The following is a 57,671-nucleotide window of genomic DNA, read 5'->3' on the forward strand; positions in this document are numbered from 1 at the left end:
TTATCGAGATGCTTTAGTGATTGTTGCAATGGCACGCTAGAAACAGCTTTCAACCATGAGAAGTTGGGATTTTTTTTTAGTTGAGTGAGGTTTTTACTCCAATCGTTATAATTGGTTTTATTACCCAATTCGTATTGCGCTTTAGAGAAGCCAAGCGCTGAATTGTAAGCGAAACGAACACAACCAAATGTATGAGCAAGTATTGTTACCTGCTCATTGTTTGGGTAGAATCTGTATTTATACGCAATAAGTTTCAATTTTCAGCACCTTACATGACTGTATTTATATACAGCACTAAGTTCTAAACTTAGACTCTATGTGTAAATATGTCAATATTAGTAATAAAAAAAGTGCTTATTGCTACGCAATAATGACTTACATCACCGCCCTAAAGGACAGTGTTTTTCGTCAAAGGTGATAAATTTAACCAATACTCAAGAAGTGACTAAATTAAAAAACTTAGGTAAAGGGATAACATTCGCAGGTAATGGTTTACTTGTATTAGATGCCGGATTCAGAGTCAACAAAGTACTTGATGCAAAAGAAAATGGCGCTGATTGGCAAAAAAATATGGTACAAGAAACAGCAGGATTTGGATTTGGTGGTGCCTTAGGGATTTTTGTAGGAGAAGGCGCTGTTGGTATTGCAAGTGTTTTTCTCGCAAGTACCCCCCTTGGATGGGCAATAATGATTGGGATTGGGTTAGGTGCCGGTTATTACGCATCAAAAGCTGGGGACTCTTTAGGTCAGGCTATTTCAGGTGCTGTATATGATACCAGTTCGAAAATAAGATGGTTTAATTAAGGAATTTAAATGTATAACTTGTTGTTAATTAGTGGTGGGGTAACATTTTTATTTTTTATCATTTCATGGATTGTTTTTTATCAAATGTCTGTTCGCTTTATCGAATCTGAAATAGTAAAAGAAGGTGGGATTCTCCCCCCCCGACGACCAATCGGTTCGATTGCAGTACACTATGCCATGGTGCTTCTTCTTCCTGTAAATATAATTCACAGGCAAGCTTTTGTCGATGGTGTATCAGCTCGGCGCTTGTCTAGAAAAAAAGATCGAATACTAGCAATCATTCTATTTATATCATCAATACTATATATAGTTGCTAGTACATTTTTCTATTTTTTATATGATACGGAATAGAATATTTATATTAGAGCAGAGCTCACCGCGCAATCAAATTGCGCGGTGAACTCTGTGTTTAGACCTGATAATTAAAACAACGCATCATTCAGCCATAAATGGCAAAGAATCGAAGCGATGTAACCCAGGGCAATGACTGGCGCCCAGCGTAAGTGACCCGCAAAAGTATACAGTCCACGTGCTTGACCCATCAGCGCCACACCAGCAGCTGAACCAATAGACAGTAAACTACCGCCCACGCCCGCTGTTAAGGTCACTAATAACCATTGGCCCAAAGACATATCAGGTTCCATGCTTAGTACCGCAAACATCACCGGAATATTATCAACAACCGCAGACAAGAGACCGACTACAACATTGGCTACAGTGGTATCCCACGTGCCGTACATAATGCCAGAAGCCAGGCTGAGGTAACCCATAAAGCCTAAACCACCCACACACATGATCACGCCGTAGAAGAATAACAAAGTATCCCATTCGGCTTTCGCAACTTTATTAAATACATCAAATGGCACGACGCCACCAAGCTGTTCTAAGGCTTTTGCGTCGTTAGCAAGTTCTGCTTTTGCACGTTTACGCTCTAACGAGATAGGCAGCGTTTTACGCAGGAAGTAACCGAAAAATTGCAGATAACCCAGACCTGTCATCATGCCTAATACTGGTGGCATGTGTAACACGCTGTGTGCAGCTACCGCAGATGCAACTGTCAGTAGGAATAACAAGACGATACGCTTCGCACCACGTTTGGTATGCACGATTTCTTGTACACCAGATAACTTGGCGTTTTTAGGAATGAAGAACGTCATGATCGTAGCTGGTACAATGAAGTTAACCACAGATGGTAAGAATAACGCAGCGAATTCATTAAATTCGACCATGCCCTTTTGCCATACCATTAAGGTTGTAATATCACCAAATGGACTGAACGCACCACCCGCATTCGCGGCAACAACGATATTAATACAAGCAAGGTTAATAAACTTTTTGTCTTCCCCTGCAACTTTCATTACCACCGCACACATAAGCAGTGCCGTGGTTAAGTTATCGGCAATCGGCGAAATAAAGAATGCGAGAATACCCGTTAACCAAAATAAGCCCCTAAGATCGAGACCTTTACCTAACATCCAACTGCGTAATGCATCAAATAACTGACGTTCTTCCATCGCATTGATGTAAGTCATCGCAACCAGTAAGAACAGCAATAGTTCGGCATACTCTAACAGATTATGTCTAAATGCGGCCTCGGCGACATCTGACATGCCTAAGCTAGCATAGTGCCAACCAATGAGAGCCCAAATAATACCCGCAGCCACGAGGACAGGTTTTGATTTTCGTAAATGTAAGTGCTCTTCCGCCATAACCAGCAAGTATGCGCAGGTAAAGATAATTACAGCAAAATAGCCTATTCTGGACGCAGTAAGATCAACAATTTCTCCACCGCCACCTGATGCAAACGCAAACGTTGCTGGTGCTAGTCCAAATAAGATAACTAAAATAAGCTTCATTGCCATGTTATGTGCCTTCCCTCTCGAAATGATAAAAACTTGTGTAATGTATGTTATAAAACTGTTTTTAGCTATTGGCAATATCACTTTTAGCGAACTAATGGTAATTTTTATGTTCTTCATCAATGAAGAAATGCAGGATAGAAGAGGAATTTGATAATAGTTATTGCTAATCATTAAGCATAATGAATATCATACCGTTTTATTACCGTAGTAGGATAATGACATTGGATAAAGAACTAAGGTTAATGATTTCACAATGGCTCTCAGAGAGCGACACGTTAAATAACACAGGGGCAAATACTTACAACCTAATACTACTCGTATTATGTTTGAGTCTAGCGGCGATATCTTATGTAATTGTGAAACGTGTCGTAATTAAAGCAATGAAAGTCATTTCAGCTCGCTCCAAAGCGACTTGGGATGATAAATTTGTTGCCCATGGTGTCTTAGAGAAGTTCGCATTATTAGTACCGCTACTGGTTATTGAGCTACTGCTACCGCTGTTCTCTGTATGGTCTCCGTTTGTTTCCGATATTCTTGGTCGCCTTCTTACTGCTTTGTTAGTGATTTTATTTATACGCGCGATTTATGCTGTATTGAATGCTATTGCACAGATAGCCGATGAGCACAAAGCAACACAACGCTTACCCATCACTAGCTTTATTCAATTAATTAAACTGTTTTTATTTTTTATAACAGCCATTATTACTGTCTCGATTTTATCCAACCAAACACCAATTTATTTCTTAAGTGGCTTGGGTGTAGCGACTGGTTTCATCATGCTGATATTCAAAGATACCATTTTAGGTTTTGTCGCCGGTATTCAGTTAGCCACGAACCAAATGGTCACTAAGGGCGATTGGATCCAAATGGATAAATACGGTGCAGACGGGACCGTTGAAGAAGTCTCACTGACCACAGTTAAAGTACGTAACTTTGATAAAACCATTACCATGCTACCTGCCTATGCCTTGGTGTCTGACGCGTTTAAAAACTGGCGGGGTATGACTGAATCAGGCGGCCGTCGAATCAAGCGTAGTCTCTTTATTGATATTCAAAGTATCGGGTTTTTAACTAAAGATGAGTTACAACGCCTTAGCAAGATTCATTTATTAAAAAACTACCTTGCGGATAAAAGCTTTGATATCAATACTTTTAATCTCGATTTCAATGAAGACGAGCAAGCGGTGAATAGCCGTGGCCTGACCAATATAGGTACATTCCGCGCATACTTGTTAGCTTACTTACAACAGCATCCCAAAATACGTAAAGACATGACATTATTGGTGAGACAATTAGCACCAACAACACAAGGTATGCCAATCGAGATCTATATCTTCACCGATGAAACACGTTGGGCTTTTTATGAAAACATACAAGCAGATATCTTTGATCATATCTTCTCGGTATTACCTGCATTTGGCCTACACGCCTTTCAGCAACCCAGTGGCAATGATATACAGTCAATCTTGAAGCAATAGAAGCGACAAAGGTGGATCATCACATCAGTAGTTAAGCAGTGTCAGTTGCAGGCATAAAAAAACGCGTTACCCCAATGCCGATTACAGGCAGGGATAACGCGTTAGCAGTAAAATCTATTCTCTTATAACCAGAGCGTTGTACTTAAAACATGTAATTAGATACGAGTACGTTTTTTCGCTTTAGGGCCTCGCTGCTGTTTAGCAGGGCCTTTCTTACCTTTGTGGATCGGTATACCAGAACCCGTAGGCTTAGTACGACTTTTACCACGAGGTTCATTGGTTTCTTCAATTTCTTTACCCAATCGACCGCTTTTAGTCGGCTTTTGACGTGCGTCATTATTTTTCAATGAACGACGGATACGGCCTTGACGAATACGTGTCTCTTTACGCTCTAAACTACGTGCAGTTGTTTCTGGATCTAATGAAACAAGGGTACGTAAATAGTTGATTTCTTCAAGTGCTAACTCAGACCAACCGCCACGAGGTAAACGACGATCAAGTACTAATGAACCATAACGGATACGGATAAGACGACTTACCTGAATACCTTGAGATTCCCATAAACGACGTACTTCACGGTTACGACCTTCACTCAATAATACGTTGTACCATTGGTTAAGACCTTCACCACCCGTACCGGCAACAACACCTTTAATTTTTTGGAACTTAGCAGGACCATCTTCTAACTCAACACCCATACGCAGGTTTTGAATGATTTTTGGTGTTACTTCACCAAAGATACGACAAGAGTATTCACGTTCTACTTCGTGACTCGGGTGCATTAAACGGTTTGCTAGCTCACCATCTGTCGTAAATAATAATAGACCCGATGTATTGATATCTAGACGACCAATCGCGATCCAACGACCACTCTTAAGTGGCGGCAGACGATCAAATACAGTCTTACGACCTTCTGGATCTTTACGCGTACATAACTCACCTTCAGGTTTATGGTATGCAAGAATACGACATACAGCGTCTTCTTCCTTGACCACGCTTACCGGGTTACCGTCTAAACGTATTTTATCCACTTCTTCAACACGGCTACCTAATGTAACCATTTCACCATTAACGCTGACACGGCCTTCTGCGATCACAGCTTCCATCTCACGACGGGAACCTAAACCAGCACGTGCTAGTACTTTCTGTAGTTTTTCACTCATCAGTTTTCCTAAATATTAAGTTACGATCTTATTTCGCAATTATAAAATGTTGTATGTTTTAGATATCTAACAGTTTTCTTTGTTGAACCCGTTAAATATCTAACAGTGTTTCTTCGTCCATGGCGGCTAATTTAGCCAATAACGCTTCGTCCAATGGGGGTAACTCTTGAATACTTTTAATGCCAAAGTAATCCAAGAATTGGGTCGTTGTCGCATACAAAGCCGGCCTACCCGGTACTTCTTTGCGGCCAATCACTTTGATCCATTCGCGCTCTTCAAGCGTATGGATCGTTTGGCTGCTCACAGCGACCCCACGAACTGCTTCAATGTCACCCCGACTCACGGGTTGACGATAAGCAATCAGTGCTAATGTTTCTAATGTCGCACGCGAATATTTTGTCGGTTTATCTTGCAACATACGTTGCAACCAAGGTGTTAAATATGAACGCGCTTGAAAGCGATAACCACTGGCGACTTCCACCAGCTCTATACCTTTATCATGATAATCGGCACTTATCTCGGCAATATAGGCGGTCACTTGCTGACGGCTTAAATCATCATCGCCAAGTACATCACGGCATAAAGCCGCTAATGATAACGGTTTCTTCGCAACAAAAATAGCCGCTTCAATAATCTGTTTATAAGGTGTTGTATTCACACTCAGGTCTCACACTTATTCGGCTAAACTTAAGTATATCTCACCCAAAGGATTATTCTGGATAAGGCTAATTAAAGACTCTTTAAGTAACTCGAGGATCGCCAGAAAACTCACCACAATACCGCGTCGACCTTCTTTAAGATCGAGTACTTGATGGAAAGTTCGCACTTTACCATCTTGCAGTAATGCCAATATATGGGTCATCTTTTCACGTGTGGTTAATACTTCACGTTGGATCTGATGACGCTCGAAGTGTTCTGCTTTCTTCAGTAATTTTTGCAGATTATACGCCAAGTCACGCAGAGATACTTCAGCTAATAACGGGGTTGTCGTAATATTTTCTGGCAGTTCGGCGTTAGCAACAAAAATATCGCGCTGGATCCTTGGGTGATTATCCAAATTTTCTGCCGCGTTCTTAAAGATTTCATATTCTTGTAGCTGTCGGATCAGCACGAGACGTGGATCGTCCAACTCTTCTTCTGCCACCACTAATTTAGGGAGCAGTAACCGTGATTTAATTTCAGCTAACAGGGCTGCCATGACCAAATACTCACCGGCAAGTTCAATTTTCAACGTAGTCATCAGATCCACGTATTCCATGTATTGCGCGGTGATTTGTTGCATCGGTAGCTGCAAAATATCGAGTTTTTGCTTTTTGATTAAATACAGCAATAAATCTAACGGTCCTTCAAATGCGTCTAAGAATACACTCAGCGCATCTGGCGGAATAAACAAATCCTTGGGGACTTTACGTAATAACTCGCCATTAACCTTGGCAATCGCAGTGCTAGACTCTACCACTGGTTACACGAAAGAAGATGCATCACCGGCACCTTGACGAAGAATAACGGCATCACCTTCCGAATAATCAATAACCGTTGTCGCTTGCTCGCCTAAGTAGCCACCATTGATGATGAGTTCCACTTGGTTTTCAAGTTGGTCTCGGATCGCTTCTGGATCAAACTCTGCACCTTCGTTACCCGGTAAGATTAACGACGTCGACATCATAGGTTCACCGAGCGCATCTAATAATGCTAACGCAATTGTGTTGTCTGGCACACGAATACCGATTGTTTTACGCTTAGGGTTCACTAAACGACGCGGCACTTCTTTGGTCCCTTTAAAAATAAACGTGAACGGACCTGGAGTATTATTTTTAAGCGCGCGATAAGCTTGATTATCAACGCGTGCGTACAGTGATAATTCCGATAAATCACGACACAACAAGGTAAAGTCATGGTCTTTATCTAACTTACGGATCTTACAAATACGCTCTAACGCCGTTTTATCACCAATATGACAGCCTAGCGCATAGCCAGAATCTGTTGGATAGATGATCACACCGCCGTTACGTAAAATAGCAACCGCCTGACTGATTAAACGCGTTTGCGGATTATCAGGGTGCACATAGAAAAATTGACTCATAAATTATTACTCCTTCACTGTTTAATGACCATCGCTGACACATCTTAATTACCACTTGGTAAACTTAAGCGCCTTGCTCCACTGCAGAGGCAGGCTTCGCATCACCTTCAGGCCAAGACGACCACACAGGGGTACAATCTTTAGGGATATATAAATTTCGACCTAATTCAGTCCAGCTGCTTGGTCGATGAAAATCAGAGCCAACAGACCCTGCTAAATTATAATCGCGACTATAACTGGCCAACAGGGTGCGCTCGGTAATACCTTGTTGTGGTTGTCCCACTTCTAGGGCATCACCACCCGCTTCTTCGAAGGCAGCTAATAATCTTTTAAACCATTTAGTTGACAGTTTATACTGCAGCGGATGAGCCAGTACAGCTTGCCCACCGGATTGATGTATTATTTCTATCGTTTGTTCAATTGTTGCCCAGTTGGGTGGCACATAACCAGTTTTACCCTTAGCTAAGAAGCGTTTAAATACATTTTGAAAGGTATTCTCAACGCCTTGCTCAACCAAATATTTGGCAAAGTGACTACGGGTAATACTGGCATCACCCGCAAGCGCTTTAGCGCCTTCATACGCACCAACAATACGTGCTTTAGCTAAACGATTACCCATTTCAACCGCGCGTTCTTCACGCTTACTTCGCTGCTCAGCTAAAAATGCCTGCAGTTCCGGATTTTCTAGGTCAACATTTAGGCCAACGACATGAATCTCATGGTTTTGCCAATTAGTTGAAACTTCAACGCCATTGATCAAAGTAATAGGCAATGCATGCGCAGCAATCGTATCATGCGCTTCTTGCAAGCCATTAGTGGTATCGTGATCGGTAATAGCGAACACATCAACACGATGTTCAACCGCGCGTTGAACTAATTCAGCTGGAGTTAAAGATCCATCAGAGGCAGTGGTATGAGAATGTAGATCGTAAATCATAAAATAGAGTATATCCAGCGATAAAAAGTCAGAAAAGGCATAATAAGGCCCCATTATAAGTTTTATTTAACAATTTCACACAAAAATTAATAAATGTATTGACAGTAATAGCCCTAACCGCCTAAGTTTAACCTACTTAGATAACTTTATGGCTCAAACGCAATGCAAAATATTACAAACCAAACAATCAGTTGGTGGTGGCACATCCCTCTCTAAACGGGCATGTGATTTTGTGATATCTGCAGTAAATGTAAATCTACAAAAAATAACAAACATTAAAGCCCGTTTCATTGAAACGGGCTTTTTTATTGGAAATTTGGACACACTAAAGCAAGGAAAGTGCGATGACGCAACTATTAGCGCCAGGAAAATTACATTCGATTCAGCAAGGTTGCCCTCATATTGACGATCCCCTTGCCTTCTATCGCCACATGTATCGCCCAAGCGGTAACAGCCTATTATTAGAATCGGCTGATATAGTCACCAAAACCGCACTGCAAAGTTTAATTTTGCTCGATGCCGCCGTTAAGATCGCCTGTTTTGGACGTACAGTTGAATTCACCGCGTTAACCTTGAATGGCGAGAACCTTTTGCCCTTCTTAGCCGATGAATTTAAAGCCAAACTTGGCAACGATGCCATTACCGCTCAGAGCCATAACAAACTCGCACTAACATTCGCCGCGACTGACGATAGTCTTGATGAAGATTCACGCTTACAGTCATCATCACCTTTCGATGCTTTACGTACCATTATCAACCGCGTCATTCCAGAAACACCTTTTCATGAAGCATTATTTCTCGGTGGCTGTTTTGCCTATGACATGATTGCCAGTGTTGAAGAATTACCAAGTGTGCCGGATGGCGTCAATATCTGTCCTGATTTTGTATTCTATATTGCCGAAACCTTAATTGTGATTGATCGCCAAACCCAACAATCAAAATTAATCGGTAGTGTCTTTGGTGGTGAACACTTTGCCACTGCACTTAACGAAACAGAAGCAAAATTAGCCCGTATCCAAACGGAATGTGCGACAGTCTTAGCCGCAATACCAGAGTCTAAAGCAGCAGCACTAACAATCAAGGTTGATATTAGTGACAGTGAGTTCTGCGCGACAGTTGAAGATTTAAAAGACTACATCCGTAAAGGTGATATTTTCCAAGTTGTACCGTCACGTTGCTTTAGCTTACCTTGTCCAGATTCGTTAGCCGCTTATGCCAAACTAAAACAAACGAACGCAAGTCCGTACATGTTCTACCTAAACGATTCTGACTTTGTGTTATTTGGTGCATCGCCAGAAAGTGCATTGAAATATGATGCGCAAACTAATGATGTAGAAATTTATCCGATTGCCGGTACTCGTCGTCGTGGTTTCCGTGCCGATGGCTCTATTTGCCCCGACTTAGATGGCCGTATCGAATTAGAATTGCGCCAAGACAAGAAAGAAACTGCCGAACACATCATGCTGGTTGATTTAGCGCGTAATGACGTAGCCCGTATTAGTCAGCCGGGTACACGTTATGTGGCTAACTTATTAAACGTTGATCGTTACAGCTACGTCATGCACTTAGTGTCTCGCGTAAAAGGAAAACTACGTAATGACCTTGATGCCCTGCATGCATACCAAGCGTGTATGAACATGGGGACGTTAGTTGGCGCACCTAAGATCCGCGCCGCGGAACTGGTTCGTCAAGTAGAACAACAACGCCGTGGTAGTTATGGTGGTGCCGTTGGTTACCTGACTGGTGATGGTACGATGGATACCTGTATTGTAATTCGCTCTGCATTTGTTAAAGATGGGACTGCGTATGTACAAGCTGGTGCGGGTGTGGTTTACGACTCAAACCCACAAGCTGAAGCCGAAGAAACCCGCAGTAAAGCAGCCGCTGTATTAAACGCCGTTGCCCTCGCACAAGGTTCATCATTAGCTGCCATCATGAAGGCAGAAGCTAACTCAACAACTAACAACGCCAAGTAACGGAGGCAACATGAACAATACTTTATTTTTATTAGACAACTTTGACTCTTTTACTTACAACCTCGTGGATCAATTCCGTAGCCTAGGACATGAGGTTAAAATTTACCGTAACAGTATTAGTGCCGAAGCGATTAAACAGCAAATAGACCAATGTGAAAACAACCCTGTTGTGGTGCTTTCGCCGGGCCCAGGTAATCCATCAGAAGCCGGTTGTTTGTTGGAACTAATCCGCTTATGCCGCGGGCAATATCCTATGATTGGCATTTGTTTAGGACACCAAGCACTGGTACAACAGTATGGTGGCGTAGTTGGCCGTGCAGAAGAGATCATGCATGGTAAAGCCTCATCGATTAACCATGATGGTAAGTTAATGTTTGCCGGTTTAAGTCAGCCGTTACCTGTTGCACGCTATCATTCATTAGTCGCAACAGAAGTACCGAGCAGCTTAACCGTTAATGCTGAATTTAACGGTATGCCAATGGCAATTATTCAACCAGAAGATAAAGTAATTGGTTTTCAATTTCATCCAGAATCAATATTAACCAGTGAAGGCGCCGAGCTGTTAAAAAACACCCTAGCATGGGCAACAGCATAGGTAACAAGCCCTAAGGAGTAGGTCATGGCAGAATCAAACATCGTACCGGAAAAAGTAGTATCGGAAAACACGGCACCAGCAACAATCACCGCGATTCTAGAAAAATTATACGCAAACCAAGTACTGACTCTTGAAGAATCAGAAACCGTGTTTACGGCAGTGGTACGAGGTGAAATGGACCCTATCGTACTTTCGTCAGTGTTAACTGCATTAAAAATACGCGGTGAACAGCCAGATGAGATTGCGGGTGCAGCGCAAGCATTACTCGCAGCAGCGACACCCTTCCCTGCTGTAGAAGGCCTACATGCCGATTGCTGTGGTACCGGTGGCGATAACATGAATACCATTAATATCTCAACAACAGCTGCGTTTGTCGCTGCTGCTTGTGGGTTAAAAATGACTAAACATGGTAACCGCAGCGTATCAAGTAAATCAGGCTCGTCAGACTTATTGGAAGCATTTGGTATTAATTTAACCCAAACCCCAGAGCAAGCAAAAGCCTGCCTTGATGAATTGGGTATTTGCTTTTTATTCGCACCGCAATACCACGCCGGTATTCGCCATGCGATGCCTGTACGCCAAGCCCTTAAAACCCGCACCATCTTTAATGTGCTAGGTCCTCTGCTCAATCCGACTCGCCCACAAGTACAGCTAATGGGTGTATATGATGAATGTTTAATTCGCCCAATCGCCGAAACCATGGATAAACTCGGTGTGCAGCGTGCGTTAGTCGTACACGGTAGTGGTTTAGATGAAGTCGCCCTACACGGTGAAACTAAAGTTGCCGAGTTAAATAATGGCATGATCACTGAATTCACAGTGAGCCCTGCCGATTTTGGTGTTGAACGTTATGACGTAGCCGAACTACGCGGCGGTGATGCAGCTGAAAATAAAGTCATTATCGAACGCCTCTTATCTGGTCACGGTACTGACGCACAAAAAGCCGCAGTAGCAATCAACGTATCGGCATTATTAGTGGTAGCAGAAATAGCCACAGACTTCAAACACGGTACTAAATTAGCAATGGCGGCAATTGATGATGGCCGTGCATTAGCCTTAATCCACCAGCTAGCAGTCAAAAGTCAGCAAATTTAGTCATAAGGAAGGAAGCATAAATGTTAACGCAAGAATTACAGCAAACCATTCTCGGTAATATTATTGACGATAAAGTGACTTGGGTTACAGCGCGTAAAGCCAGCCAACCATTAGCGAGTTTTATTGCTGATTTAATACCGACAGATCGTGATTTTTATGCCGCATTATCGGGTAAACCAACCAAGTTTATTCTGGAATGTAAGAAAGCATCTCCATCAAAAGGGCTCATTCGCCCCGAATTTGATTTAGATTTAATTGCTGGCGTCTATAAAAACTATGCGGCTGCAGTCTCAGTATTAACGGATGAGAAATACTTCCAAGGTGACTTTGACTACATCACTAAAGTACGTAATATCGTGACTCAACCAGTGATTTGTAAAGACTTTATTATTGATGAATACCAGATTTACTTAGCCCGTTTACACCAGGCAGATGCAACGCTGTTAATGTTATCGGTACTGGATGACGCTGAATATATTGCCTTAGCTAAAGTGGCTCACAGCTTAAACATGGGCGTACTTACCGAAGTCAGTAATGAAGCAGAATTAGTCCGTGCGATTGCGCTAGATGCAAAAGTGATCGGCATTAATAACCGTGACCTACGCGACTTATCCATTGACTTAAACCGCACCAAAGAGATCGCCCCTCAGATCCCAAGTGATCGTATTATCATTTCAGAATCGGGGATCCACAATAACCAACAAGTACGCGATTTGGCGAACTACGCGAACGGCTTTCTCGTTGGCAGTTCATTAATGTCGCAAGACAACGTTGATTTAGCTTGCCGCCGATTGATTTTAGGTGACAATAAAGTCTGTGGCCTAACTCGTCCAGAAGACGCCAAAGTAGTGTATGAGCAAGGCGCTATTTATGGCGGACTTATCTTTGCACCAAAATCACCACGTTGTGTTAACGTAGCAATAGCGCAAGAGGTCATTGCTGCTGCACCACTGGCTTACGTGGGTGTATTTGTGAATGAACAAGCAACAGTCGTTGCCCAGCTTGCTAATCATCTTGGTTTGGCCGCAGTACAATTACACGGCAGCGAAGATACAAGCTACATTGCGATATTAAAAACCTTACTCAATAACGACATACAAATTTGGAAAGCACACGGGGTTAGCGAACAAGCACCCGATTTAAGCCTGACCAAGGTTGATCGTCATTTAGTTGATAGTAAGGTAGCGGGACAATCAGGTGGCACAGGACAGCCATTTGATTGGTCGTTATTAACATCTGAAGATTGCAGTCAAATCATGTTGGCAGGCGGATTAACCCCTGACAACGTGCAAGACGCAGCAAAACTCGGTTGTTTAGGGCTGGACCTAAACTCAGGATTAGAATCAGCACCCGGTATTAAAGATACAGACAAAATTATCGCGGCATTTAACGCGCTTAGAAATTACTAAAGGAAGTTATCATGGCAAAACTTAATGCCTTTTTTGGCGAATTTGGCGGCCAATACGTATCGCAAATTTTAATACCTGCATTAGATGAATTAGAAGATGCATTTATCGATTCACAAAATGATCCTGCCTTCGAAGCAGAGTTTCAAAAACTGTTAAATGAATACGCGGGTCGTCCAACACCATTGACGCTATGCCGTAACATTACCAAAGGTTCAAAAACCAAGATCTACCTAAAACGTGAAGATCTACTTCACGGTGGCGCGCACAAAACTAACCAAGTACTAGGTCAAGCACTGCTGGCTAAACGCATGGGTAAAACCGAGGTCATCGCAGAAACTGGCGCAGGCCAACACGGTACTGCATCTGCGTTAGCCTGTGCGTTATTGGGTCTAAAATGTCGCATCTACATGGGTGTGAAAGACATGGAACGCCAAAAGCCGAACGTATTCCGCATGAAATTAATGGGTGCCGAAGTCATTGCCGTAGATTCTGGCGCAGGCACATTAAAAGATGCCTGTAATGAAGCATTACGTGACTGGTCTGCCAACTACGAAAATGCCCATTACCTACTAGGTACAGCGGCTGGTCCTCACCCATTCCCAACGATTGTGCGTGAATTCCAAAAAATGATCGGGGAAGAAGCCAAACAACAGATCTTAAAAGCAGAAGGACGCTTACCCGATGCAGTTATTGCTTGTGTTGGTGGTGGTTCGAATGCCATTGGTATATTCAATGACTTTATCGAAGAAGAAAATGTCAAACTTTACGGTGTTGAGCCTGCAGGTAAAGGCATTGCCACTGGTCAGCATGGCGCGCCAATTGCCGAAGGTACCAACGGTATTTTCTTTGGTATGCACTCACTATTGATGCAGGATAACTATGGTCAGATTCAAGAGTCATATTCAGTATCTGCCGGTTTAGATTTCCCATCTGTGGGCCCACAACACGCACATTTATATACCACTGGTCGTGCAGAATATCCATCTGTAACCGATGAAGAAGCATTAGCGTCATTCCAGTTATTATCATCGCAAGAAGGCATTATCCCTGCGCTAGAATCATCTCACGCATTAGCGTATGCACTACAGATGATGGAACAGGATATGGATAAAGAACAAATCTTAGTGGTTAACTTATCTGGGCGTGGCGATAAAGATATCTTCACTGTAGCTGATATTCTTGAAGGTAAAGGAGCATTATAATGGGACGTTATCAACAAGCTTTTGCTGCACTTGCAGAAAAAAATGAAGGCGCTTTTGTTCCATTTGTAACGATTGGCGATCCAAACCGCGAGCAATCAATGGCGATCATCGAAACGCTCATTGCAGCCGGCGCTGACGCGTTAGAACTCGGTATTCCGTTCTCAGATCCGGTGGCTGATGGCCCGACGATCCAAAAAGCCACGTCTCGTGCACTAAACGCAGGCATCAACCCTGATATCTGTTTTGAAATGCTCACTGAAATACGTGCTAAACACCCGCAAATACCAATTGGTTTATTGCTGTATGCCAACCTAGTTTACGGTAATGGCACAGATAAGTTTATGGCTAAAGCCGCTGCGGCTGGCGTTGACTCATTATTGATTGCCGACGTGCCTGTACAATACGGTCAACAATTTAAAGACGCTGGCGATAAAGTGGGTATCGAAAGTATCTACATCGCACCACCAAATGCCGATGAAGCAACGCTGAAACTGGTAGCAGAGCAAGGGTCTGGTTACACCTACCTACTTAGCCGCGCTGGAGTAACAGGTGCAGAGACTAAAGCAGAAATGCCAGTTGGTCCGTTATTAGACAAGCTAAAATCATTTAATGCCGCGCCTTGTCTCCTTGGTTTTGGTATTTCATCACCAGAACAAGTTAAACAAGCTGTTGCAGCAGGTGCTGCGGGTGCTATTTCGGGTTCAGCTATTGTTAATATCATTGAGAAAAACCTGAATGACAATGAAACAATGCTGCAAGAACTCGCTGAGTTTGTGACGCCAATGAAAGCCGCGACAATTAAATAGTCGAGTATAAACGAAATATATACCCAAGTTATTTCAAGATGCTTGGGTATAACGCTTTACCAATGAAGCTCTTAGTGCCTATTATTATGCTATCGCAATACGATAGTTATCATAAATGACGCTAAGGGCTTTTTTAGTACTATAGATCACTCATCGCATTACCAACCAAGGAACAAGGAAGCACCATGACAGGTTATTTCATTCAAGCATTCGTCTACCTGTTTGCTGCGGTTATCGCCGTACCGATTGCCAAACGTCTTGGGCTGGGCTCGGTACTCGGTTATTTAATTGCCGGGGTTATCATAGGCCCAGTGACAGGGCTAGTCGGCAGTGAAGCCGCTACCATCCAGCATTTCGCTGAGTTTGGTGTAGTGATGATGCTATTTCTGGTGGGCCTAGAACTAGAACCCCGTATGCTCTGGGATATGCGTCATCGTCTTATTGGTTTAGGTGGTTTACAAGTTGGTTTAACGACGGCTGCAGTAATGGGGATCTGCCTTGTGCTTAATTTAGACTGGGGTCTGGCCCTCACTATTGGTTTAGTATTCTCACTGTCCTCAACCGCGATCGTATTACAAACCTTTAACGAAAAAGGCCTGACCAAAACCGAAGGCGCGCGCTCTGCATTCTCGGTATTACTGTTTCAAGATATCGCCGTGATCCCGATGCTGGCGCTAATCCCATTATTAGCCATTCCTGAACTGGTTGAACAAGCACAAAATGCCGTACAAGCAGCCAGTGCGCAGCATGAAGAATTATCCTTAGTCGCCAATATTTCCGGCATTTATTATGCCCTAGTGATCATAGTGGCCATCACCGGCGTAGTTGTCGGAGGCCATTACTTAAGTCGTCCATTATTTAAATTTGTGGCAAGTTCTAAAGTACCTGAGATCTTTACCGCTACCTCATTAATGCTGGTCATTGGTATTGCTGCCATTATGAACTTAGTGGGTCTGTCCCCTGCTCTGGGTGCATTCTTAGCCGGTGTAGTATTAGCAACCAGTGAATTTAGACACCAGTTAGAAGCCACCATCAAACCATTCAAAGGGCTATTACTGGGGTTATTCTTTATGACCGTGGGCGCTGGTATTGATTTTAATATCTTGTTTAACGAAACCAGTACCATTTTATCCATTACCGTCGCCTTAATGTTAGTCAAAGGCTTAGTGCTGTTTATCTTAACCTTAGTCTTTAAGATCAAAGGCAGTGACCGTTGGTTATTAGCACTAAGCTTGGCGCAAGCAGGTGAATTTGGCTTTGTATTAATCGGCTTTACCGTGAACAATCATGTACTACCGATTGATTTAGCACAGACCTTATCATTATCTGTTGCCCTGTCTATGTTCTTAACACCCGCGTTATTTATCTTTTATGACCGCGTGATCCTGCCCCGCTATGTTGATAAAACCAATCAACAAGCAAGCGATGATATCGATGAACACGGTGATGTGATCGTGGCAGGCATCGGCCGTTTCGGCCAAATTGTCAATCGGCTGTTAGTGGCCAACGGCGTAAAAACTGTGGTGCTGGATCATGACGTCAGTATGATCCAAAGAGTGCGTTCATTTAACATGAAGAGTTATTTTGGTGACGCGACTCAGCCAAGTTTGCTAGAAACAGCGGGGATCGCTAACGCCAGCTTATTCATCGTCGCCATTGATGATAAAGCCAGAGCCGTTGATCTCGTACGTTACATCAAGCAACATTATCCACAAGTCAAAATATTAGCGCGTGCTTATGACCGTGGCCATGGTTATTCTCTGCGTCATGCAGGGGCAGATCATGTGGTCAGTGAGACCTATCATTCAGCCTTAATCCTTGGAACACACGCGCTGGCTAATCTGGGTTTCAGTGAACAACAAGCAAAAGACGTAAAGCTCACCTTTAAAGAAATAGAAAAACAAAGTAAAGCAACCTTGTATCAAACTTGGTTGAATAACAGTGAAGACGACAAGTTTAATACCGCTTATCGTGACCTGTATTTACAACTTGAAGATAGCTTAGCAGACGTAATGAAAAATCGAGACAAGCCTGTAACACCGCTAAATAACGACATAGATAAGGCAGAATAGAGAGTATGACTCCAGCAGTAAAATTAGCTAAAAAAGCAAAAATAGCCCACAAAACCCATGAATATAAACACGATTCGAATGCAGAATCTTATGGTTTAGAAGCAGCAGATAAGATGTCCGTCGCCGCCGAACGCATATTCAAAACACTGGTAGTGGATGTCGGTGATAAGAAACTCGTTGTTGCAGTTGTACCAGTAACAGCAATGCTTAATTTAAAAGCCATTGCCAAAGCAGCAAAAGCTAAAAAAGCGGTCATGGCAGATAAAAATGATGTAATGCGCTCGACCGGTTACGTACTTGGTGGGGTTAGTCCATTGGGACAAAAGAAACGCTTATTCACTGTCATTGATAACTCAGCACAAACACATGAGACAATCTATGTCAGTGCGGGCCGTCGCGGCTTAGAGATCGAATTAAGCCCGTTAGACCTAAAGCAGCTAACCAATGCTGAGTTTGCTGCGATTAGCAGTGACTAATGATGAATAGTGGTAATCCGTGAATAATAAAGTCTATTATCAATTTCTATCAGCAAAAATAACAATAGCCCAGTAAACCGTTTTACTGGGCTATTTTGTATGAAATTTAAATAGTAGGTAATTAACTAGAAGTCATATCGCGCAGCCATATGCCACTGATCTTCATCATCAGCAACATCTAAAATGACATATTCAGTCACCACGCGTAAATTTTGATTAAACTTATAAGCAAGACCAAATGCGGTTTCATCAACGGTATTATTACTTATATTATCCGTATCACGTTGTTTATAAGTAAAGGTGCCTGTTATTTTATCCAAGGTGTAAGCGAGGGATAACTCATAGGCAGTCCAATCATCTGAATTCTTAATAGATGCGTTATTTGGTGTATCAACAGAGGTACTATCCCCAACAATAGAGGCGGTTAACCCTTGGTACTTATAACGTGCGGCAAATAGGAAGGTGGATCTATCATAATCTAGGTCGATACTATAATCTTCTATCATGACACCTGTATAGGTTGCCCCTAGCTCCAGACCGAAATCAAACCCATAAACCCCCCCTACTGAATAACTGGATTGACTATCGTTGCCACTGCCACCATCATCACTGGATTCAGGTTGAATATGTGCCACTAAATTAAGGGCATCATCAAGCATCTTGGTTTCTAGTTTTAAAATATTGGTTTGTCTATTTAAGTTACCTATAGCGGGATTGCCTGAATAGTTAGTGGTACCAGCATCGGCCCAATCCGCAATGATTTCATCTGCGGCATAGTTACGACCAAAGGTCAGCTGTCCCCAATCATTTTTTAATCCCGCATAAATCAAACGCGTTTTAGAGGTTGAATTAGCGTCACTCTTGTCTCTGGATTCAAATTGCATCTCAATATGCGCAAGTGCATTTAAATCCTCCGTTAAATTTGAAGAGGCCTTAAAACCAGTACGAAAATAGCTATCTGAGCGACCATCACTTTTTTTACCTTTACCATCTTGGTAAATATAAGCGGCATAAGCACGGCCATACAAATCAACCAGGTGAGCATCATCTTTGTATACATTAACAGAAGCTTGTACCGTCGGAACAAGACTAGCTAGTATTGCTGTTACTAATAATGTCTTTTTCATGATTCTTCCATGTCTATTAAAGTAAGTGTTTATCAGCCTTACAACTGGCGACTCAGTAAATATTAGTTCCTTAATGTAAAATTGATGTTCGATCAGATAATTTTATGCCAAAAAGTGAACCTCGTCTCATTATTCATGCGAATGAGTAGTAACAACTAACCGTATAAATGAAAAAGTCCCAGTAGATCGCTCTACTGGGACTTTTGCTTATTATCTATTGAGGCTCAGAGTATCATTAAAGCGATGTACTGATTAATACGATAATTAAAACAGGGCAAACAAACTTCACATACAATGGCCATATTTTCCAGAAGATACCATTTACATCAGCACCATCTTGACCTTTTATTTCAGAAAGTAGGCTATTACGATGCCATACCCAACCCGTAAAGATCGCCAGACCTAAACATATAAGCGGTTGTATCATTTCGGTTGATAGCGTAATCATTAAGCCAAACATTAAATCAAAATTAGTTACCACAACCATCGCTAATGTTGTCAGTGCAGCGCCAACAATCCAAGTTACTTTCTTACGTGACATCGCTGTTCTATCCGCGATATAACTGGTTGGCACTTCGACTACCGAAATTGCCGATGTTAATGCAGCTACTGACATCAACGCAAAGAAGATGATAGCCACAATATGCTCGACCGCGCCCATCGTCGCAAACAACGCTGGAAGTACTGTAAATACCAGTGTATCTGAACTTAGCAAGTTACCGTCAGCATCAAAGATAATGACACCATTATGCTTAGCTACATACATAGCTGGCAGGATTAACATCGCGGCTAAGAAGGCTACTCCTGTATCTATAAAGGTTACCTGTACCGCTAACTTACTGATGTTTTCTTTTGGTTTAAGGTATGAGCCGTAAATCATCATCACCCCGGTACCAATAGATAACGAAAAGAATGTCTGACCAAGCGCTCCAATGAGTACATCTGAGTGCATTATTTTTTCAAAATCAACCGTAAATAACGCCGCAACACCTTCACTCGCACCGGGTTGAAACAAGATATAAATCACGCTTGCAATCAAGATAGAAAATAATAATGGCATTAAACGCTTTGACCATTTTTCAATGCCATCTTGTACGCCTTTTTGAATCACATAAATAGACATCAATGTAAATACTAAGGTAAATACGATATTACGAGATAATGAGAAATCGATTAACCAACGGCTTGCCTCTTCAGCACCAACCATAGCCGCAATAGGTGCCAGTGTGTTACTGACGAACCAGCCAGAAAGTATGGCATAGAAACTGAATATCATCACCGCACAGATAATTGACGCGAGACCAATCAAACGACCAATCATTTTTGTTGCAGAAGATCGGCCTAGTTTAGCCATCGCATCTGCTGGATTAGTTTGACCATGACGGCCCACCATTAGCTCAGCAACTAACATAGGGTAACCAAGTACAAAGATCAGAAACAGGTACACCATTAAAAACGCACCGCCGCCATTACTGGCCGCTTGCGTAGGGAACCCCCAGATATTACCAATACCAACAGCAGAACCTGCCGCTGCCATTATAAAACCAAAGCGAGAACCAAAATGTCCTCGAGATGCACCATCATTATTCTGTATTGCAGCCATTTATCCGTACCAAGTTTTATAAATCCAATTAAGAATGGAATTTATACCTAAAAACACAGCAAAGGCAACAGTTTAAATCTACAAAACACCACAAAACCCAGCGTTTAACCCCCTTAACTTAAGTATTAAAGCAATAATTAACCAACAAAATTGTAAATATGCATTTTTAATTGCGCAAACATTATAAATTTATCTTTGAAATAGCAAGTGTTACCAATCTGCTTAAAACATAAAAAAATAGTACTCTAATCAAAGCCTCATCAAAACTGCTTACTATGCGTACTTAATGTATAAAATAATATTTTATACTCACCCTTAGTTAGTCGTAAAAATCATACAATATAAAATAAGGATATTTATGTTAAGGAAAATAGCAGTCTTACTTGGGCTATACATGATTACCCCGGCCTTAATGGCAATGAGCCAGGTACCCACGGAACGCCATACTATTATTCAATTCACCAATAGCACGCCACATACCCTGTATGCGTATATTGAAGCAGGTAATAATATCGAATTGTTAACAGCAGAAGTGCTGCCATTGAGTACCATTGATCTCGCTAACATTACCAGAATCGGCACTGACGATGACATTGCCATTTCACTCAGCAATGCAGATTACAGCTTTAGCTTAACGCAGAGAGTGACTAACGGTGAACTTGCCTTTGGTATCGACAGTACTGAATTGACTATCGAACCACAAACGAAGGGCACGATTCAGCGTTTTGAGATCCAACTTGCCAGCAGAAAAAATACTATCGCCTTTAATAGTGAAAATCTAAACAAAGGTGGCAAGGTCAATTACGTATTACAGCTGCATGATCAGAAACCAGCTATTGGACCAGGTAATGAATTTAGCTTATTAAGTTACAACATTTGGGCGACCACAATATTCGGTTCTAAAAAAGTAGATACACGCCTAACGGAAATGCCAGAAGTTATGTCTGGTTATGATGCCTTGGTACTCACAGAGGTCTTTGATCCAATTAGAACAAAAAAATTACTAAAACAGCTCAGTAAAGAATATAGCTTTACCAGCAGCGAAATATTCAAATTAGGAAAAATCATGCAGTCAGGTACGCGTATTTTAACGCCTTGGCCTGTAGAAGAAGAGAAAAGTCTAAAGTATACCAGTTGTAATGGTATTCAGTGTGCCGCAACCCGTGGTGTTATTTATGCCCGCATTAACAAGCAAGGTCACATTTACCATCTGTTTGCGACCCACACCCAATCATCAGATGATGATAGCAACCGATCAGCACGTTTAGCCCAACTAGAAGAAATGGGAGCGTTTATTCGAGCACAAAATATCCCTGCTGACGAAGCCGTCATTTTAGCGGGTGATTTCAACGTCAATAAAATAGGCTTACCCGGCGATCGTGATCAAATGGAATATATTCTTAATGCCACCGAACCTGACAACAAAGGGCACAGCCTCTCTTTTGATTCCAATACTAACTATTGGGCAGAAAAACCTTATTTAGAATATCTTGATTACACACTAACAGGAAATGACCATTTACAGCCAATCAGTGCAAGCCAAGAAATATTCGCGCCTCGCGTAGTAACCAAATCACTGTGGGAGATTTGGGACTTATCTGATCATTACGCAGCTCGCGGTTATTTTATCTACCCAATAGAGAAATAGCAGCATAATAAACTACTTATTAATATTTCAGCATCTATTCACTTTAGATGCTGAGATAACCGCTTAAAACTCACAATTACTACTAGATGAATACTCAAAACTAGGCACCTCCACTATTTTTAACCTGAAACACTCAAAAGTAGCACTAAAATAAATTTGAGCCCCTTAATACAAGTGTGATCTGTACATACAAAATAATTGCTAATTAATTGTTAAAACCCAATAAACTACCTATTTATAGCTACCCCTGTTGTTTTTTGATGACTACAGGAACAAGTGTAAAACTACAAAGCGCACCATTTAAAGCATAAAAAACTAAATATCCACTTTGAAAACTAAAAATGCAGAACAAACACAACTAATCGCTCAACAAACACACAGGTACGAAGATTGTTAATAAAAAACACGTAAAACATCAAATTATTTTGATAAATACGGGTTATTTTTTATATTCAAAGCAAAAAAGCGATCTACATCACTTTAAATAAAATTCAGATCATTATCCTATGCATCAATTAAGATACAGCGCAATATTACAGGTGAAAGAGAAATGTCAGAGCAAGCCACTACAACAATCGCGAACAGCACTACGAATGCTGCTAAATGGAACAAAGCAGACACAGAATGGGTATTAAGTTTATTCGGCACAGCAGTAGGTGCTGGTGTTTTATTCTTACCTATTAAAGCAGGTTTAGGTGGTTTTTGGCCGTTAGTATTTCTAGCATTGATTGCAGGCCCAATGACATGGTTCGCGCATAGATCACTTGCTCGCTTCGTTCTATCTTCAAAAAATCCAGATTCAGACATCACAGATGTTGTTGAAGAACATTTTGGTAAAGGCGCTGCAAAACTAATTACATTTGCTTATTTCTTTGCTATCTACCCTATCGTATTAATCTACGGTGTTGGTATTACAAATACATTTGAAAGTTTCATTGTTCACCAACTTGATATCTTCACTGAAATCCCACGCCTAGCGGCTGATGGCGCACCGATGCTTACAGAAGCGGGTGTTCAAATCATGGATAAAGTAAGCGGTATCCCACGTTGGTTACTATCTGGTGGTCTAATTTTAGCAATGACTGCACTGATTCTATACGGTAAAGACTTAATGCTTAAAGCAACGTCAGCATTAGTTTACCCACTAGTCATCATCTTATTCGGTCTATCACTGTTCTTAATTCCGAGCTGGAATACAACGATGCTAACAGTTGTACCTGAAGCATCATCGTTCCTACCAGTTATCTGGTTATCGATTCCACTGATTGTGTTCTCATTCAACCACTCTCCAGTAATCAGCCAGTTTGCTAAAGCACAACGTAAATCTTACGGTGAAAACGCAGTAGCAAAATCAGACCTTATCTGTAAACGTGCAGGTCAAATGCTACTTGGTTTTGTAATGCTATTCGTATTCTCTTGTGTGTTATCACTATCACCAGAGCAACTAGCAGAAGCTAAAGCACAAAATATCTCAATCCTGTCTTACCTTGCAAACGTACATGACTCAGTATTAATTCAATACTTTGGTCCTTTCGTCGCATTCGCAGCGATTACTTCTAGCTACTTCGGTCATTACCTAGGTGCTCAAGAAGGTCTAAACGGTCTAGTTAAACAAGTTATGCCGAAAGCATCAGAGAAGAAAATCGGTACATTCTCTATCGCATTCATCGTACTAACTACATGGGCTGTAGCGATTATCAACCCAAGTGTACTCGGTCTTATTGAAACAATCGGCGCACCAATGATTGCAGCTATCTTGTTCTTAATGCCTATGATTGCTATCAAGAAAGTACCTGCGATGCAAAAATATGCTAGCGATAAAGCAGCAAACATCTTTGTTACTATCTGTGGTCTACTCGCTATCACTTCAGTTATCTACGGCGCACTATAAACCGCTGTTACTGTAACTTAAGTACTACTATTAACGGTACTTAAGTTAATAAAAAACGAAACCGGTGAGTCATCTCACCGGTTTTTTTGTGTCTGAATTTCTAGCGCAATACCTGCGTGATCTTGATACTCGCCTCCACAACTATTTGGCGTGCCATATCAGTATAGTCATGGCCCCTCCAAAAACATTAATTAAAGCACTGATTTTATACAAAAACATATAAAATTTAATTAACGACTACAAGTAGTATTTTGTTATAGTTTTATGGATTAATGTGTAAACAAGGACATCACATGCCAATAATGATGACATTTTTATCAAATAGTGGATTTTTCTTAATTTGGCCTCTTACCGCCACATTTATAAATCAACATTATGATGTAACTCAAATGACGATTGGTTTTTTGATGGCTTTACTCCCGCTAACGAGCTTTTTGTGTTCATTTTTATTTACGAGTAAATTATCAGCTACAAGATATGAGATTGGATTTATATTATCATCGGCACTACTCGCAATTAATTCGTTATTATTATTTAACAATAACAACATCGTTATATTTTCATTATCAATTGTACTATTAGGAATATCCCATTCTTTAATTTCCATGTTCTCGAAATTAACCATATCTGCTTATAAAAATGAAAATAAAAGGAAAAAGTATTTTGGGCATTTATTTTATGCAACAAATGTATCCGCATTCTCATCGCCATTAATTATATTTTTCTCTAGCGAACTAGACTTTAACTATACAAAAAATATAATACTATTATTAGGTCTTGTCATGCTTACCTTCGCTATGCTTAATTTAGTATTTGGTAAACAATTGAAGATAGAAAAAAGTAAAGAGACAAGCATGATAGACAGTTTTAACTGTTTAAAAAAAGACAGGTTTTTAAGGCTAATAGTTCTATTAAACATATTGATAACTATGGTTTATTCTTTTATAGATGCACCATTAATTAACACACTAATTGACTTGAAAATACAAGATCCCGAAAAATTATTCTCTCTGATACTTTCAACTGCAGCAATATTTATATTAGTGCTCTACTACCCAATACAAAGTATGATTAAAAATTTAAATACCACATTAAAAATGGCATATGGCTGTGTACTATTGTTAATTTCTCAAATAGCATTTCACTTTTGTTTACACTATAACCCAGACCAATATATCTATATATACATCATACCATCAATAATAATGAGCATTGCTGAATGCATTATATTCTCAAGCACAAATCCACAAATCCTTGAGTTGTCACCAAATAATGAAAGAGGTGCTTACCTTGGCGCCTCATCGCTTTATAGTAGCGGTACATTTTTAGCCCCTATTATGGGCGCATTAATTATTACCCATCTAGGTTCTAATTACGTATTTATCTCAACGAGTATCATTACAATTATTGTTGCTTATGCTTATTATTTTATCTATTCAAATAAGATCTTCTCATCTCAAACAACAAAGGTATTTTAGCTGTAGAAAGAGGATGAGCGTTCTGTGGGCAATGATGTCTTGAACACTTGAGATACCGCCCAGTACGCCACAGCATGATTAGAAAGAAAACCAGCTTCTGGTGTCATTTCATCGCGGTGCTCACTACCAAGCTGCTCTACAACGCCACGTGATTTTCGCATGGGTTCTCATAAGGCTGGTATGAGCATTGTGTCAGTGCTTTTTCTACCTGACACAAATACACCTTAAAAACCTAAAATATCAATAGTTAAGGTAAAATAACGACCGCTTAGAGAAGATAAACTGAGGCACTAAAATAGCAGTAATATAATTTAGATTTAAAGCCTTTGCTTCTTTGCAAAGACTCCAAGTTCTTGCTTTTTCATCATTACCTACCCTCAATATAATTAAGTTAATGATAGGTAATTCATAGTAAATTAAGCGGGTTGTAGCGTTTCGCTAATGTCTGCCTTTTCCGTGGCAATGAGTCCATCACTTGGTAAAAACTCTTTACCCCAACCCAAACCTGCAATTTCTTCTTCGATCATAGCTGCAATCTCAGCTTTATCATAACCAACGCCAGCTAAAATCTCTTGTGTAGAATGACCAAATCGCTCCGTTGGAGTAACAGATTTAATAAATGCTTCTACTGGACGAATAGCATAATGATCAACTTGTGTTAATTTGTGGCCACTAGGGTGATTTGGATAGATAGAAAAAGCATAGCTTCCCCTGTCTATCCCTGCTGTCCCATTAATTTCACGACTGTATTGTTTACGTAAATCTTCAATGTTACGGGGGATGACGGCTGCAATATCAATCTGGTGTAGCGCATCGATCCATGTTTGAGATTTTTTGGTTACCAAAATGCTTGTTAAAAATACTTTTTTATCTTGAGCATCAGTCAGTTTTTCTAAACCTGAGATAGTGGCTAATTTATCTTGCTCTTGCATGTTAGAGTCAATGAAAATCCAACCGTCTAGGGTCTTATAGAAGTGTGACAAAGCATTATTCCCAAGTGCATCACGACCAGACGGTTCATTAAATGGTGCTCGGCCTTCATAATCAAAAGCAAATGGGAGTTGCGCTAAATTTGTTACAGCTGAAAGCGATGTTCTTGCACGGCTTACTTCACCAGTACGTTGTAAATGGAATAACGATGTTGCCATCGCTAAACCGCCAGCGAAACCACAATTAACATCGAGAGTACCCAGATGAGCATGTTCTTCTGGCGTTGCTATTCCACCAAATCTGCTCATGATGCCACTGTTAGCTTGGATAATATCATCGTAACCAATATAGTTTGTTTTAGGGCCTTCCAATGGACCACCTAAACAATCTAAACGGCAGAACAATATTTTTGGATTAATAGCTAATAGGCTTTCTGAATCTAGGCCTAAATGTACCATTTGTCTGCTTGGCGCATTAATTAAAACAATATCACTTTCTTGTACTAAACGATTGAATACTTCACGACCTTTGTTTGACATTATATCTATTAACGCGCTCTTTTTACCCATATTAGTTAGGAAAGTAAAAAACGTACCGATCAGTGGGTCATACATAGGAGAGACAGTATCAATTTTTGTTACTTCTGCGCCAAAACGTGTGAGTAATGCCGCAGCATGTGGTCCTGCAATAACGTTTGTTAAATCAAGGATTTTAATACCGTCTAACCAACCTTTATGACTAACAATTGTTGAAGCTTCGGGTAAGTTACGCGCAGCTTCGTTGACTGATAATAAATCTAAAGCACGTGCAACGGTCACATTCATACGTGCTGTCGGTGTGACCATATCTGTTGCACATTCTTCTAACCATGCAATTGGGCCTGGCTGTTTCATTAAACCATACTGTGAGTCTTCAACTTTAACAATAAGACCTGATTTTTCACAATGTTCACTGTTTACCCATTCTTGCGTGGTACGATGTGGTGCACCTGGAATCTTTCCTTCACCAAAAATCCCCCCCCATTCTTCAGATGTCTTTGTAAGGAATGCCACTTTCATTTTTGTTGATATAATATCGGCCCATTTTTTAGGTAGTGGATAAACACCGATTGATGTTTCTCCATCCCATTCATTTGTTGGTAAATGTAGATTTTCAACTTCAGGTAAACCATCACTAATAAGTTCTTCATAAATGCCTAATGCCTTTAATGCACGTTTTGCATGATTTCGATGTGATGGGCAAACGCAATAAAACATGCGGCCATCTGCACATAAATATGTACGATAAAATGGGTCTAAGTACTCTTGAAGGTCCTCGTAACTTAAATCCATTTCGATATTGTTTGCTTGACGATATTCAATTTCATGATCACGCATTGTTTTATAACGATTTGGTAAATTTTCAACAACATAAGAATTATATGATAAGCCTTCCATTAGCGCTGCAACAATTGGCACCTCTATATGATCACCTCGGCCGCTTTTTTCTCTGGCATAAAGCGCCAAAATAACAGCGCTTGCGGCAAGTACGGTTGCGTATGAAGAACCTAATGGCAATGGAGAAAAACTTGGATTTAAACCCATCAAGACTCGGTTATACCCCATATCACTAAACGCACCGGATGCAGCTGAAACGATTGCTTCCGTTGCTTTCCAGCCACTACGCAGTTCATCATTACTTGCAAACCCAGGTACAGATAATGTAACCAAAGCAGGATTTTCTTGGCGTAGTGTTTCAAAATCAATGCCTAATTTTTTCATTACACCAGGGCGAAAGCTTTCTAGTACAACATCCGCTTTTGCTATTAAGCTCAGCGCTTCTTTCTGTTGGGTTGGGTCTTTCAAGTCTAGACGAAGACAACTCTTATTACGGTTCAATATGGCGTTGGCAGGGTGATCCCAAAGAGGGCCTGTCGGTGGATCAATGTGAATGACCGTTGCGCCTAAGTCAGCGAGAATCATTGCAGCACCTGGGCCAGCTATTTGCTGACCAAAATCGATAATAGAAATACCTTTAAGTGGTAATTGAATTTGAGTTGTCATGATTAGATTCCAATTATATGAATTTCGATTTTATGATGTAAATTATTAATATCGTGTTCTTTCAAACGGATACTATTAGCAAAATAAAAATCAGACCAGCAACAAAAATTTAACCTTAGATGTGTTTTTTTTTATGGCTAAAAATAAAGTGACAAGTCTCATATTCTTACTTGTAAATCTTTGACATTTTCCTTTAAATAACAAAATACCACCTACGAGGTACCATTAAACCACTGTTTTATAACTATAAAAAAACTATGACCATAGAGGTGATTTAAATTACTTTTCAATCACAGGTAACTGCTTAACAATGCAAACACTGAATTTATGACCTGTTATTAAGTTTCAGCATCACTTTATTAACATTTATGACAGGGGTTTCATTGTTGTAAATTACGTATTAAAAGCCGAAATACAATACGGTGATATATGACATTGTTGGTAGGTAATAATATTGATACATAATCTAAGGAGCTGTTTGTGAGTCATCAAAATATGATCGCGAAGGAAGGATTTTTTAAAGGTTCAAATCCAGTCATGATGATTGGATCAGGGCTATTAATTTTATTTTTTATTATTTTTACAATTGTTGGTGGAGATTTTGCCAATACCATTTATAACAATTCAAAACAATTTATTACAGATAATTTAAGCTGGTATTACATTGGTTTAATGAGCATATTTTTATTTATCTCAATCTGGTTGATTTTCAGTCGCTTTGGTAAAGTACGCTTAGGCAAAGAGACTGATAGACCTGAATACAGTGATTTCGCTTGGTTTTCGATGCTATTCAGTGCTGGTATCGCCATTGGTATTCTATTCTGGAGTATCGCAGAACCTATATATCACTACCAATCAAACCCCTTTGTCAGTGCCGCGATAGACCCTGAAGGTGCAAAACAAGTTGCGATGCGAGTGACTATTTTCCATTGGGGATTACATGGCTGGGCTATATTCGCTCTTATTGGCTTAGCCTTATCTTATTTTTCGTATAATAAAGGACTACCACTGACGATACGTTCAGCATTGTATCCGATATTTGGTGAAAAAATTTATGGCCCAATAGGCCACACAGCAGATTATCTAGCCGTGTTTGGCACTGTATTTGGTATTGCAACATCGCTTGGCCTTGGCGCTCAACAAATAAATGCGGGTATGAGCTATTTACTTGGTTTTGAAGTATCGACAGTCAATCAAATCATCATTATCGCCATTGTGTCAGTAGTCGCTATCGGTTCGGTATTACTAGGTGTTGATAAAGGTATTAAAGTCATTAGTACCATCAATATGAAGCTGACGATTGTCATCCTGGTATTATTTTTGATACTCGGACCGACGGTTTATATTTTAAGTGAATTTGTACTTAATTTTGGTGATTATTTAACAAATGTTGTCGGACTTGGTTTTTGGGTTAACACTAATCCAGATGACTCTTGGCAAGGTGATTGGACAATTTTCTATTGGGGTTGGTGGTTATCTTGGGCACCATTTGTTGGTGTATTTATCGCTCGTATCTCAAAAGGACGTACGATTCGGGAGTTTGTAGCGGGAGTTTTAGTTGCACCAACAATAATGGGCGCGTTCTGGATCACCACATTTGGCTCTACTGCATTTTATTTAGAACAAGCAGGTGCAGGCATTATCGATGCGGTAAACACTGACATGACGATGGCCTTGTTTAAAACAATTGAAGCGATGGATGCAGGCTCAATAATTACCATCTTAATGGCTGTCATTTGTGTCGTAATGCTTGTGACCTATTTTGTCACTTCAGCAGACTCTGCGACATTAGTTATTTGTTCACTGGTGTGCATGGGTGAAAAAAATCCATTACCAAGATACCGCATTTTCTGGGGCTGTGCGATAGGCGCATCTGCAGCAGTGCTGCTACTTGCTGGGGGCTTAAAGACATTGCAAACCGCATCAGTATTGGCCGCACTACCATTTTCGTTCGTTATTATACTTTCTGTTATAGGCTTAATCCGTGCATTACATGAGGATTATCCAACTGAATCAGCAACACTTGCCGAGCTAAAGTAATAACAATCAAATAGCGAGGGGTTATTGGTTCCCCTCTATATTATAAATAGGAAGATAGTCATGTCATCACAAGTAATATTACCACGCATAATGCAAATTGGCGCTGGTGCAAGTAAAGATATAGTGAACGTTTTAAATAACTTGGGCGTATCTAAACCCTTGATAATTACAGATAAAATGATGGTCAAATTAGGTTATGCAGCTCAAATCCAAAATGCATTAGCATTATCAAATCTAGCCGCTGAAATTTTTGATGACACGGTTCCAGAACCGACTGTCGCTTCGATTCAAAATGGTATCAATAAAGCTAAAAGTGGTGATTTTGATTGCTTAATCGCACTGGGTGGTGGCAGTCCGATTGATAGCGCGAAAGCAATCTCTGTTTTGTCACAATTTGGTGGTGAAATGCGTGATTATAAAGTACCGAGGGTTGTTAGCGAGCAAGGATTACCCCTAATTGCAATTCCAACGACCGCTGGCACTGGTACTGAATGTACATGTTTCACGATTATAACCGATGAAAAGAATGATGAAAAAATGTTATGCGCAGGCGTTGGTTTCATGCCTGTTGCAGCATTGGTTGATTTTGAGTTAACCCTCTCATTACCAGCCCGAATTACCGCGGATACCGGCATTGACGCATTAACGCATGCGATCGAAGCTTATGTAAGTAGAAAATCGAATACGTTTAGTGACTCACAAGCTATCTCAGCGATGAAGCTCATCGCGCCAAATTTACGTAAAACATATCATGACGGTAATGATAAAACGGCACGTGAAAACATTATGTTAGGTTCTACGCTTGCTGGCATGGCGTTTTCAAATGCTTCGGTTGCACTTGTTCATGGCATGAGTCGTCCCATTGGTGCCGCTTTTCATGTACCTCACGGCTTATCTAACGCGATGTTATTACCTGCAGTTACCGCATTTTCTATTCCTGCAGCACCAGAACGTTATGCTAATTGTGCAAAAGCCATGGGCATTGCAAGTGAAACAGATTCAACTGATGTCGCCAATGAAAAATTGATTCTAGAACTTAAGGCTCTAAATGTTGAGCTTAACGTACCAACACCAGCTGAGTTTGGTATTGAGGGCACTAAGTACTTTGATTTGCTGCCTACAATGGCAAAACAAGCATTAGCGTCAGGCTCACCAAATAACAATCCTCGGGTTCCAAGCATTGACGAAATGATTGCGATATATAAAGAGATTTGGGTTGATTAATTACCCAACTTTTACATGTAGCATTTTATATTAATTTAAATATAGCGAATATTCGCTTATCAAAAGGGAAGAGCTCTCATGAGTGAAGTAGTAATGGATAAATCTCAAGCGACAATAACAGAATTAACAACTATTGGTCAGCTGATTGACGGTGAAATGATTATTGATGGTGAACGTAGTCAGCCTATCTTCAACCCATCGACAGGTAAGTCAGAAAAGAATATTGATCTTGCCAGTGTTGCAACTGTTGAAGCTGCGATTACAAGTGCTCAAGCGGCATTCCCTGCATGGCGTAATACGGCACCTATTAAGCGTGCTCGTGTTATGTTTAAATTTAAAGAATTATTGGAACAGAATGCAGAAAAAATCTGCGAACTTATCGGCCAAGAACACGGTAAGATCTCTCATGATGCGATGGGTGAATTACAACGTGGTATTGAGAATGTGGAATACGCATGTGGTGCGCCAGAACTACTAAAAGGTGAATTTAGTAAAAATGTAGGACCAAGTATCGATTCCTGGAGCGAATTTCAACCACTTGGTGTGGTAACGGGTATTACACCATTTAATTTTCCTGTGATGGTACCTTGCTGGATGTTTCCAATGGCGATCGTGTGTGGTAACACATTCATTCTTAAGCCATCTGAACGCGACCCGAGCGCAACACTATTCATTGCTCAGTTACTACAAGACGCGGGTTTACCAAAAGGCGTACTTAATGTCATTAATGGTGATAAAACCGCGGTTAATACACTATTAACAGATAAGCGTGTTCAAGCCGTTAGCTTTGTAGGCTCAACACCGATTGCGGAATATATTTATTCTACAGCAGCTGCTAATGGTAAACGTTGTCAAGCACTTGGTGGTGCTAAAAACCACGCCATCATTATGCCAGATGCTGACATGGACAACGCTGTAAATCAGCTTGTTGGCGCTGCATTTGGTTCATCTGGCGAACGCTGTATGGCATTATCTGTTGCTGTTGCTGTGGGCGACACAGCTGGTGACTTGTTGGTTGAAAAAATGACGATTGCAATGCAAGACTTAAAGGTAGGTCCATATAGCAATCCAAAAAATGATTTTGGTCCTGTTATTACAAAAGCACATCAAGAAAAAGTAAATGCGTATATTGATAGTGCAGAAAAAGATGGCGCCACGATTGTTGTTGATGGTCGTAATCCTGAAGTGGTTGGATATGAAGACGGCTTTTATGTTGGCGGTACGTTAATTGATAACGTAACAACAGATATGTTGAGCTACAGAGACGAGATATTTGGCCCTGTACTACAAGTTATTCGTGTTAATACAATGCAAGAAGCAATGGCGTTAATCGATGCTCATGAATACGGTAACGGTACCTGTATCTTCACGCGTGATGGCGAAGCTGCACGTTACTTCTCTGATCATATTCAAGTTGGTATGGTTGGTATTAACGTACCATTACCTGTACCAGTTGCTTATCATAGCTTTGGTGGTTGGAAACGTTCTTTATTTGGTGATTTACATGCGTATGGTCCAGATGGTGTTCGTTTCTATACTAAACGAAAAACAATTACCCAGCGCTGGCCTTCAACAAGTCTGCGCGAAAATGTTGAATTCGCAATGCCAACATTAAAATAAGCCGAATAATAAGTTCGAGCCTGTTTATCTTTTGTCTGTAGCCGCAAAAAAGTTTAGTGCTACAGACAAATTATTTGAACAATAAAAATATATTTTAACCCATTAACATATCTAACTTTTTATTTTCATTCCGAATTAAATTAAGTTGAGCATGCTCTTAATATAAGTTTTTTATCTTAGATCTAAGTCTAATAAAAGTTAATTTTAGCATGATAATATTCGCGACAACATGTCTCATTTATGGTTCTAAAATGAAAAAAAATCTCCCACCTTTAAACTGGTTACGCTCTTTTGAAGCATCAGCTCGCCATTTGAATTTTACACAAGCGGCGAATGAACTGAATTTAACTCAAGCTGCAATTAGTACTCAAATAAAATGCTTAGAAGCTAATTTAGGTATGCCTCTATTTACACGTTTACCACGTGGTTTAACATTGACTGATTCTGGACAATCATACTTACCACCCGTTAGCGAAGCCATTAATAAACTTGCAGCCACAACAAATGAGATTTTTGGTGATAGCAAAAAAATAAAAATTACAGTCTGTTCTAACCTCGTATTTTTTTGCCAATGGTTAGCACCTAAAATGGCATCCTTTTATGAACAACATCCTGATATTCTCATCCGTTTTACGAGTAATATTTGGGCCAATGATCTTGATAAAGATTCAGATATTAATGTGGGATACGGTCATGGAAATTGGGACGGTTTTAGATCTGACAGGTTGACTTGGGATGAATTAATACCAGTATGTAGCCCCACATTATTAAGTGGTATGCCAATCCCTAAATGCCCAAGTGAACTTAATGATCACTCTTTATTGCATGTTATTGGTTATGAAGAAGGCTGGGGACACTGGCTTAACGCTACTGGATTTCATGATATTAATACTGATAAAGGGATGACATTTGATACGTTAGTATCGGCATTTGAAATGGCAAAATATGGTCATGGAATTGCACTCGGACGTAGTTCATTGGTAAAAAAATCAATACATAAAGGTGAGTTAATAGCCCCCTTTTCGCAAACGATACCGACAACAGAAGGTTTTTATTTAAAAACACCTACAAATAAAATTGATAATAAAAAAATTGAAACATTTAGACAATGGATTCTAAGTGAAATTTGTTGACCGTAATTATGTAGCCGATTAAATGTAAAAATACCCATCAACCGAAACTGATGGGTATTTAATAAATGCTCAAATATTAATGTTTAACGTGTTCTTTTTTATTGCTGAAAAGTACATAACTCATATACCAAACAACCAACACATTAATCAAAAATATACCGATATTAAAGAAACTAGCATGGGTAATTATTTCATATAGCTCGAAGGGTATATATATAGCCCCAGAAACCAATGCGAACCACTCAGTCCAGACTAATCCACGCCATAAGCCAAAAGCTTCAATAAATCGAATAACCGAATAACCAAATGCTGCCAACGCTAGCAATACCATCTGAGAGTCAGTTAGGTCGCTCGCGGCATTCAGAAACACACTGGATAAATGGCTCGCAGGGTTTAGATGAAAGTGCCTAACAAGCAACTCGGCTAATTGGTGAATATCACGCCCAGCTAAGGCATGAAGTCCAAAACCAACCAAAAGAGAAACGCTCCCTTTGAACCCTTCCAATACTGCAATTGCACGTACACCTTTATTTTTCAAAAATATAGCGACCTTTTTTACTTAATGTAACTAAAACTACATATTTGGTGTGTCTGTTACTACATGTAGGTTTTGCGCACGGTGTCTTAGCAAGTGATCCATTAGCGTGATAGCAAGTTGTGCTTCAGCGATTGGCACTGCACGAATACCTACGCATGGATCGTGACGACCTTTGGTAACCACTTCAATTGCATTACCAAACTTATCAATTGATTTACCGGGAATGGTAATACTTGATGTTGGCTTCATCGCAATGTGAGCAATGATGTCTTGCCCACTTGAGATGCCACCCAGTACGCCACCAGCATGATTAGAAAGGAAACCATCTTCTGGTGTCATTTCATCGCGGTGCTCACTACCAAGCTGTTCTACAACGCCAAAACCATCACCAATCTCAACACCTTTCACGGCATTAATGCTCATTAACGAATGGGCGATTTCAGCATCTAAACGATCGAATACCGGCTCACCTAAACCAACGGGCACACCTTCAGCAACCACAGTTACTTTGGCACCCACTGAGTTACCTGATTTTTTCAATCCACGCATGTATTCATCAAGCGCTTCTAATTTGCTTGGATCAGGAAAGAAGAATGGGTTTTGTTCAACTTGATCCCATTGCAGTGCTTCTGCTTTAATTGGGCCCAGTTGTGATAAATAACCGCGAATAACAATACCGTGTTGTTCTTTTAAGTATTTCTTCGCAATAGCACCAGCCGCTACACGCATTGCCGTTTCACGCGCCGATGAACGACCGCCACCACGGTAATCGCGATGCCCAAATTTTTGATGATAAGTATAATCAGCGTGACCAGGACGGAAGGTATCTTTAATATTTGAATAATCTTGTGAACGTTGATCGGTATTTTTGATCATCAGACCAATTGAAGTACCTGTGGTTTTACCTTCAAAAATACCCGAAAGGATCTGAACTTCGTCAGCTTCACGACGTTGAGTGGTATAGCGAGATGTGCCAGGCTTACGGCGGTCAAGATCAAACTGCAGATCTTCGAGTGAGATTTCGAGTCCTGGAGGGCAGCCGTCAATGATGCACCCAAGTGCTGGTCCATGGCTTTCTCCGAATGTGGAGATCTTAAATAATTGCCCAATACTATTCCCTGCCATAACAGCGTTTCCTTTATATAATGCCGACTAATACCTTCGAGAATACAAGACCCACGGCTTAGCGACAATAGCAAATAGCTAAAATAAGGAATAAAAAAAACCTGTCACCATCATAAGACGATCACAGGTTTATCATGGGTTAAAGACCCAATAATAGTTCGCTACAGCGTTATTTAAACGGTGCGCCTATTTAAACGGTGCAAACAGCGCCATCGAATCTAAGATCTGCTCTTTGCTGATCACGAAGATACCGTGACCGCCGTTTTGCATTTCTAACCAGGTAAATGGTACTTCTGGGAATTTCTCTTGCATGTGAACCATGCTGTTACCGATCTCAACAAACAGTAAACCGCCGTCGTTTAACATATCAGGTGCTTGCGCTAGCATTTTAAGCGTTAGCTCTAGTCCATCAAAACCAGACTGTAGACCGATTTCAGGTTCGTGTTTGAACTCGTCTGGTAGGTTATCAATGTCTTCTTGATCAACATAAGGAGGGTTCGATACGATCATGTCGTAACGTAAACCAGTTAAGTTCGAGAACAAATCAGATTGAATTGGTGTTACTTGATGCTCAACACCGTGATCTTGGATATTGATCTCGGCAACTTCAATCGCACCATGTTCAATATCAACGGCGTCGATTTCTGAATCAGGGAATGCTTGAGACAATGCAATAGCAATACAACCGCTGCCCGTACACATATCAAGGATACGCATTGGCTCGTTTGTTAACCAAGGTTGGAAACCATTCATGATCAATTCTGCAAACGGTGAACGAGGCACTAATACACGTTCATCAACGAAGAACTCTAATCCCGCAAACCACGCTTTGTTAGTCAGGTATGCCGCAGGGATACGTTCGTTTACACGACGAACGATCAGCTCCACCAATTTTTGGCGTTCAGAAGTAAGCAGTTTTGCATGACGAATCTGAGGGTCAATATCTAATGGTAAGTGTAATGACGGTAAGATTAACTGTACAGCTTCATCCCACGCATTATCAGTACCGTGACCATAAAAAATACCCGCATCGTTAAAACGGCTAACCGCCCAACGGATGATATCTTGTATTGTAGTTAACTCTTTGACTGCTTCGTCAATAAAAATCCTGTCCACAATTGACTCCAATTTTGGTAAAGTAACAAAATGTTTAATCAACTGAGCTTAGCAGTTGAATTTGGGTAACTAACATTATGTTTAATAAACAAATGAAAAAAAAGATGTTGCTGCAAATAGATGTAGCAAAAGAACAGGTACAGGCTGCGCAAGTAAAAGTATCGCAAGCCGCGTTGCAACCGGATGAACACGCTCTTTTTTCTGATAGTATGAAAGGTATAAAACCTTTGGCACAGGATACCATACGCAAAACAAAAATCAGGGCTAATAAACCAAAAATTCAAGCAAATGATTCAATACGACAAGAATCAGCGCAACGTGAACATTTTTTCTCCGATCAATTTGAGCCGCACATTGCCGACGAAGGTCCTACGCGTTATATACGTGAAGGTGTTTCACCTTATGAATTGAAAAAATTACGTCGTGGTGATTACGAACCTGAATTGCTTTTAGACTTACATGGTCTAAGCCAAGAGACTGCAAAGGTGGAAATATCCGCATTGATTGCAGAGTGTCGTAAACAGCATATCCGCTGTTGTAATGTCATGCACGGTCATGGCAAAAATATTCTTAAGCGCCAATTGCCGATGTGGTTAGCGCAGCATCCTGATGTTGAAGCGTTTCATCAAGCAACGAAGACCTGGGGAGGCAGTGCAGCCTTATCCATCTTGATTGAGCTGACAACGAAAGAAGATTTGTTTTAATGGTCTGTCACGTGATGGCAGCATTTATTGATGATATGTTTAAGGTAATTGAGTCATGGTAACGGATAAACAAGACCTGTGGTTTGCAGCGCTCGAAGAAGAAAACAATGAGCGTCTGGCACAACTTGAACAAGCAATGCTGGCAAAGGAGAAGTTACACGTAATCAAAGTAGAAAAGATAAGGAAAAAGGCGGAAGCAACTGCAAAGTTCAACGCTAAACATCCAAAACTTAGCTTTCTAAAGCGTTACAATGTCATCATCATGATGCTGCTTTTTCTACTCATTACCGTCGGTTTTAATGTGTCTATGTTTATCGACTAAAGCCAAACAGCAGGCACAAAAAAAGGTTAGTGCATAACACTAACCTTTCAAGCTCGTTTTGCTAAACTGCAAATCGTTTAATTTCACGATTCACTTCCGAGATACGCATTTTAACACTGTTAGCTGCATTGCTCGGCATGATTAACAAACCTTGCTGGAACTCTAACAATCCCAAACCTGTGACATAGAGGGTTCCACGAAAAAAACTCTTTACATATCTTGCGATACGTAATGAATTAAACTGTTTAAAACTACGCATTTAGTACTCCTTTATACGCTTATATAAGTACCATCCAAGTACTCAAACAGATGGCGGCATAATATACTAACAATAGGGTAATGCAAAGATATTTAACACTGCATTAACCCTTGTATAAAGTGTAAGCACTAATTATAAACATCAATAAAAAATCAGTGTATTACTTTATACTCGCGGGTGTTTCTAACCACTTCAAATTACAACTGTTTTCATCTAATTCTAAGCAAGCAATCGCAGATGTTGCGAAGGCTGGCATGTGCTTACCGGTTGTCAATACTGAAGTGAGATAGCTCACTACAGGTAAATGCGAAACCAGTAAGATTGTTTGGTAATTATGTTGCTCAACCAGTGCACGAACATAATCAGCAATATATTCTGCATCCCCATATGGGGTTATATCTTCACAGACTTCGACACTGCTTACGGTAAATAAGTTCCCGATAACTTGCCAAGTTTGTGCAGCTCGTACATAAGGGCTGTGTAATACACAATCTAAAGTTGGTTCAATCGCACTTAACCAACTGGCCATATCAACAGACTGTTGTCGCCCAGTACCCGTTAATTCACGTTCCGCATCGCTGTTTGCATATAAGCCTGCTTGACCGTGTCGCATAATATAAATCTTCATACCACCACGCTACATTATCTATTGAAGTCTTATAGATATTAACACAGCACCAAAAAACGATTGCATGATAACGCGCCTTGATGACAAAAATATTAAAAACCACGTTTAGCTTATGTTTTTTGAAATTCTTTTCAAAAAATAATTACTTACCGCTATTTTAGCGCCATACTGACTTATATATTATTAGCAAATAGTATCGTCATCGCACGATTTTATATTGTTAATAAGCTTATACCCCAGCATTCATTACTGCATTTTAGATTCGCGATTCTTTGAAGCCGATCTAATTTATTTTCTATGCAGCCATTACATGGAGCATTCGCCTTGATTACTAGCCCTAATGATTACAAACAATATCGTCACATCACGCTCCCAAATGGTTTAGCTGTATTATTGATCCAAGATGATCAATGTAAAAAGTCCGCCGCCTCAATGTCTGTCGCCGTGGGTCACTTTGATGATCCCCAGCAACATGAAGGACTTGCGCATTTACTCGAACATATGCTTTTCCTCGGTACCGATAAATACCCTAAACCCGGTGAGTACCAATCATTTATTTCTATGCATGGTGGCAGCAACAACGCGTGGACAGGCACCGAATACACCAACTATTACTTTGATATTAACAACAGCTATTTCCATAACGCGTTGGATCGTTTCGCTCAATTTTTTATCGCCCCCAGCTTCAATGCCGATTTGCTAGACCGAGAACGCCATGCTGTTGATTCAGAATTTAAGCTAAAGCTAAAAGATGATGTTCGCCGTTTTTATCAAGTTCATAAAGAAACAGTCAATCCAACCCATCCATTTAGCAAATTTTCGGTGGGTAATCTCTCTACGCTCGCGGACACAGAAACCGACACCCTGCGTGAAGAACTGCTGCGATTTTACGAACAACATTACTGCGCTTCTTTAATGAAGTTAGTGATCCAATCCGAACTTTCACTCGATAAACAAGAGCACATGCTTAACGAGATGTTCTCGGCTATCCCTAACCGAGGCATAAACGCGGTCCCTTTAGCGACCCCTTTATATACCGACGCGCAATTACAACAAGCCATTTGGGTTGAATCGATCAGTGGCCATAAAAAATTATACATCTGCTTTCCACTCGGTAATATTGTGCCCTACTACCAAATCAAACCACTGAGCCACATTAGTCAGTTACTCGGTGATGAAACGGAAAGCAGTTTACTGTCGTTGTTAAAACGCAAAGGTTGGGTCACCGCATTATCCGCAGGTAGTGGTCAAAGTGGGGCTAATTTTAAAGATTACAATGTCATTATGGGCTTAACGAGCGATGGCTTTAAGCATATTACCGAGATTGTCGAATTCTGTTTACAATATATCAAACTGATCGCAGAACAAGGTTTACAGGCGTGGCGTTATGACGAGAAGAAAAATTTCTTAGAGCAAGCATTTCGCTATCAAGAAAAAATACCGGCAATAAAAAATGTCTCTCACCTATCGCAAAACTTACATATTTATCAACTTGAACATGTCATTTATGGTGATTACATGATGACGGGATTTGATATCGAGGCTTGCCGTTTCTTTTTGCAGCAGTTTAATGCCACGAATATGCGCTTGATGGTATCAGCTCCAAACTTAGACACGAACAAAACGGCCGCTTGGTATGATACGCCTTATCGTGTCGAGGCCTTTACGACTTGCCAGCTACAACGTTGGGCGAATGTAGAGATTGATGAAAGTCTGGCACTACCGATAAAAAACCGCTTCATGAGTTCATCGTTAGAAGCCCTTGCGCTGGATAAAACCAATCTAACTGAGCAACCAACGTTGATTGCTCAGAGTGAAGGCTTTAAAACTTGGTTTATGCAAGAACATGAGTTCCATTTACCCAAGGGTAATATCTTCATTTCGATAGACAGTGAATATGCCATTGCCAATACCCATAACATAGCCATGACCCGATTAGCGGTTGAGCTATTGATGGAGCAATTAAACAGCCTGACTTATCAAGCCGAGATTGCTGGCATTAATTACCACATTTATGCGCACCAAGGCGGTTTTACCTTACACATTGCCGGATTTGCCCAAAAACAGTTCGAATTATTAAAACTGATCATCGGTCATCGTCACTTACAAATGGTTGATAGTGAAACCTTCTCGAGTATTCGTAATCAGCTGCTTATCTCGTGGGAAAATCAGAAACAAGCAAAACCAATCAATCGCTTATTTTCAACGCTCACTTCGGTGCTACAACCAAATAATCCGTCAAGCGAGCGCTTAGCGAAAGCGTTAATGAGTATTAAGCAGGAACAATTACCTGAGTACTTGGAAAAAGTATATCAAAACATCAGTGTTGAAGTATTGGTACACGGTGACTGGCATCAATCTCAAGCGCTAGAGATAAGCCAGTATGTGAAAGATAAATTGCATCCATTTAGCTCACCCGGCAAAGAGACAATACGTAAATTGGTGGATATTCGAAATACAGGCTCTTTAGTACATGAAATTGCGGTTGAACATAACGATGCCGCGCTCATTATTTATTACCAATCACCGAAGATATCACCCAAAGAGCTGGCCTATTACAGCTTGGCTAACCATGTGATGTCATCTAAATTCTTCTATGAACTACGTACCCAGCAACAATTGGGTTATGTCGTGGGTACAGGTAATATCCCGCTTAATCGTCATGCCGGTTTGATGTTCTATGTACAGTCTCCACATACACCACCGATAAAACTGCTTGATGCGATCAATGACTTTATTGATTTCTTCCCATTCGGGATGATCTCGTTTACCGAACAGCAATGGCAATCAAGTAAACAAGGCTTGATCTCTAAATTACATGAGCCAGATGCCAACATAAACAGCAAAAGTAAACGCCTGTGGCACGCCATTGGTATTAAAGATAAAACCTTTAATAAGTCAGAGAGGATCGCTGAAGAATTAGAAAAAATAGAGCGTGTCGACCTTATTCGCTTTATGGTGGAGTTAAAATCTCGCACCGCTGACCGCTTAATCATGTCAACGATCAGCCAAGTAAATAAACAGGACGATGAATACGAAGAGGCTCATGTAGAAAAGCTTGAAGGCACCTATATTGCAGATGTAGAAGCCTTCCAGCAACAACGTAATGTGTTTGAACTCTAACTTATAATATCAAACCCCATTAATGCAAAAAGGCGCTGTCGGTTATTAACCCACAGCGCCTTTCTTTTTAAAGCGATTTTTTGTTAGCTACTTAAACCAATGAAGCCACCCAGAGTAATCAAAAGGCCACCCGTGGCTTTATTGATCTTATCTTGATAACGATTGAGCATTTGTTTAAGTGTGCCACGGTTCAATAATATGATGAAACACGACCACAGTACTGCCGTTTCTAAAAAGATAGATAAGCTAATTAATAACTTGTCTGATGTTGGTGTTTCAGGTGCAATAACCTGACTGAATGCCGCCACCATGAACATCAAAATCTTCGGATTTAATAAATTACACAATAAGCCGTCTAAATACGCTTTCGTAGGACGATAATTTAATGTACCCGCATCCACTGTAATGTCACTTTTACCTGCACGCAATGATTTAATACCAATATAAATAAGGTAAGCAGCGCCTAACCAACGCACGACATTGAACAGCATAGGATTACTCGAAATAAGTAACGAAATACCAAACAAACCTAACATCATATGTACGGCTAAACCGGAAATAATACCGCCAACACAGTACCACGCAGCACGCTTCGCGTTTAGGCTTCCGTATTTTAACACTAACATCATGTCAGGGCCTGGGCTGAGCATGCCAAAGAAGTTAATTACTAATAAAGACACTATAATTTCGTACATGATGATCACCACTCCATTGCGTTAAGGTAATCATAAAGCGTTAATCGAAATGAATATAATGACTTCTTTTACTTCGCAGTAGTCCCATTTGGAATGTTGCGACTTAATTGAGCATGTAATTCATCTCGCAGCCATTTATGTGCCAAATCATGGTCAAAACGGGGATGCCAAATGATTGCAGCCTGTAAAATAGGTAATTTGATCGGTAATTCTTTTTGCGTGAATTGCTCACCAATGATTAATTTATCGGCAATAGAGTTGGGAATGGTCAATAAATGGTCCGTTTTAGCGATAATACTAAAAGCGGAAGAATAAGAAGGAATACGTAATGCTACGTCTCTGAACAATCCTTGAGCAGATAAGGCGACATCAATGTCACCCGCTTTGTCTGAGCCCGAGGTAATAATGCCATGTGGGTATTGAGTATAATTCGCTAATGTTAACACCTCATTTTCTAGCGGGTGTCCTTGACGCATAATACACACATAGCTATCTTTTTCTAACGGTAAATAAGAAAGATGTTTATGCTCGGGACGAATAATTGTTGCCCCTAAATCAATCTCGCCACGCTCCATCGCCGCTAACGTAAACTTATCCCAATAGGTGAGATTAAGTTTAATGTTCGGAGCCTGTTGATATAAATGTGCAAGGGCGACAGGCAGAATATAATCGGTCACGTAATCGGTTGACGCGATGGTAAATTCACGCTGAGATTGCAGCGGATCAAACCCTCCGGTCACTAACAAGCCATCGATATTATTTAAGATCTGTGCCAGTACTGGTTTTAATTGTTTGGCTTTTTCGGTTAACTGACTTTTATTATCCAGTTTGATTAATAACGGATCGGCAAATATCTCACGTAATTTCGCCAGGTTTTTACTCATTGCCGATTGGGTAATGTATTGACGCTGTGCAGCGGCAGTGACTTGCTGCTCTTGTAACAAGTACTGCAAGCTGACTAATAAATTGAGGTTGATGCGTTGTAAATTAATCATTTAGTTTTAATTTTAAATCTGCGTTGCCTTCACGATAATCCATCGTCACCTTAAAGCCACAATATTTTGCTAATTTAATCATGCCCGAATTGGTTGGCATGGTAAAACCGACCATATTTTTTAAGCCTAATTGACGGCAAAAATTAATAATTTTCAACATCAAGGCTTTTCCGAGTCCCTGCCCTTTCAAATCAGAACGCACTGAAATGGCAAATTCTGCTTCGCCATTATCCCAATCAAAAATAGCGTGTACAACCCCTAAGGTTTCAGGCTGCCCCATCGGGTTCTTCGCACTGGCAATAAATACCATTTCACGTTCATAATCAATCTGCGTTAACATCGCCATTTCAAAATGACTGAATTTAGAACGTGCGCCAAAATAACGTAGGTAACGATCATCTGCGGTTAACGATGAATCAAAGGCCTGATGCTGTGGCTCATCTTCATGACGGATCGGTCTTAATAACACCGCTTTACCATTTTTCATGGTATAAATACTTTCAAGCTCTTTCGGGTACGGTAAGATCGCTAACTTTTGCAGTGAACGTCGACCACGTAAACCTATATTAACCTTGTCCATTTTAATGTTATAACCACTGCGCCCCAATTCTAATGGATCTATCGAAATAGATTTGATCATCGGGAAATCAATGATCATCTGTGAAATACGGGTTAATATTTCACACAAGCCTTCCATGTTTAAACGCACAGATAAACTACGCTCACGAATAATGCCCTGCTTGATAGAACCCACCACAAGGTAGCGAGATAACGCCATATTCAACGGCGGTAATGCAACGCCCGCATCCTGATCGATGTCCCAGTCACCACCAGCTTCACCTAAGCAGATAATCGGACCAAAGGCGGCATCATCGACAACTTCGATACGGAATTTATTCACCTCATCTTTGGTTAACGCTGTGTCCGACATAATGCCGTATGCACTGAGTAAGAGATTAACGCCTTTTTCATTAACCTCTTTCACGCCTTTACGCATGGCTTTATCGACCATCATCTTAGCGTCAGCAATCAAACCAGGATTTAAATCAGCTAATGTTTCAGGGGTTTGGATCAGTTGCTTTTGATGACGTCTAAATTTAACAATATAATTGAAGGCATTGACCGCCACTTCTGGGGTGCCATATGACGCTACACCCGCTTTAATTAAGGTCTGGCGGGCAAGACGCCCACTGGTTTCGCCCATCCATGACGTGAATATAATCGGGCCTTTTTTGTTATTTTTAACCAGTTGAGGGATCAGTTTTTCAGCGGTAACATGACATGCTTCCGTCACCTGCGGAGCATGGATAATCAGTAAAGCATCATATTGTGCATCTTCTAATACAATATCAATCACTTTACTGTACGCCTCTGCATCAACGCCGCCGAGTATGTTAATCGGGTTCATGGAGCTAATTTTATTAGGCAATGCTTTTAATAATTTCTGCTCGGTTTCATAACTTAATTCAGCCAGCTTGCAACCAGATTTAATCAGTACATCAATGGCCATATACGCCGGAGAACCACCATTCGAGATGATCAACATTTTATCACCACGCACAGAGCGCTTGATCGTCGCAATGGTTTTGATTGCCGACAGTAGTTCAAAGGTATCATTAACCCGTAGCATACCCGAGCGTTGGAATGCGGCTGTATAAGCGGTGTTATAAGAGATTTTATTGCGTCGGTCTTGTAATAACGCCGTTGGTCCGCTTACGTTTGAACTTGAACGTACCACCACAATTGGTTTTTTAAATGCCGCGGCTCTCGCTGCCGACATAAAACGGCGTGTATCAATAATATTATCGACATACAAAGCAATTGATTTAGTAAAACGGTCGCGGCTTAGATAATCGATTAAATCGGCAAAATTGACATCAATGCGGGTACCAATCGAAATGAAACAAGAGAAGCCTACACCACGCGTTTCAGCCCAGTCGATCATAGATGTAGCAAACGCTGCAGATTGTGAAATAACCGCCACATCACCCGCAGGCGGTGCGACGTGAGCCAAGCTGACATTTAATTTAAGACGCGGATTTAATACCCCTAAACTACTTGGGCCCAATACGCGAATATTGTATTTTGCCGCGATTAAGCCAATTTTCTCCCAAATCTCAGCGTTACCTTCATAAGGCTCATCACTAAATAAGATAACCGCTTTACAGCCGACTTCACCGAGCTCTTTAACGATCTTAGCAACAAAACGAATTGGGGTACAAATCGCACCAAGATCAGGTGCTATGGGGAGTTCACTTGGTTTCTCATACGCTAAAATCCCACACACATTATTCGATTTTAATGATACCGGCATAATTGGACCATCATACTGGCTGGCAAGTAAATTTTTGATAACCCAATAACCAATACTTTCGGGGCTATTTTTAGCGCCAATAACGGCAATAGATGAAGGTTCTAATAATGCTTTGATATTCAATTGGGACATAGTTATGAGACCGCCTGTTAAATACTACGTTTTCTATAGGGTAATGATTTTTTGATGAAATTACGAGTCACTGCGATAATTTGATTCCACTTTCCCATGACTTTTCTTTGGGTTTGAGTTTCCAATACTAATACCGCTTGTTCTGATGCCGCCCATGAATCATTAAGTAATGATTTAGCCGCTACAATCGCATCTGGAGAGCGCGTTTTAAGGCTATCAACAAAAGTCATCGCCGCCGCCATTGGATCATCACAGACATGCGTCACCAAACCATATTTCTCCGCTTCGATACCGCTAAACTTACGCCCTGTCATCGTGAGCTCTTTCGCTATATCAATACGGGTAAGCTCACGCATGGTGACCATGCCACTCATATCAGGAATGAGTCCCCATTTAATTTCCATCACTGAAAATTCACAATCGGCGGTGCTATAACGGAAATCAGCCCCTAACGCAATTTGCAGCCCACCACCAAAGCACACACCATGGGTGACAGCAATGACAGGAACAGGGATTTGACGCCAAAGATAACCGACCTTTTGCGCCAGATTAGCGAGTTCGCCTTCTTCACGTTTTAATAGTTTGCCGGGATTGAGGGGATTTTTGATAATACTTTTGACATCAAGACCAGCACAGAACACCTTACCATCACCACGTATAATGACTGCTCGGATGGCTTTATTATTAGCAAGTTCTGTTGCTGTCTTATCTAATGCATAAAACATATCCATGTCTAATGCATTGTACTTTCGGCCTCGATTTAGCGTAACAATGGCGACATCATCGTTAATATCCACAGTTACGCGTGGTGCTTGTATGGCCGCTTGATTACTTGGCATCTTTTAACTCTCCTTGTATTAGATTCAATCATAAATCGTATAACAAGATAGTAGAATAAAGAGTCACTTTAGTTTATGACATACCTCAAGCTTTTATGTGCTTAAAGTAAATACCCACATTACCTTGAAAAACAATACTTAGATTCAAATATAGAGGGTATGACCAATTTTACTTAAACCAGTTTATTAAAACCACACCATGGTCTGTGCGACTAAGCCAAATTTGTTTGAACCACCATAACTGGCGCCAACATCAAGATGGAAAACATTAAAGGGAGAAAAACCGATACCAGCAGTAAATACTTGTTTTTTATTACCTTGCAAATCCTTCACATAACCAGCACGCAGTTGCATTGCTGACTGTAGGCCAATTTCACCACCAATTCTCAGCATTTGGGTATCATCAAAATCATCTTGAACACCCGATAGGCTGTTTATATTTTTATAACGCTTCTTGGCATTAACGTCAACATCAACGGCTAGCGTTGCATAGTCACTACTCCAACTTAACCCTGTGGTGACAATTGGGTTTAAATTATAACTCGCACTTGAACCACTCATCGGTTTTAAATCGACTTCTTGAGGGATTAAATTTTTAACTACTGCACCCACGCTTAGTCCATGCTGTAAACCAACTTCCATTCCTAAATCTAGGTTGAAGCCTTTCTTATCACTGGTTGCACCATCTTTGTATTTGCCTGGATCAAATGTATTAATTGTTTGTGAGTAGTTATAAGTCGAAATAATATTGTATTTAGGCGATATGCCGATATGCATGCCGCCATAACGCGTATCGAATTTACGCGCAAAGGTCATTCCGAATTCAACTACAGAGATCGCATACACACTCATTTTAGAATCGATGACACCATTGTTAATATCATCCGCGATTACATCAGAGAAAATGAAAGAATCGGCATAGCCTTTAAGAAACACATTGGTGGAGTAATAACGTGTCGGCACAGACACAACGAAACCAAAGCCAGCTTCAGCATAGGCTTTATCTCCCACAATTTTCGCTAATGCTGCTTCAACTGCGGCCGCATCATCAGGGAGGTTAGCATTAGAAACAACATCATAAAGATTGGAGGCGTCATGATATAAATCATCAGGATCATCGACTTGAAGGCCAATTACTGGCGCTAATAAGCCAAAGTCATCACGCACATCATGTTTAGCTGCCATTGCAGGGTTGTGAAACGAAGCAGTAACGTAATCCGCCGTAGTAACACCAACGCCACCCATTGCGTATGAGCGAGCATCAAACTCCGTCGCAGATAACTGACAACTTGTGGCTGCAATGCCAAGCGTAAAAGGCAACAGCAATGATTTCGAGAATTGAATCTTCATCAGACCATGAATCCTTATGATATTTGAATAGCGATATGTTCCATCACCAAAATTATAAGGTTTATATCGTCATTTCTGGTAACAACTTTAGTTAATTTCGTGTAGTCGCACAAAAAAATAGAGAAATACGCTACTTATGGATTACTTTTTGATCGTGCTCACAATGCGTAATATGAATACTGATGCTCAGTAATGCAGCAATCAAACCTCTAATCAGAATTTTTCATTGACCTTTACGGGAGGATTCCCTAAAGTACGCGTCGTTATATATCATATAACAATCTGATTAGGTGACGTGTCCGAGTGGCTGAAGGAGCACGCCTGGAAAGCGTGTAAAGGGTAACCTTTCGAGAGTTCGAATCTCTCCGTCACCGCCATTCTCTTTATTAAAAGATTTATATTAAGATGCTTAGCGCATCTTTTTTTGTATCTAAAATTCAGTAAACAATACACTTTACGGTCCTACTCTGCCCTGTCCAATATTAGGCTATCCCATTTCAATAGGTTAGCGACTAACGGGCCATACGCGACAGAGAACAGTAGTAATACAGTGAGTGTTAAGTTATAAGAGCTGGTAGATATATCTATCATTTTTAAATTGTCGTATGCAGGTGGAAGAATTGAGTAAAAATAACGAGTCACATTTAGTTCCCGGTCGAGAATGTGGAGAGTGTACAGCCTGCTGCGTTGTACTTCAGATTGATGATGACAATTTTAAAAAGCCTGCCGATCAAGTCTGTAAAAACTTGATGGAAAAAGGTGGCTGTAAGATCTATACCAAAAGACCGTCTGTATGCCAAGACTGGCATTGTGCATGGCGTTTCATGCCACAGTTAGATGAGAGCTGGAGACCGGATCTCTCAGGGATCATGGTGCGTTCAGACGAAAATGGTATTATTTTCCAACCAATAAAAGACCCTAAAACCGTATTAATTACAGCACAAGCAATCGAGTTAATTGGTGGTGGTGTTGCCCAGGGAATTCCAATGTCAATGTCGATTCCTATTCGAAAGGGTTACCGTAGTTATAGCACTGCGCTTAACGAACCTTTAGCGGCTGCTGTAGAAGCAAGAAGTCTGCCGATGATCCAAGATAAGATGTTGGAACTGATTGAGTTTTCATTAGCGCAAAACACAGCGATAATTCCAACCATCGAGCGTTAAAGCTCCTTAATATAGATGGCTAATTTTACTTGAACAATTCATTTTAAATTGGCCATCTAAAATCAGATAACACATTACAAATCCCCTCACTTACCACTGTCAAACGACATTCAGATATCTAGAGCATCTTTTTTGTATCTAACATTCAGTAACTACATCTTCTATCAAAACAACCCTCCGTAACATAAAAAATATAGCTATGTTCCCTTTATTACGGTGACATTGGTTAGATAATTTAAAGTTTTTATTAGATTCCACCTAACACCGAACTACACTTTAGTGGTACTTTAATGGTACTTATCACCATATAACGTAACCTAATGTTGAGGGAAAATATGAGTATCGTATTTTTGAATGGCGAATACATGCCTGTTGAACAAGCGAAAATATCACCGTTAGATCGTGGCTTTTTATTTGGTGACGGTATTTACGAAGTGATACCTTCGTGCAATGAAAAAATGATTGGCTTTAAGTGGCATATTGACCGCATGAATGATGGCTTAAAAGCGATAGGCATTGACCTTAACTGGAAACATGATAAATGGCAGTCTATCTGTGAGCAGCTCAGCGAGAAAAATGGTTCAGGTTCATTGGGTATCTATTTGCATATCAGCCGCGGGGCAGATACAAAACGCTTTCATGCTTTTCCTGAAGGTGTAGAACCGACAGTATTTGCGATGGCATTCAAAATACCGCAATTAGAAGGTAGTGACTTAAATCATATAAAAGGCTACGCATTGGCGAGTACACTTGATTTAAGGTGGAAGCGATGCCAAATTAAATCAACCGCATTACTTGGAAATGTACTCCATTTTCAAGAAGGGTATGAAGCTGGCTGCCAAGAAACATTACTTTTCAACGACAATGGCGAGTTAACAGAAGCCAGCTCTTCTAATGTTTTTATTGTTAAGAATGAAGTAATTGCCACATCAATTCAAGATAACCAGATTTTACCTGGAATTACGAGACGTATACTGCTGGATGTATTGCGAAAAGACGGTTCTTTTAAAGTAGAAGAACGTATTATCACATTAGATGAAGTCAAATCAGCAGATGAAGTTTGGATTACCAGCTCAAGTAAAGAAGTTGCTCCCGTTACACACCTTGATGACTTAGAAATTGGTTCTGGTCAGTTAGGTCATATATGGTTCAAAGCCGCAAGCTTATATGCACAACACAAATTCAATTATTAATCATTGATACGCCCCCTCGCCGAAGCAAGGAGAGCCTTATCATCAATCGATTTGATTCAAGACCCGCAATTAAATTATCCAGCTAGTTATAGCATCTGTAGTTGCTTTACCACGCATATCGGGGCCGGAGCCAAAACGTGAAAAATGTGGAGCAGCAGTGATCCGGCTGCTCCCCGTTTGATGTCCTCGAGCCTTTAACATTCCTATCGCACCTTTATAACCAATAACTTTCCCGTTAAATCTATGACCTTTTAGTTCCTTGGTAACTTTACTCCCAAGTGACTTTGAAAATACTGTAATATTGTTGCCACTAAAACACGCATATATATGAATAGTTAGATTCTGCTTCTTTAGTAGCCCTAATTTAGCCGATAAATGCAGGGCTAATTCGATATGACTCCAAGTTTTACTCGATGGTACAGTTGGGCCGGTTGGATTAGCTGGATTAGGCACCTTTAACTTCCAAGACATCTTATCGGTTTGATATTTGTGACCATGACCAACAACAAAAATCTGGTCACCAGCTTTTATCTCACGCCAATCCCCAGCACGAGCAGTAAGACCGAAGCATGCATTCGCAGCTACCCCACTCTCAAAAGGAAGTATTTTACTATTTATATCATCAGACTTCGCTAATCTAACCATATCTAACTGCCAGTCTTTGTCTTCAAAAGGTAACCAATAATACTTCATACATATGCCTTATAATGTAAATAGTTATTCTATATATACTGTACAAGCAAGCATCTATGTAACCTGACAACTTAAAATTATCAGTTCATTATAGATGCACTCAGAACCCACTTATCTTAATTCACTAAAACTGGAAAATGGGATGAAGTTCCTTCAAAACTACACTATTGAAGTCATTGCGATATAAAATATCAAAATAATGACAATTACTGAATCTCCGCTCTGTAAGTAAAAGTAAGCAACCTTTAAAAACTAAGACAAAACAAAATGTTAGCGTTACAAATGATAGAGAGCATTAATTAACGAACAAACCTGTCACTTTACGTAACGGTTTCAATTCCGGTGCTTTACGCTGTTTTTTGGCTTGTAATATCGTCATGGTTTCTTCTAAACACAACATACCCGCTTGCCAAGTCGCCATGTATTTCAAGCTATCGTCAACACCGTGATCGCGGCTGTAATTAAGCATCTCTTTGCTGCCTGTCACTGCCAGTGGTGAATGTGCTGCTATTTGACTGGCAATCTGTAACACCCCATCTAACATGGCTTCTTGCGTTTCGAACACTTGATTAACCAAACCAAATTTATCCGCTTCAGCGGCACTAAAATTACGCCCTGTGTACGCGAGTTCACGCACGATGCCTTGCGGTAAAATACTCGGTAAACGCTGTAATGTACCCAGATCAGCGGTAATGCCTAACTCCACTTCTTTAATCGTAAAGAACGCATCTTGCGTGCAATAACGCATATCTGATGCTGCGATCAGATCTAACGCACCACCAATACAACCACCTTGAATTGCTGTTAATACGGGTACGCGTAACTGTTCAAGATCAGTAAAGACTTGCTGCAACTGCATGATAAAACGACGCATCGCTTCACTAACTCTGGCTTTATCTCTACCCATAGGGAAATTATCAGGGCTTTGGAATACGTCTAAATCCATACCGGCACAAAAATGTGGGCCTTGCGCCGAAATCACCAACACACGTAAATCATCTGTCATCGAAAGTGCTGCGATAGCCGCAGGGAATTCACGCCAAAAATCCAAATTCATTGAATTCAATTTATCAGGTCGACTAAATTGTAAATGCGCAACGCTATTCTCGACTGTTAACGTAAAGGTGTTGTAACTCGATTCTATGTCCATTTTCATCAGTTCCTTGATAATGATTACGTTATGCTAGCAAAATGAACCGCTGCCAGCATTATCTTTACATTACATATTATTGTCTGTATCTCACACACCATAAATTAACCAACGATTTACCTGCATAAAAAAGAAAATCATCGCGCTCTGTCGCAAAAAAAATAGCATAAATTAGATATAAACCACACAGCTATCAAGCATATCCATTTAGGGCTAGTTAGATTGTAAATCGTGATCAACATCGCGCTATCCCCGTCGCTAAATAACTATAATAAAACCAAGTTAGAGCCATTGCTCTACAGCTTGGTTAATAAGTTATAAGACTGATTGGAGGTAGTATGAATATTCCTGCTTGGCAATATATTGTATCCATGGGTGGTTACATATTATTCCTACTGTTAATGGTAGAAGGTATGCGCCGGACCCCAAAACTAACCGCTGCATTTTGGTTACTCTCATTATTAACCGCACCCTTATGGGCAGAAAACTTAGATGGTTGGTTCCGCTGGGCTAAAACCGTCAGTGTACTGATTCCTACTGCAATTGTGGTGGGTGGTGCCCGTATCGCGTGGTTATATCATGATAATCCAAATAAGTTCTTATCATTCTTCCGTGGCGATTGGGTATTAAAAGTGCTCTATGCGGTACTCTTCCTTAACATCGCTGAGGCTACTGTGAAAGACTTCGCAACCGCCAATTATTTTAACGCCATCTGCGGTGTGATCTTGTGTATCACCATTCCATTCCCACGCTACAAAAACGGTCAGCGTATGTATTGGGTGATCGGTCGTGGTAAACCCAATGATTTGTTGTTCTATTCGACCGCCGCCTGGAACTTTCTTTATACCACTTGGAATCTGGCATTCGTGTTTGGTGAAAACCCAGGGTTCTTCGCTAGTTCATTCTGTATCTTAATGGCAGCAGAGCTCTATCCGCTCATCAAAGGTCGCCCAGAGCTATACATGACAGCACGTGTATATACACTGGCGTTCCATATTCTGGTGCGTGCAAACGCCGATATCTTCACGCCGGTGATGGATTCTTCAAGCTGGGCCAATGAGCAAGTGCTCTGGTTCTGGGGCGCAATCAATCTTGTATTACACATACCATTTGCCATTTGGTACTTCAATAAAAAACGCAACAACCCAACGGGTGAGCCGCCTTGCGGTAAAAACCAACCATTAATGAGTGAATACGCGGGGACTGAGTTGGATCCGGTCATGAGAGGAAAACGAATAAGGGTTTGATTATGTCAATGTGAATATTCAACAAATCGCGTCCATTGGATGGACGCAGTCCCTGAACCTAAATGATAGAGAGCACGATGATGACAAACAGAATTAACGCTATCTTTATGGCCATGTTGGCATTGCTACTGCTGGTCTGTGCAAGTGGTGCAAACGCAGCCACAGCCAGCAATGATATGGCCTATGTAATCGACATTAACAATACCATTTGGCAAGGTACACGTGATGGCAAACCAGGTGAAGGCAGTATGCTTTACCGCTTAGAATTTTCAGATAATAACCAGGTACAAGTAATCAAACAATCAGGGGGGTTTAACCACAGCGAACCGCAAACTTGGCACCAACAAGATAACCGCATCATCATTAACAGCGATGTAAACTCTAAAATTAAAGATTTTGACGGGGCAACGCTCACATTTTTCGCTGATGATCGCATTAGCTTTCGTCTCGATGATGATTCATTTACCATTCATAAGTGGTATCAATATCGGGCTTATGGGCACGTACTCTTGGTATTACTTGGCCTAATGCTACTGAACGAGATATGTCGCCGCGTAGCTTGGAGTAACTACTTACTGTTCTTTATTTTACCTGTTGTACTTATCCCTCTGTGGTCTAGCTATGATGTTACTTACTGGTTTAAATGGGTAAAACTTTATTCGGTAGTCGGTGCGGCTGCATTATTCACCCTGATCCGTTTTACCAAAATAGGTAACATGAAATGGGCTAAATTTGGTGCCGCAGCATTTCTCGCCATTAATATCTCCGAAGCAGTCATGCAAGACTTCAGTATGGGTAATACGGCGAATGTGCTGAATGCCATTGGCGGTATCTTATCAATTATCACCTTAACCGGTTGGCTGAGTATTCAGGCAGACAAAAGCAAAGAGAAAGACATGGTCTGGCCAGCGATGACTGTCTTCTGGATCATTGCATATGATGTGTGGAATATTGTTTTTGTTTACTTAAATTTCCCAGGCTCAGCGACAGCCCAATTGATGGTACTTATATCGGCAACCATTCCCGCATTATTTATTAAAAAAGGCACCTGGTTACAAGCCCGTGCATTTACCTTAGCGGGTTCATTTATGTATTACTTCAGCAACCCCGCCATGTTTGAAAGTAATGTTGTTGCCATGCCACGTAATGATGAGTTAATGCTTGCCGCTGGTGCCGCCAGTTTCATTATCAATAGTATTTATGCTTACTTATTTTTCAGTAAAAAATGGCAACAGCGTCAGCTCAAAAAAGTCACAGCATGATCTCATCCATTAACGATATAGCGCAAATATAGCTTTCAATCATATCAATATTTCATCTAGAACGGAGTCAATTATGAAAAAAACTATCATGACACTTGCAGTACTAACCTTTATGTCTCCAGCCATGGCAGCCGAAACAAGTGCCGAACTCGACATGTCAGATCCAACCGATGTATATACCACGCTGGGTCTCGCTTACGGTACCGCGGGATTAGACTTTAAAGGCATGCTGATGCTATCAAGCACAGAGACACAAAAAACAGGGGTTATTTTTGAAGCTAAAAATATGCTTAACGAAGACGCTGACGCAATTAACCCACTAACACGTGACGAAGTGAGTGCCCGCTCTTATCGCCTGCGTTGGGGCACAATTAACACCGAAAATGGTTTAGGTTGGTCAATTGATGCGGTGAATGCAGAGCACCCGTTCTTTGGTAATATGACGGTTGTACAAACAGGACCAAACATGACCATTCCTGTGGGTGACAGTTTCTACATTTGGCCTATCGTGTATGTCGGCGGTGTACTTGTAGAAAACAACAGTGAACACTTCCCGATGGACAACTCAATGTCAAGTGAGGGTATTGATATAGCCTCTGCGGTAATCACAGGGATGGTGTATGCGCGTTACACGATCACCGACCAACTGTGGGCACTTGGTAGCTACTCTTATACCACGGATATTCAAGGTAAATCTTGGTCTGATAATATCGCAGATGGCGGCTTACAAATGGCTAATGCTAAATACGACCTCACCCTTGGTTACCAGTTTACTGATCGCCAAAATGTAACCCTGATTTATCGCGGAGATGACGGCGATTCAAGTGATGATAGTTTCGCGGTTGGCTATAACTACGCATTTTAATTTATTTTAAAATAGTAATTTCTAATTCAGTTATGCACCATAACAACGAGTACATTTTGTTTTTCATTAATACATACTCTTTATTTTCTAATAAGAGTAGAGGTTGGATAAAATGTTACTCGGTACATTTAAGAATATTTACACTTCAAAACTAAAGATTTTCATGCATAACTCGCTAGAAAGCGGTAAAATAGCGTTTATGTGTAATTCATCTAAATAGGAAGGGTAAGCTGTAAATGCCACATAATGCATATGAATTAGCCATCAGAGGTTACGCACTAAAGCTCATTTTAGGTCAGCTGTTGTTAGTATTATTTATTGTTTCAGCGACTTATCTTGGTACCGATCACAAGTCTACACGCTCAGCAGCGCTAGGTGGGATGATCTTTTTGCTACCACAATATATTTTTACCCGATTGTCATTTTTGTATACCGGCTCAGCCAATATAATGCGCGCCAATACCTTTATGATCCTCGGTCATGCTTGTAAATTCGCGCTCATTTTCATTTTATTTAGCGTGATATTACCGTTACCCGGCATTCAACATTTCAACCTGTTTATTACGTTTGTGATTGTCATGTTTTCGCAAATATTTAGCTTGTTGAGACCTCTGCCTGAACAATTTTCTAAAACAGTTACGACACCAGAAGATACTGAAAGTACAAATAGCGAAAATGCGGACATAGATAAGATACTAACAACACGTACAACACAGGGATAATCAATCAAGATCATCCCTGCATATCATGCTAATTTAGTCTGCTAGTGTCGGTAAAATAGCTAACTTTTTAGCGTGATTAAACGGGCGGAGAATATAACGGTTATGGCGTTTCACAATCGAACGGTTCGTTGAACCAAACACCAAATAGCCGTGTGAGAACATTTTATCAATAAATGCTTGATCACCATGACGAATAAAGACCGAAAGCGGACTTTCTAATACACCATCGGTATCAGAGAAAGCACGATCATAAACCTCAGCACAAATAACCAGTGAATTCTCACCACTTGAGCTTAATTTAAACTTATCCGTCACATTGCTTTCAGTTTCAACCAACCAGCCTTCATTATCTAACTCAGTCAAAATATCTTCTAAAATAAACTGCGTTAAATTCTTATATTCCAGTTCGCAAATCTGCGTATACACTAGCTCTATTTTTTCAAAACGCTGCTTAAAATCAGCTTTAGGCCCTAATGTACGGCTTTCTTGCAACCAAATATTCAAATCACCCGCGAGGATAATATCAAAACGTTTTTCTTTTA

The 57,671-nt window shown here is 40.6% G+C and carries 50 protein-coding genes, 1 tRNA gene and 1 pseudogene (1 of these 52 cut by a window edge); 28 read left to right on the forward strand and 24 right to left on the reverse strand.

Going from position 1 to position 57,671, the window contains the following annotated elements; genetic code table 11:
• Positions 1-257, reverse strand: a 257-nt coding sequence (locus tag AKG98_RS22555) for a helix-turn-helix domain-containing protein (RefSeq protein ID WP_198155577.1), incomplete at its 3' end; no start/stop codon positions are given.
• A 100-nt stretch (positions 258-357) separates the two neighbouring features.
• Between AKG98_RS22555 and AKG98_RS20185 the strand changes: the two genes are divergently transcribed.
• Both AKG98_RS20185 and AKG98_RS20190 read left to right on the forward strand, forming a co-directional pair.
• A complete protein-coding gene (locus AKG98_RS20185) occupies positions 358-804 on the forward strand; it encodes a hypothetical protein (RefSeq protein WP_157534182.1) in 447 nt (148 codons plus the stop codon).
• A 9-nt stretch (positions 805-813) separates the two neighbouring features.
• On the forward strand, positions 814-1,155 hold the full coding sequence (locus AKG98_RS20190) for a hypothetical protein (RefSeq protein WP_067050398.1): 342 nt from the start codon (positions 814-816) through the stop codon (positions 1,153-1,155).
• 71 nt (positions 1,156-1,226) lie between these two features.
• Here the strand turns inward: AKG98_RS20190 and nhaD are convergent, their stop codons facing one another.
• Complete coding sequence (gene nhaD / locus AKG98_RS20195) at positions 1,227-2,666, reverse strand: sodium:proton antiporter NhaD (protein ID WP_067050401.1); 1,440 nt, start codon at positions 2,664-2,666, stop codon at positions 1,227-1,229.
• 221 nt (positions 2,667-2,887) lie between these two features.
• Between nhaD and AKG98_RS20200 the strand changes: the two genes are divergently transcribed.
• Complete coding sequence (locus AKG98_RS20200) at positions 2,888-4,144, forward strand: mechanosensitive ion channel family protein (RefSeq protein ID WP_067050566.1); 1,257 nt, start codon at positions 2,888-2,890, stop codon at positions 4,142-4,144.
• 155 nt (positions 4,145-4,299) lie between these two features.
• Here AKG98_RS20200 and rluB read toward each other — a convergent pair whose 3' ends face one another.
• From rluB to AKG98_RS20225, 5 genes are all read right to left on the reverse strand, one after another.
• On the reverse strand, positions 4,300-5,307 hold the full coding sequence (rluB, locus tag AKG98_RS20205; RefSeq protein WP_067050404.1) for a 23S rRNA pseudouridine(2605) synthase RluB: 1,008 nt from the start codon (positions 5,305-5,307) through the stop codon (positions 4,300-4,302).
• A gap of 91 nt (positions 5,308-5,398) precedes the next feature.
• Positions 5,399-5,965 carry an SMC-Scp complex subunit ScpB gene (gene scpB, locus AKG98_RS20210; protein ID WP_369814940.1) on the reverse strand — a complete coding sequence of 189 codons (567 nt, stop codon included), beginning with the start codon at positions 5,963-5,965 and terminating at the stop codon, positions 5,399-5,401.
• Positions 5,966-5,980: 15 nt separating this feature from the next.
• Positions 5,981-6,766, reverse strand: coding sequence for a ScpA family protein (locus tag AKG98_RS20215; protein ID WP_067050410.1), 786 nt, complete (start codon positions 6,764-6,766; stop codon positions 5,981-5,983).
• 3 nt (positions 6,767-6,769) lie between these two features.
• Entirely contained in the window at positions 6,770-7,390 is a 621-nt protein-coding gene (locus AKG98_RS20220) for an L-threonylcarbamoyladenylate synthase (RefSeq protein ID WP_067050413.1), read from the reverse strand.
• Positions 7,391-7,454: 64 nt separating this feature from the next.
• Positions 7,455-8,327, reverse strand: a complete 873-nt coding sequence (locus AKG98_RS20225) for a PHP domain-containing protein (protein WP_067050416.1) — start codon at positions 8,325-8,327, stop codon at positions 7,455-7,457.
• 344 nt (positions 8,328-8,671) lie between these two features.
• On the opposite strand from AKG98_RS20225, the gene AKG98_RS20230 reads away from it, so the two are divergent.
• From AKG98_RS20230 to ybaK, 8 genes are all read left to right on the forward strand, one after another.
• The gene (locus AKG98_RS20230; RefSeq protein ID WP_067050419.1) at positions 8,672-10,303 is read left to right on the forward strand and encodes an anthranilate synthase component 1; all 1,632 of its coding nucleotides are present in this window, start codon (positions 8,672-8,674) and stop codon (positions 10,301-10,303) included.
• A gap of 10 nt (positions 10,304-10,313) precedes the next feature.
• A complete protein-coding gene (locus AKG98_RS20235) occupies positions 10,314-10,898 on the forward strand; it encodes an aminodeoxychorismate/anthranilate synthase component II (protein WP_067050422.1) in 585 nt (194 codons plus the stop codon).
• Positions 10,899-10,922: 24 nt separating this feature from the next.
• Positions 10,923-11,993, forward strand: a complete 1,071-nt coding sequence (gene trpD / locus AKG98_RS20240; RefSeq protein ID WP_083544029.1) for an anthranilate phosphoribosyltransferase — start codon at positions 10,923-10,925, stop codon at positions 11,991-11,993.
• 20 nt (positions 11,994-12,013) lie between these two features.
• A complete protein-coding gene (gene trpCF / locus AKG98_RS20245) occupies positions 12,014-13,402 on the forward strand; it encodes a bifunctional indole-3-glycerol-phosphate synthase TrpC/phosphoribosylanthranilate isomerase TrpF (protein WP_067050424.1) in 1,389 nt (462 codons plus the stop codon).
• A gap of 11 nt (positions 13,403-13,413) precedes the next feature.
• Positions 13,414-14,604, forward strand: a complete 1,191-nt coding sequence (gene trpB / locus AKG98_RS20250) for a tryptophan synthase subunit beta (protein WP_067050427.1) — start codon at positions 13,414-13,416, stop codon at positions 14,602-14,604.
• Positions 14,604-15,410 carry a tryptophan synthase subunit alpha gene (trpA, locus tag AKG98_RS20255; RefSeq protein WP_067050430.1) on the forward strand — a complete coding sequence of 269 codons (807 nt, stop codon included), beginning with the start codon at positions 14,604-14,606 and terminating at the stop codon, positions 15,408-15,410. Before trpB ends, trpA begins: the two co-directional genes overlap by 1 nt.
• Before the next feature lie 185 nt (positions 15,411-15,595).
• Positions 15,596-17,482 (forward strand): monovalent cation:proton antiporter-2 (CPA2) family protein, encoded by a 1,887-nt coding sequence (locus AKG98_RS20260; protein WP_067050433.1) that lies wholly within the window; start codon positions 15,596-15,598, stop codon positions 17,480-17,482.
• Positions 17,483-17,487: 5 nt separating this feature from the next.
• Positions 17,488-17,958, forward strand: a complete 471-nt coding sequence (ybaK, locus tag AKG98_RS20265) for a Cys-tRNA(Pro) deacylase (protein ID WP_067050436.1) — start codon at positions 17,488-17,490, stop codon at positions 17,956-17,958.
• A gap of 125 nt (positions 17,959-18,083) precedes the next feature.
• Here the strand turns inward: ybaK and AKG98_RS20270 are convergent, their stop codons facing one another.
• Positions 18,084-19,085, reverse strand: coding sequence for a porin (locus AKG98_RS20270; RefSeq protein ID WP_067050439.1), 1,002 nt, complete (start codon positions 19,083-19,085; stop codon positions 18,084-18,086).
• 235 nt (positions 19,086-19,320) lie between these two features.
• Positions 19,321-20,688, reverse strand: a complete 1,368-nt coding sequence (locus tag AKG98_RS20275) for a sodium-dependent transporter (RefSeq protein WP_067050442.1) — start codon at positions 20,686-20,688, stop codon at positions 19,321-19,323.
• Between the two features lie 358 nt (positions 20,689-21,046).
• Between AKG98_RS20275 and AKG98_RS20280 the strand changes: the two genes are divergently transcribed.
• The 3 genes from AKG98_RS20280 (at position 21,047) to AKG98_RS20295 (ending at position 25,705) form a co-directional block, all read left to right on the forward strand.
• Positions 21,047-22,336 (forward strand): sphingomyelin phosphodiesterase, encoded by a 1,290-nt coding sequence (locus tag AKG98_RS20280; protein WP_067050445.1) that lies wholly within the window; start codon positions 21,047-21,049, stop codon positions 22,334-22,336.
• 550 nt (positions 22,337-22,886) lie between these two features.
• A complete protein-coding gene (locus AKG98_RS20285) occupies positions 22,887-24,227 on the forward strand; it encodes an aromatic amino acid transport family protein (protein ID WP_067050448.1) in 1,341 nt (446 codons plus the stop codon).
• Between the two features lie 293 nt (positions 24,228-24,520).
• A complete protein-coding gene (locus AKG98_RS20295; RefSeq protein ID WP_198155578.1) occupies positions 24,521-25,705 on the forward strand; it encodes an MFS transporter in 1,185 nt (394 codons plus the stop codon).
• 27 nt (positions 25,706-25,732) lie between these two features.
• On the opposite strand, the pseudogene AKG98_RS22375 reads toward AKG98_RS20295, so the two are convergent.
• Positions 25,733-25,848: pseudogene (locus tag AKG98_RS22375) on the reverse strand (chorismate synthase); the annotation flags it as partial.
• A gap of 273 nt (positions 25,849-26,121) precedes the next feature.
• Entirely contained in the window at positions 26,122-28,677 is a 2,556-nt protein-coding gene (locus tag AKG98_RS20300; RefSeq protein ID WP_067050456.1) for a CoA transferase, read from the reverse strand.
• A 480-nt stretch (positions 28,678-29,157) separates the two neighbouring features.
• Between AKG98_RS20300 and AKG98_RS20305 the strand changes: the two genes are divergently transcribed.
• The 4 genes from AKG98_RS20305 to gcvA all read left to right on the forward strand — a co-directional run bounded on the left by AKG98_RS20305 (position 29,158) and on the right by gcvA (position 34,694).
• Positions 29,158-30,717 carry a BCCT family transporter gene (locus tag AKG98_RS20305; protein ID WP_228140379.1) on the forward strand — a complete coding sequence of 520 codons (1,560 nt, stop codon included), beginning with the start codon at positions 29,158-29,160 and terminating at the stop codon, positions 30,715-30,717.
• 60 nt (positions 30,718-30,777) lie between these two features.
• Complete coding sequence (locus AKG98_RS20310) at positions 30,778-31,941, forward strand: iron-containing alcohol dehydrogenase (protein ID WP_067050459.1); 1,164 nt, start codon at positions 30,778-30,780, stop codon at positions 31,939-31,941.
• A gap of 78 nt (positions 31,942-32,019) precedes the next feature.
• Entirely contained in the window at positions 32,020-33,561 is a 1,542-nt protein-coding gene (locus AKG98_RS20315; RefSeq protein WP_228140380.1) for a CoA-acylating methylmalonate-semialdehyde dehydrogenase, read from the forward strand.
• A gap of 251 nt (positions 33,562-33,812) precedes the next feature.
• A complete protein-coding gene (gene gcvA, locus AKG98_RS20320; protein ID WP_067050462.1) occupies positions 33,813-34,694 on the forward strand; it encodes a transcriptional regulator GcvA in 882 nt (293 codons plus the stop codon).
• Between the two features lie 76 nt (positions 34,695-34,770).
• On the opposite strand, the gene AKG98_RS20325 is transcribed toward gcvA, so the two are convergent.
• From AKG98_RS20325 to prmB, 3 genes are all read right to left on the reverse strand, one after another.
• Positions 34,771-35,232 carry a DUF2127 domain-containing protein gene (locus AKG98_RS20325; RefSeq protein WP_198155579.1) on the reverse strand — a complete coding sequence of 154 codons (462 nt, stop codon included), beginning with the start codon at positions 35,230-35,232 and terminating at the stop codon, positions 34,771-34,773.
• A gap of 36 nt (positions 35,233-35,268) precedes the next feature.
• Positions 35,269-36,357 carry a chorismate synthase gene (aroC, locus tag AKG98_RS20330; RefSeq protein ID WP_067050468.1) on the reverse strand — a complete coding sequence of 363 codons (1,089 nt, stop codon included), beginning with the start codon at positions 36,355-36,357 and terminating at the stop codon, positions 35,269-35,271.
• A 186-nt stretch (positions 36,358-36,543) separates the two neighbouring features.
• Entirely contained in the window at positions 36,544-37,473 is a 930-nt protein-coding gene (gene prmB, locus AKG98_RS20335) for a 50S ribosomal protein L3 N(5)-glutamine methyltransferase (protein ID WP_067050471.1), read from the reverse strand.
• A gap of 77 nt (positions 37,474-37,550) precedes the next feature.
• Here prmB and smrB point away from each other — a divergent pair, with 77 nt between their 5' ends.
• The gene (smrB, locus tag AKG98_RS20340; protein ID WP_157534183.1) at positions 37,551-38,177 is read left to right on the forward strand and encodes an endonuclease SmrB; all 627 of its coding nucleotides are present in this window, start codon (positions 37,551-37,553) and stop codon (positions 38,175-38,177) included.
• Between the two features lie 55 nt (positions 38,178-38,232).
• Entirely contained in the window at positions 38,233-38,499 is a 267-nt protein-coding gene (locus AKG98_RS20345) for a hypothetical protein (RefSeq protein ID WP_067050474.1), read from the forward strand.
• 61 nt (positions 38,500-38,560) lie between these two features.
• Here AKG98_RS20345 and AKG98_RS20350 read toward each other — a convergent pair whose 3' ends face one another.
• Together AKG98_RS20350 and sixA are read right to left on the reverse strand one after the other, a co-directional pair.
• Positions 38,561-38,758, reverse strand: coding sequence for a DUF1107 family protein (locus tag AKG98_RS20350; protein ID WP_067050477.1), 198 nt, complete (start codon positions 38,756-38,758; stop codon positions 38,561-38,563).
• Between the two features lie 160 nt (positions 38,759-38,918).
• Entirely contained in the window at positions 38,919-39,386 is a 468-nt protein-coding gene (sixA, locus tag AKG98_RS20355) for a phosphohistidine phosphatase SixA (protein WP_067050480.1), read from the reverse strand.
• A 324-nt stretch (positions 39,387-39,710) separates the two neighbouring features.
• Here sixA and AKG98_RS20360 point away from each other — a divergent pair, with 324 nt between their 5' ends.
• Positions 39,711-42,509 carry an insulinase family protein gene (locus AKG98_RS20360; RefSeq protein WP_067050483.1) on the forward strand — a complete coding sequence of 933 codons (2,799 nt, stop codon included), beginning with the start codon at positions 39,711-39,713 and terminating at the stop codon, positions 42,507-42,509.
• An 83-nt stretch (positions 42,510-42,592) separates the two neighbouring features.
• Here AKG98_RS20360 and AKG98_RS20365 read toward each other — a convergent pair whose 3' ends face one another.
• The 5 genes from AKG98_RS20365 to traF form a co-directional block, all read right to left on the reverse strand.
• Positions 42,593-43,204, reverse strand: coding sequence for a LysE family translocator (locus tag AKG98_RS20365; RefSeq protein ID WP_067050486.1), 612 nt, complete (start codon positions 43,202-43,204; stop codon positions 42,593-42,595).
• 68 nt (positions 43,205-43,272) lie between these two features.
• On the reverse strand, positions 43,273-44,199 hold the full coding sequence (locus AKG98_RS20370) for a LysR family transcriptional regulator (protein ID WP_067050489.1): 927 nt from the start codon (positions 44,197-44,199) through the stop codon (positions 43,273-43,275).
• The gene (locus AKG98_RS20375; RefSeq protein WP_067050492.1) at positions 44,192-46,645 is read right to left on the reverse strand and encodes a bifunctional acetate--CoA ligase family protein/GNAT family N-acetyltransferase; all 2,454 of its coding nucleotides are present in this window, start codon (positions 46,643-46,645) and stop codon (positions 44,192-44,194) included. Before AKG98_RS20375 ends, AKG98_RS20370 begins: the two co-directional genes overlap by 8 nt.
• Before the next feature lie 17 nt (positions 46,646-46,662).
• Complete coding sequence (locus tag AKG98_RS20380) at positions 46,663-47,484, reverse strand: crotonase/enoyl-CoA hydratase family protein (protein ID WP_067050495.1); 822 nt, start codon at positions 47,482-47,484, stop codon at positions 46,663-46,665.
• Positions 47,485-47,670: 186 nt separating this feature from the next.
• Entirely contained in the window at positions 47,671-48,834 is a 1,164-nt protein-coding gene (gene traF / locus AKG98_RS20385) for a conjugal transfer protein TraF (protein ID WP_067050497.1), read from the reverse strand.
• Positions 48,835-49,123: 289 nt separating this feature from the next.
• On the opposite strand from traF, the gene AKG98_RS20390 reads away from it, so the two are divergent.
• The 3 genes from AKG98_RS20390 to AKG98_RS20400 all read left to right on the forward strand — a co-directional run bounded on the left by AKG98_RS20390 (position 49,124) and on the right by AKG98_RS20400 (position 51,190).
• Positions 49,124-49,211: transfer RNA gene (locus AKG98_RS20390), tRNA-Ser, on the forward strand.
• Between the two features lie 243 nt (positions 49,212-49,454).
• Entirely contained in the window at positions 49,455-49,997 is a 543-nt protein-coding gene (locus AKG98_RS20395; RefSeq protein ID WP_067050582.1) for a hypothetical protein, read from the forward strand.
• A gap of 335 nt (positions 49,998-50,332) precedes the next feature.
• Positions 50,333-51,190, forward strand: coding sequence for an aminotransferase class IV (locus AKG98_RS20400; RefSeq protein WP_067050500.1), 858 nt, complete (start codon positions 50,333-50,335; stop codon positions 51,188-51,190).
• Between the two features lie 69 nt (positions 51,191-51,259).
• On the opposite strand, the gene AKG98_RS20405 is transcribed toward AKG98_RS20400, so the two are convergent.
• Positions 51,260-51,883 carry a hypothetical protein gene (locus AKG98_RS20405; RefSeq protein WP_067050503.1) on the reverse strand — a complete coding sequence of 208 codons (624 nt, stop codon included), beginning with the start codon at positions 51,881-51,883 and terminating at the stop codon, positions 51,260-51,262.
• A gap of 295 nt (positions 51,884-52,178) precedes the next feature.
• Positions 52,179-53,033: a crotonase/enoyl-CoA hydratase family protein gene (locus AKG98_RS20410; RefSeq protein ID WP_067050506.1), complete on the reverse strand. Its 855-nt coding sequence runs from the start codon at positions 53,031-53,033 to the stop codon at positions 52,179-52,181.
• A gap of 338 nt (positions 53,034-53,371) precedes the next feature.
• On the opposite strand from AKG98_RS20410, the gene AKG98_RS20415 reads away from it, so the two are divergent.
• The 4 genes from AKG98_RS20415 (at position 53,372) to AKG98_RS20430 (ending at position 57,129) form a co-directional block, all read left to right on the forward strand.
• The gene (locus AKG98_RS20415) at positions 53,372-54,280 is read left to right on the forward strand and encodes a hypothetical protein (protein WP_067050509.1); all 909 of its coding nucleotides are present in this window, start codon (positions 53,372-53,374) and stop codon (positions 54,278-54,280) included.
• 77 nt (positions 54,281-54,357) lie between these two features.
• The gene (locus AKG98_RS20420) at positions 54,358-55,542 is read left to right on the forward strand and encodes a DUF5692 family protein (protein ID WP_228140382.1); all 1,185 of its coding nucleotides are present in this window, start codon (positions 54,358-54,360) and stop codon (positions 55,540-55,542) included.
• Between the two features lie 73 nt (positions 55,543-55,615).
• Positions 55,616-56,407 carry a hypothetical protein gene (locus AKG98_RS20425; RefSeq protein WP_067050512.1) on the forward strand — a complete coding sequence of 264 codons (792 nt, stop codon included), beginning with the start codon at positions 55,616-55,618 and terminating at the stop codon, positions 56,405-56,407.
• Positions 56,408-56,643: 236 nt separating this feature from the next.
• The gene (locus AKG98_RS20430) at positions 56,644-57,129 is read left to right on the forward strand and encodes an ATP synthase subunit I (RefSeq protein WP_067050515.1); all 486 of its coding nucleotides are present in this window, start codon (positions 56,644-56,646) and stop codon (positions 57,127-57,129) included.
• A 33-nt stretch (positions 57,130-57,162) separates the two neighbouring features.
• Here the strand turns inward: AKG98_RS20430 and AKG98_RS20435 are convergent, their stop codons facing one another.
• Positions 57,163-57,671 carry the 3' portion of a DUF2913 family protein gene (locus tag AKG98_RS20435; RefSeq protein WP_067050518.1) on the reverse strand. Its footprint extends 151 nt past the window's final position, so 509 of the gene's 660 nt are visible here — the last part of the coding sequence; its start codon lies beyond the right edge, outside the window; the stop codon is at positions 57,163-57,165.

Origin of the sequence: Moritella sp. JT01 (assembly GCF_001574435.1) — a bacterium.
Lineage (GTDB): Bacteria > Pseudomonadota > Gammaproteobacteria > Enterobacterales > Moritellaceae > Moritella.

Bases quoted from the DNA above. Each gene is read 5' to 3' on its own strand.
- AKG98_RS20190 (WP_067050398.1), top strand. From the start codon at position 814: ATGTATAACTTGTTGTTAATTAGTGGTGGGGTAACATTTTTATTTTTT.
- nhaD (WP_067050401.1), bottom strand. From the start codon at position 2,666: ATGGCAATGAAGCTTATTTTAGTTATCTTATTTGGACTAGCACCAGCA.
- rluB (WP_067050404.1), bottom strand. From the start codon at position 5,307: ATGAGTGAAAAACTACAGAAAGTACTAGCACGTGCTGGTTTAGGTTCC.
- AKG98_RS20220 (WP_067050413.1), bottom strand. From the start codon at position 7,390: ATGAGTCAATTTTTCTATGTGCACCCTGATAATCCGCAAACGCGTTTA.
- AKG98_RS20225 (WP_067050416.1), bottom strand. From the start codon at position 8,327: ATGATTTACGATCTACATTCTCATACCACTGCCTCTGATGGATCTTTA.
- AKG98_RS20230 (WP_067050419.1), top strand. From the start codon at position 8,672: ATGACGCAACTATTAGCGCCAGGAAAATTACATTCGATTCAGCAAGGT.
- AKG98_RS20235 (WP_067050422.1), top strand. From the start codon at position 10,314: ATGAACAATACTTTATTTTTATTAGACAACTTTGACTCTTTTACTTAC.
- trpD (WP_083544029.1), top strand. From the start codon at position 10,923: ATGGCAGAATCAAACATCGTACCGGAAAAAGTAGTATCGGAAAACACG.
- trpCF (WP_067050424.1), top strand. From the start codon at position 12,014: ATGTTAACGCAAGAATTACAGCAAACCATTCTCGGTAATATTATTGAC.
- trpB (WP_067050427.1), top strand. From the start codon at position 13,414: ATGGCAAAACTTAATGCCTTTTTTGGCGAATTTGGCGGCCAATACGTA.
- trpA (WP_067050430.1), top strand. From the start codon at position 14,604: ATGGGACGTTATCAACAAGCTTTTGCTGCACTTGCAGAAAAAAATGAA.
- AKG98_RS20260 (WP_067050433.1), top strand. From the start codon at position 15,596: ATGACAGGTTATTTCATTCAAGCATTCGTCTACCTGTTTGCTGCGGTT.
- ybaK (WP_067050436.1), top strand. From the start codon at position 17,488: ATGACTCCAGCAGTAAAATTAGCTAAAAAAGCAAAAATAGCCCACAAA.
- AKG98_RS20270 (WP_067050439.1), bottom strand. From the start codon at position 19,085: ATGAAAAAGACATTATTAGTAACAGCAATACTAGCTAGTCTTGTTCCG.
- AKG98_RS20275 (WP_067050442.1), bottom strand. From the start codon at position 20,688: ATGGCTGCAATACAGAATAATGATGGTGCATCTCGAGGACATTTTGGT.
- AKG98_RS20280 (WP_067050445.1), top strand. From the start codon at position 21,047: ATGTTAAGGAAAATAGCAGTCTTACTTGGGCTATACATGATTACCCCG.
- AKG98_RS20285 (WP_067050448.1), top strand. From the start codon at position 22,887: ATGTCAGAGCAAGCCACTACAACAATCGCGAACAGCACTACGAATGCT.
- AKG98_RS20295 (WP_198155578.1), top strand. From the start codon at position 24,521: ATGCCAATAATGATGACATTTTTATCAAATAGTGGATTTTTCTTAATT.
- AKG98_RS20300 (WP_067050456.1), bottom strand. From the start codon at position 28,677: ATGACAACTCAAATTCAATTACCACTTAAAGGTATTTCTATTATCGAT.
- AKG98_RS20310 (WP_067050459.1), top strand. From the start codon at position 30,778: ATGTCATCACAAGTAATATTACCACGCATAATGCAAATTGGCGCTGGT.
- AKG98_RS20315 (WP_228140380.1), top strand. From the start codon at position 32,020: ATGAGTGAAGTAGTAATGGATAAATCTCAAGCGACAATAACAGAATTA.
- gcvA (WP_067050462.1), top strand. From the start codon at position 33,813: ATGAAAAAAAATCTCCCACCTTTAAACTGGTTACGCTCTTTTGAAGCA.
- aroC (WP_067050468.1), bottom strand. From the start codon at position 36,357: ATGGCAGGGAATAGTATTGGGCAATTATTTAAGATCTCCACATTCGGA.
- smrB (WP_157534183.1), top strand. From the start codon at position 37,551: ATGTTTAATAAACAAATGAAAAAAAAGATGTTGCTGCAAATAGATGTA.
- AKG98_RS20345 (WP_067050474.1), top strand. From the start codon at position 38,233: ATGGTAACGGATAAACAAGACCTGTGGTTTGCAGCGCTCGAAGAAGAA.
- AKG98_RS20350 (WP_067050477.1), bottom strand. From the start codon at position 38,758: ATGCGTAGTTTTAAACAGTTTAATTCATTACGTATCGCAAGATATGTA.
- sixA (WP_067050480.1), bottom strand. From the start codon at position 39,386: ATGAAGATTTATATTATGCGACACGGTCAAGCAGGCTTATATGCAAAC.
- AKG98_RS20365 (WP_067050486.1), bottom strand. From the start codon at position 43,204: ATGTACGAAATTATAGTGTCTTTATTAGTAATTAACTTCTTTGGCATG.
- AKG98_RS20370 (WP_067050489.1), bottom strand. From the start codon at position 44,199: ATGATTAATTTACAACGCATCAACCTCAATTTATTAGTCAGCTTGCAG.
- AKG98_RS20375 (WP_067050492.1), bottom strand. From the start codon at position 46,645: ATGTCCCAATTGAATATCAAAGCATTATTAGAACCTTCATCTATTGCC.
- AKG98_RS20380 (WP_067050495.1), bottom strand. From the start codon at position 47,484: ATGCCAAGTAATCAAGCGGCCATACAAGCACCACGCGTAACTGTGGAT.
- traF (WP_067050497.1), bottom strand. From the start codon at position 48,834: ATGAAGATTCAATTCTCGAAATCATTGCTGTTGCCTTTTACGCTTGGC.
- AKG98_RS20400 (WP_067050500.1), top strand. From the start codon at position 50,333: ATGAGTATCGTATTTTTGAATGGCGAATACATGCCTGTTGAACAAGCG.
- AKG98_RS20405 (WP_067050503.1), bottom strand. From the start codon at position 51,883: ATGAAGTATTATTGGTTACCTTTTGAAGACAAAGACTGGCAGTTAGAT.
- AKG98_RS20410 (WP_067050506.1), bottom strand. From the start codon at position 53,033: ATGGACATAGAATCGAGTTACAACACCTTTACGTTAACAGTCGAGAAT.
- AKG98_RS20415 (WP_067050509.1), top strand. From the start codon at position 53,372: ATGAATATTCCTGCTTGGCAATATATTGTATCCATGGGTGGTTACATA.
- AKG98_RS20420 (WP_228140382.1), top strand. From the start codon at position 54,358: ATGATGACAAACAGAATTAACGCTATCTTTATGGCCATGTTGGCATTG.
- AKG98_RS20425 (WP_067050512.1), top strand. From the start codon at position 55,616: ATGAAAAAAACTATCATGACACTTGCAGTACTAACCTTTATGTCTCCA.
- AKG98_RS20430 (WP_067050515.1), top strand. From the start codon at position 56,644: ATGCCACATAATGCATATGAATTAGCCATCAGAGGTTACGCACTAAAG.